35 protein-coding genes, 14 tRNA genes, 5 pseudogenes, 2 riboswitches and 1 other annotated feature are annotated in these 44,532 nt (G+C 38.6%); of the genes and pseudogenes, 8 read left to right on the top strand and 46 right to left on the bottom strand.

Going from position 1 to position 44,532, the window contains the following annotated elements:
* The 4 genes and pseudogenes from LFLEISCH_RS16375 to pyrH all read right to left on the bottom strand — a co-directional run.
* Positions 1-299: pseudogene (locus LFLEISCH_RS16375) on the bottom strand (phosphatidate cytidylyltransferase); the annotation flags it as partial.
* 14 nt (positions 300-313) lie between these two features.
* The gene (locus tag LFLEISCH_RS08055) at positions 314-1,072 is read right to left on the bottom strand and encodes an isoprenyl transferase (RefSeq protein ID WP_007475308.1); all 759 of its coding nucleotides are present in this window, start codon (positions 1,070-1,072) and stop codon (positions 314-316) included.
* A gap of 195 nt (positions 1,073-1,267) precedes the next feature.
* The gene (gene frr / locus LFLEISCH_RS08050) at positions 1,268-1,825 is read right to left on the bottom strand and encodes a ribosome recycling factor (RefSeq protein ID WP_007475306.1); all 558 of its coding nucleotides are present in this window, start codon (positions 1,823-1,825) and stop codon (positions 1,268-1,270) included.
* Complete coding sequence (pyrH, locus tag LFLEISCH_RS08045; protein ID WP_007475304.1) at positions 1,826-2,554, bottom strand: UMP kinase; 729 nt, start codon at positions 2,552-2,554, stop codon at positions 1,826-1,828. It abuts the gene before it with no gap.
* Positions 2,555-2,768: 214 nt separating this feature from the next.
* Between pyrH and LFLEISCH_RS08040 the strand changes: the two genes are divergently transcribed.
* Positions 2,769-3,197, top strand: coding sequence for a VOC family protein (locus LFLEISCH_RS08040; protein ID WP_007475302.1), 429 nt, complete (start codon positions 2,769-2,771; stop codon positions 3,195-3,197).
* A gap of 205 nt (positions 3,198-3,402) precedes the next feature.
* Here LFLEISCH_RS08040 and LFLEISCH_RS08035 read toward each other — a convergent pair whose 3' ends face one another.
* The 9 genes from LFLEISCH_RS08035 to LFLEISCH_RS07985 all read right to left on the bottom strand — a co-directional run bounded on the left by LFLEISCH_RS08035 (position 3,403) and on the right by LFLEISCH_RS07985 (position 15,072).
* Positions 3,403-4,023: a hypothetical protein gene (locus tag LFLEISCH_RS08035; RefSeq protein ID WP_007475300.1), complete on the bottom strand. Its 621-nt coding sequence runs from the start codon at positions 4,021-4,023 to the stop codon at positions 3,403-3,405.
* Between the two features lie 512 nt (positions 4,024-4,535).
* Positions 4,536-4,730 (bottom strand): hypothetical protein, encoded by a 195-nt coding sequence (locus LFLEISCH_RS15260; RefSeq protein WP_007475297.1) that lies wholly within the window; start codon positions 4,728-4,730, stop codon positions 4,536-4,538.
* 889 nt (positions 4,731-5,619) lie between these two features.
* Positions 5,620-6,507 (bottom strand): translation elongation factor Ts, encoded by an 888-nt coding sequence (gene tsf, locus LFLEISCH_RS08020; protein WP_007475293.1) that lies wholly within the window; start codon positions 6,505-6,507, stop codon positions 5,620-5,622.
* Between the two features lie 79 nt (positions 6,508-6,586).
* Entirely contained in the window at positions 6,587-7,345 is a 759-nt protein-coding gene (gene rpsB / locus LFLEISCH_RS08015; RefSeq protein WP_007475290.1) for a 30S ribosomal protein S2, read from the bottom strand.
* Positions 7,346-8,101: 756 nt separating this feature from the next.
* Positions 8,102-10,513 (bottom strand): leucine--tRNA ligase, encoded by a 2,412-nt coding sequence (gene leuS, locus LFLEISCH_RS08005; protein ID WP_007475286.1) that lies wholly within the window; start codon positions 10,511-10,513, stop codon positions 8,102-8,104.
* A gap of 73 nt (positions 10,514-10,586) precedes the next feature.
* Positions 10,587-10,778, bottom strand: a binding site (T-box leader).
* A 55-nt stretch (positions 10,779-10,833) separates the two neighbouring features.
* Positions 10,834-12,027 carry a hypothetical protein gene (locus LFLEISCH_RS08000; protein ID WP_007475284.1) on the bottom strand — a complete coding sequence of 398 codons (1,194 nt, stop codon included), beginning with the start codon at positions 12,025-12,027 and terminating at the stop codon, positions 10,834-10,836.
* A complete protein-coding gene (locus LFLEISCH_RS07995) occupies positions 12,020-12,616 on the bottom strand; it encodes an ATP-binding cassette domain-containing protein (RefSeq protein ID WP_007475268.1) in 597 nt (198 codons plus the stop codon). Before LFLEISCH_RS07995 ends, LFLEISCH_RS08000 begins: the two co-directional genes overlap by 8 nt.
* Before the next feature lie 21 nt (positions 12,617-12,637).
* Positions 12,638-13,516 (bottom strand): hypothetical protein, encoded by an 879-nt coding sequence (locus tag LFLEISCH_RS07990; protein WP_007475266.1) that lies wholly within the window; start codon positions 13,514-13,516, stop codon positions 12,638-12,640.
* 155 nt (positions 13,517-13,671) lie between these two features.
* Positions 13,672-15,072 carry an amino acid permease gene (locus LFLEISCH_RS07985; RefSeq protein ID WP_007475264.1) on the bottom strand — a complete coding sequence of 467 codons (1,401 nt, stop codon included), beginning with the start codon at positions 15,070-15,072 and terminating at the stop codon, positions 13,672-13,674.
* A gap of 146 nt (positions 15,073-15,218) precedes the next feature.
* Here LFLEISCH_RS07985 and mnmL point away from each other — a divergent pair, with 146 nt between their 5' ends.
* A complete protein-coding gene (mnmL, locus tag LFLEISCH_RS07980; protein WP_007475262.1) occupies positions 15,219-16,175 on the top strand; it encodes a tRNA modification radical SAM protein MnmL/YtqA in 957 nt (318 codons plus the stop codon).
* Positions 16,172-16,732 (top strand): tRNA 5-(aminomethyl)-2-thiouridylate-methyltransferase MnmM, encoded by a 561-nt coding sequence (mnmM, locus tag LFLEISCH_RS07975; RefSeq protein ID WP_007475260.1) that lies wholly within the window; start codon positions 16,172-16,174, stop codon positions 16,730-16,732. The genes mnmL and mnmM overlap by 4 nt, the downstream gene beginning before the upstream one ends.
* 31 nt (positions 16,733-16,763) lie before the next feature.
* On the opposite strand, the gene LFLEISCH_RS07970 is transcribed toward mnmM, so the two are convergent.
* From LFLEISCH_RS07970 to LFLEISCH_RS07945, 6 genes and pseudogenes are all read right to left on the bottom strand, one after another.
* Positions 16,764-17,702, bottom strand: a complete 939-nt coding sequence (locus tag LFLEISCH_RS07970; protein WP_007475258.1) for an alpha/beta hydrolase — start codon at positions 17,700-17,702, stop codon at positions 16,764-16,766.
* A gap of 11 nt (positions 17,703-17,713) precedes the next feature.
* A complete protein-coding gene (locus LFLEISCH_RS07965) occupies positions 17,714-18,700 on the bottom strand; it encodes a choloylglycine hydrolase family protein (RefSeq protein ID WP_007475251.1) in 987 nt (328 codons plus the stop codon).
* Positions 18,701-18,864: 164 nt separating this feature from the next.
* Positions 18,865-20,732: pseudogene (asnB, locus tag LFLEISCH_RS07960) on the bottom strand (asparagine synthase (glutamine-hydrolyzing)).
* 136 nt (positions 20,733-20,868) lie between these two features.
* Positions 20,869-22,080, bottom strand: a complete 1,212-nt coding sequence (gene metK / locus LFLEISCH_RS07955) for a methionine adenosyltransferase (RefSeq protein WP_007475250.1) — start codon at positions 22,078-22,080, stop codon at positions 20,869-20,871.
* Positions 22,081-22,187: 107 nt separating this feature from the next.
* Positions 22,188-22,291, bottom strand: a riboswitch (SAM riboswitch).
* A gap of 54 nt (positions 22,292-22,345) precedes the next feature.
* Entirely contained in the window at positions 22,346-22,639 is a 294-nt protein-coding gene (locus tag LFLEISCH_RS07950) for a DUF3116 family protein (protein WP_007475249.1), read from the bottom strand.
* Between the two features lie 36 nt (positions 22,640-22,675).
* Positions 22,676-23,041, bottom strand: coding sequence for a thiol-disulfide oxidoreductase DCC family protein (locus LFLEISCH_RS07945; protein WP_007475248.1), 366 nt, complete (start codon positions 23,039-23,041; stop codon positions 22,676-22,678).
* A 126-nt stretch (positions 23,042-23,167) separates the two neighbouring features.
* On the opposite strand from LFLEISCH_RS07945, the gene LFLEISCH_RS07940 reads away from it, so the two are divergent.
* Complete coding sequence (locus tag LFLEISCH_RS07940) at positions 23,168-23,452, top strand: hypothetical protein (RefSeq protein ID WP_007475247.1); 285 nt, start codon at positions 23,168-23,170, stop codon at positions 23,450-23,452.
* 43 nt (positions 23,453-23,495) lie between these two features.
* Here LFLEISCH_RS07940 and LFLEISCH_RS07935 read toward each other — a convergent pair.
* Both LFLEISCH_RS07935 and ytkD read right to left on the bottom strand, forming a co-directional pair.
* Positions 23,496-23,739, bottom strand: a pseudogene (locus LFLEISCH_RS07935) (DUF2584 domain-containing protein).
* Positions 23,723-24,251, bottom strand: a pseudogene (ytkD, locus tag LFLEISCH_RS07930) (RNA deprotection pyrophosphohydrolase). The pseudogenes LFLEISCH_RS07935 and ytkD overlap by 17 nt, the downstream one beginning before the upstream one ends.
* Before the next feature lie 68 nt (positions 24,252-24,319).
* Between ytkD and yidD the strand changes: the two are divergent.
* Both yidD and LFLEISCH_RS07920 read left to right on the top strand, forming a co-directional pair.
* A complete protein-coding gene (gene yidD, locus LFLEISCH_RS07925) occupies positions 24,320-24,571 on the top strand; it encodes a membrane protein insertion efficiency factor YidD (RefSeq protein WP_007475243.1) in 252 nt (83 codons plus the stop codon).
* Positions 24,572-24,759: 188 nt separating this feature from the next.
* Positions 24,760-25,719 carry a metal ABC transporter substrate-binding protein gene (locus LFLEISCH_RS07920; protein ID WP_007475241.1) on the top strand — a complete coding sequence of 320 codons (960 nt, stop codon included), beginning with the start codon at positions 24,760-24,762 and terminating at the stop codon, positions 25,717-25,719.
* A gap of 238 nt (positions 25,720-25,957) precedes the next feature.
* Here the strand turns inward: LFLEISCH_RS07920 and LFLEISCH_RS07915 are convergent, their stop codons facing one another.
* The 6 genes and pseudogenes from LFLEISCH_RS07915 to LFLEISCH_RS07890 all read right to left on the bottom strand — a co-directional run bounded on the left by LFLEISCH_RS07915 (position 25,958) and on the right by LFLEISCH_RS07890 (position 32,649).
* Complete coding sequence (locus LFLEISCH_RS07915; protein WP_007475239.1) at positions 25,958-26,491, bottom strand: GNAT family N-acetyltransferase; 534 nt, start codon at positions 26,489-26,491, stop codon at positions 25,958-25,960.
* 15 nt (positions 26,492-26,506) lie between these two features.
* Positions 26,507-27,925 carry an o-succinylbenzoate--CoA ligase gene (locus LFLEISCH_RS07910; RefSeq protein ID WP_007475237.1) on the bottom strand — a complete coding sequence of 473 codons (1,419 nt, stop codon included), beginning with the start codon at positions 27,923-27,925 and terminating at the stop codon, positions 26,507-26,509.
* Complete coding sequence (gene menB, locus LFLEISCH_RS07905; protein ID WP_007475235.1) at positions 27,922-28,737, bottom strand: 1,4-dihydroxy-2-naphthoyl-CoA synthase; 816 nt, start codon at positions 28,735-28,737, stop codon at positions 27,922-27,924. Before menB ends, LFLEISCH_RS07910 begins: the two co-directional genes overlap by 4 nt.
* Before the next feature lie 12 nt (positions 28,738-28,749).
* Positions 28,750-29,529: a 2-succinyl-6-hydroxy-2,4-cyclohexadiene-1-carboxylate synthase gene (gene menH, locus LFLEISCH_RS07900; protein WP_007475233.1), complete on the bottom strand. Its 780-nt coding sequence runs from the start codon at positions 29,527-29,529 to the stop codon at positions 28,750-28,752.
* Positions 29,526-31,262 (bottom strand): 2-succinyl-5-enolpyruvyl-6-hydroxy-3-cyclohexene-1-carboxylic-acid synthase, encoded by a 1,737-nt coding sequence (gene menD / locus LFLEISCH_RS07895; RefSeq protein WP_007475230.1) that lies wholly within the window; start codon positions 31,260-31,262, stop codon positions 29,526-29,528. The genes menH and menD overlap by 4 nt, the downstream gene beginning before the upstream one ends.
* A pseudogene (locus tag LFLEISCH_RS07890) lies at positions 31,259-32,649 on the bottom strand (isochorismate synthase). Before LFLEISCH_RS07890 ends, menD begins: the two are co-directional and overlap by 4 nt.
* A gap of 149 nt (positions 32,650-32,798) precedes the next feature.
* On the opposite strand from LFLEISCH_RS07890, the gene LFLEISCH_RS07885 reads away from it, so the two are divergent.
* A complete protein-coding gene (locus tag LFLEISCH_RS07885; RefSeq protein ID WP_007475219.1) occupies positions 32,799-33,737 on the top strand; it encodes a 1,4-dihydroxy-2-naphthoate polyprenyltransferase in 939 nt (312 codons plus the stop codon).
* Between the two features lie 52 nt (positions 33,738-33,789).
* Here the strand turns inward: LFLEISCH_RS07885 and LFLEISCH_RS07880 are convergent, their stop codons facing one another.
* Complete coding sequence (locus LFLEISCH_RS07880; RefSeq protein ID WP_007475218.1) at positions 33,790-35,697, bottom strand: MFS transporter; 1,908 nt, start codon at positions 35,695-35,697, stop codon at positions 33,790-33,792.
* 123 nt (positions 35,698-35,820) lie between these two features.
* On the opposite strand from LFLEISCH_RS07880, the gene LFLEISCH_RS07875 reads away from it, so the two are divergent.
* Positions 35,821-36,378: a TetR/AcrR family transcriptional regulator gene (locus LFLEISCH_RS07875; RefSeq protein ID WP_007475217.1), complete on the top strand. Its 558-nt coding sequence runs from the start codon at positions 35,821-35,823 to the stop codon at positions 36,376-36,378.
* Positions 36,379-36,399: 21 nt separating this feature from the next.
* Here the strand turns inward: LFLEISCH_RS07875 and LFLEISCH_RS07870 are convergent, their stop codons facing one another.
* From LFLEISCH_RS07870 to LFLEISCH_RS07785, 18 genes are all read right to left on the bottom strand, one after another.
* Positions 36,400-38,244, bottom strand: coding sequence for a bifunctional homocysteine S-methyltransferase/methylenetetrahydrofolate reductase (locus LFLEISCH_RS07870; protein WP_007475216.1), 1,845 nt, complete (start codon positions 38,242-38,244; stop codon positions 36,400-36,402).
* Positions 38,241-39,362 (bottom strand): PLP-dependent transferase, encoded by a 1,122-nt coding sequence (locus tag LFLEISCH_RS07865; RefSeq protein WP_007475215.1) that lies wholly within the window; start codon positions 39,360-39,362, stop codon positions 38,241-38,243. The genes LFLEISCH_RS07870 and LFLEISCH_RS07865 overlap by 4 nt, the downstream gene beginning before the upstream one ends.
* A 17-nt stretch (positions 39,363-39,379) precedes the next feature.
* Positions 39,380-41,677, bottom strand: coding sequence for a 5-methyltetrahydropteroyltriglutamate--homocysteine S-methyltransferase (metE, locus tag LFLEISCH_RS07860; protein ID WP_007475214.1), 2,298 nt, complete (start codon positions 41,675-41,677; stop codon positions 39,380-39,382).
* 90 nt (positions 41,678-41,767) lie between these two features.
* A riboswitch (SAM riboswitch) is annotated at positions 41,768-41,874 on the bottom strand.
* A 55-nt stretch (positions 41,875-41,929) separates the two neighbouring features.
* Positions 41,930-43,084 carry an MFS transporter gene (locus tag LFLEISCH_RS07855; RefSeq protein ID WP_007475212.1) on the bottom strand — a complete coding sequence of 385 codons (1,155 nt, stop codon included), beginning with the start codon at positions 43,082-43,084 and terminating at the stop codon, positions 41,930-41,932.
* A 68-nt stretch (positions 43,085-43,152) separates the two neighbouring features.
* Positions 43,153-43,224 (bottom strand) — tRNA-Glu (locus tag LFLEISCH_RS07850).
* Positions 43,225-43,228: 4 nt separating this feature from the next.
* Positions 43,229-43,319: transfer RNA gene (locus LFLEISCH_RS07845), tRNA-Ser, on the bottom strand.
* Between the two features lie 15 nt (positions 43,320-43,334).
* Positions 43,335-43,407, bottom strand: a tRNA-Asn gene (locus tag LFLEISCH_RS07840).
* Positions 43,408-43,413: 6 nt separating this feature from the next.
* Positions 43,414-43,487 (bottom strand) — tRNA-Ile (locus tag LFLEISCH_RS07835).
* 7 nt (positions 43,488-43,494) lie between these two features.
* Positions 43,495-43,565: transfer RNA gene (locus LFLEISCH_RS07830), tRNA-Gly, on the bottom strand.
* A gap of 24 nt (positions 43,566-43,589) precedes the next feature.
* Positions 43,590-43,662 (bottom strand) — tRNA-Phe (locus tag LFLEISCH_RS07825).
* A gap of 3 nt (positions 43,663-43,665) precedes the next feature.
* Positions 43,666-43,741 (bottom strand) — tRNA-Asp (locus tag LFLEISCH_RS07820).
* 4 nt (positions 43,742-43,745) lie between these two features.
* Positions 43,746-43,819, bottom strand: a tRNA-Met gene (locus tag LFLEISCH_RS07815).
* 41 nt (positions 43,820-43,860) lie between these two features.
* Positions 43,861-43,950, bottom strand: a tRNA-Ser gene (locus LFLEISCH_RS07810).
* A gap of 27 nt (positions 43,951-43,977) precedes the next feature.
* Positions 43,978-44,051: transfer RNA gene (locus tag LFLEISCH_RS07805), tRNA-Ile, on the bottom strand.
* A 13-nt stretch (positions 44,052-44,064) separates the two neighbouring features.
* A tRNA-Met gene (locus LFLEISCH_RS07800) sits at positions 44,065-44,138 on the bottom strand.
* A 32-nt stretch (positions 44,139-44,170) separates the two neighbouring features.
* Positions 44,171-44,246, bottom strand: a tRNA-Ala gene (locus LFLEISCH_RS07795).
* A gap of 14 nt (positions 44,247-44,260) precedes the next feature.
* Positions 44,261-44,337 (bottom strand) — tRNA-Pro (locus tag LFLEISCH_RS07790).
* A 10-nt stretch (positions 44,338-44,347) separates the two neighbouring features.
* Positions 44,348-44,421 (bottom strand) — tRNA-Arg (locus LFLEISCH_RS07785).
* Positions 44,422-44,532: the final 111 nt, after the last annotated feature.

The raw sequence follows: 44,532 nt of genomic DNA, 5'->3' as shown, positions 1-44,532 counted from the left end.
TTGAAAATAACAGTATAAGCTAATAAAATGGCGATTCTAATAAAATAAGTTCCATTTTGGATAGTCCAATTTCATGAAAAATAGTTAAATAGCGATCTGGCATCGTCACAAGCCAAGTAAGTAGAATGGTCACTATCCCACTAATCGAAAAAACAGGATTGTTTCACCATCACTAAAATCTCATATACAGCAATTGTCGCAAGAAGTAAGCTCATTAATTCAAATGGAATTCCCCCTATGACTACAAAAGGAATAAAAACAATGAGTGCAACAATTGCTGTAATTATTCTTGTCTTCACGTAACTTGTCCTCCCTACAAACCTCCGTACCTACGTGACCGATTTTGATAATCAATCATCGCTTGAAGGAAATCTTCTTCTTTAAAGTCTGGCCAGTGCACCTCAGTAAAATAAAATTCACTATAGGCTAATTGCCAGAGCATAAAATTACTCAGCCGAAGCTCACCGCTCGTCCTAATTAATAAATCCGGATCCCCTAACCCCTGACTCATCAAATGATTATCAATATCCGCTTCTGTAATGTCTTCTGGGTCTCGTCCCTCTTCTTTTAATTCAAGGATAGCCGCTTTTGTTGCGGATAAAATTTCTGCACGCCCACCATAATTTAGTGCAAAGTTCAATACTAGACCCGTACAGTGTTTCGTTGCTTCAATAGCATCTTCAACCGATTTAAGAGTATGGGCCGGCAAATTTTCTCGGTAGCCCATGATATTTACACGAACATTTTCTTCCACAAGTTCAGGCACAAAAGTTTCAAAAAATTCGACAGGTAGTTTCATTAAAAAATCAACTTCATCTGTTGGTCTTTTCCAGTTTTCTGTAGAAAAAGCATATAATGTGAGCACTTCAATTCCTAGACTGCTCGCATACTTCGTGATTTTTTTAACGACATTCATACCTTCTTTATGCCCAGCAATCCGCGGCAAAAAACGCCGTTTCGCCCACCTTCCATTACCGTCCATAATAATGGCAACATGCTTAGGAAGTGGCACTTCTGCCGAAAGTTCGCTATCTATATAATTTTCATTTTGTCCAAATAGCTTCTTAAACATTCTTAATCCTCCAATAGAGATGCCATTTTTATGCGCATATCTATACTTATAATATCAAAAATCCCGCTATTAATGTACTAAAATTTTGATGTGGAACATGAGATTTTCATGAGAAGACTATTCATCATACAGAATAAGAAAAAGCATTCCTCCCTTCTCAGGTTAGAAGAAAAGGAATGCTTTAAACTGACTAGCTTACACTTCTAGAATTTCAGCTTCTTTGTTTTTCGCAATTTCATCAATATTTTTAATACTTGTATCTGTTAATTTTTGTACATCTTCTGTATAGCTATGCAAATCATCTTCTGTAATATCGCCAGCTTTTTCAATTTTCTTAAGTTCATCATTCGCATCACGACGAACGTTACGCACTGCTATTTTAGCTTCTTCAGCTTCTTTTTTCACTTCTTTTGCTAATTCACGACGGCGTTCTTCTGTTAATTGTGGAATCGTTAAACGCAACACGGAACCATCATTATTTGGCGTTAAGCCTAAATCAGATTTTAAAATTGCTTTTTCGATATCACCAATCACATTTTTATCAAAAGGTGTAATTAAAAGCATACGTGCTTCTGGAATGGAGATGCTTGCCATTTGGTTAAGTGGCGTCGGCGCCCCGTAGTATTCCACTTGAACACGATCTAAAATAGAAGCATTCGCGCGACCAGCGCGGATTTGACCTAAAGTACGCACTAAAGCTTGTTCTGCTTTGTCCATTTTTTCTTTTGAATTTTGCAAGACTTCTTTACTCATTTAGTTTTTCCCCCTAACAGTTGTCCCGATTTTTTCACCGAGGATGACTCGTTTAATATTATTTTCATCTTCCGCAAACGAGAATACGATAAGCGGAATATCATTATCCATGCTTAATGATGAAGCTGTCGAATCCATAACTTGGAGTCCTTCTTTAATTACATCCAAATAAGAAAGTTCATCATATTTTTTAGCGGTTTCATCGATTTTAGGATCGGCACTATAAACGCCATCCACATTATTTTTCGCCATTAAAATGACATCCGCTTCAATTTCAGCTGCACGTAAGGCTGCTGTTGTGTCAGTTGAGAAATAAGGATTCCCTGTACCACCTGCAAAGATGACTACTCGTCCTTTTTCGAGATGACGAATGGCTTTACGTCGTATGTATGGTTCAGCGATTTGACGCATATCAATTGAAGTTTGAACGCGCGTTGCCACACCTACATTTTCCAAAGAATCTTGTAAAGAAAGAGAGTTCATGACAGTCGCAAGCATACCCATATAATCCGCTGCCGCGCGGTCCATGCCCATCTCGCTTCCTAGCTTACCGCGCCAAATATTTCCGCCACCAACAACAATGGCTACTTCAACGCCTAACTCTACTACTTCTTTCACTTGTTTTGAGATTGCGTTCACAACATTTGGTTTAATGCCAAATCCATCTGTTCCCGCTAATGCTTCACCACTTAACTTTAATACTACACGTTTATATTCTGGGGTATCCATAAAAACCTCCGCTATTCATTCTTTTTCGTGATAATCAACATTCTTTATCCACCAGTATCTATTTTACTAGAAAACCTGTCATTACAAAAGCATTTTTATATAAAAATCAAAAAAATGTTTGCATCCCCTTTTTAAACAAAGAAAAAGCGTTTTATTCTCCTAATTTTCCAAAAACATGCTATAATACGATAAGCAATTAAAAGGAGGAATGATGATGGTTTGGACTGTACCTTATTTAATTTTTGATGGCACGGCAAATGACGTCTTAGAGTACTATAAAGATGTATTTGAAGCGGATAACAGCGGCGTTCAGCGTTACGGTGATATGGAAGATTTTTCTGGAAACGATTTAGCGGCTAAACGTTTAATTCACGGATGGCTAGCAAAAGACGGAGTTGATTTCCTACTCTTTTCTGATGCTCCTGAAGGCATGGCCACAGCTTCTGGCGACACAGTTACCATTGCCTTTATGTTTCAGGATGAGGCTTCTTTAAAACGTTCCTACGACAAATTACTCAGCGAAGCCAAAAGCGTCCACATGGAGCTTCAAGAAACTTTTTGGGGTGCCACTTACGCGAACTTAACAGATAAATACGGGGTTCACTGGCAACTTAATTATCAAAAAGAAACATTACCAAGGTAAATATTTTTGAAAAAAGCCTATTTGTTTTGTTAAAATTTCTAATCAAATAGGATGGGATTAAATAAAAATAAGCAAAAATCTAGTGATATCATTTCAAAAAATGAATTTGACTAGATTTTTGCTTTTTTAGAATTGCATTTTATTTAATTCTATTTCTAAATTTATTCGTTTTACATTTGTTGTAAGTTATTTAATATATATGAAACTACCACATCTGCTTAGTTTTTGAGGTCTTCTTGATAAGCTTAGTTAGTTTAGAATCCGTATAGTAGTACGAATCATATTTATAAAATTGATATCCACTAGTTCTATATTGCTTAACTCTCACATAAAGTGTTTTTGCCCCCATTGATCTAGCAGCATCAATTATGCCTACAATGCCATAAATAGGTCCTACAATTGGCATAAATGAACAGATGCCTAAAGCAATACTTCTAAGGTTCCCTTGAGTTGTAGTATTATATTTATAGGTTTGAACATATATCCATTTACTAGCACGGAGCAATGTAGGTGTGGCATTATCATCCTGCTCAACATCTGCCTCTATTTCCAATTCCCCATCAGCGTACACATTCCCCTCATTATCTATATGTATATCTTCAATTTCCCCATTCTCTAATGTAAGTGAACCATTCGACTCATCATCCATTTCTAAAGTAACAATCTCTCCAGTACTTTTGTCTTCCAATATAATTCTATTATCCCTTTGAATTAATTTCAAACTTTCTCCATCATAGATTTCATCTTCCTCGGCTTTAGCGGAAAACGGTGTTAATGTCAAAAATACAAGTGTTGTAATTATCAAAAAGCTAATATATTTTTTCATACTAAACCTCCTCCTACTTCTTTGTTGTCAAACATCTACGATATAAAACCAATTAAATATTGTACCACCTACAAATAATATTCCTGCAACCCATATAAATTGTTGATTTAAATACACATATGCTATATATAGCAATAAAATCAACACGAGGATAGTCCCGAAAAAAAGGCCAATCATTTTGTTACGCATAATTTATCTCCTCCCATTTATTTGTGATACAAGTTAATTTTATCACAAATAAAATCCTAAAAACGAAAAACTCCCTGAAATGTCCGGTTTTAGTCCTAAATAACCTATGTAAGCATAATTTTCAAGAAAATCGAATATACTTCAGAATTCACGATTTCAATAATTTTAATATTCAGTATAATTAAGTGGCAAAAAAATATTATGGATTATATGTATTCATCTAAATTTCGCAACTAAATTATACTAAAACGACTCCATGATATTCATACTCGAATATTTCAATTTCTATTCACTTTTATTTGTTGGACATATACATAAAAAGATTAGTTATAATACTTTCTAGAACGATTTAAGCACACTGACAGAATAAAAACAACCATGTACACTAATACAAAAATCATAAAGAAGTTGTAAAGTACGGAGAACCAGTGAATGGTAACACCCGTATTCCCATTAAAGAAAACTTCAATAAAACCACTTTTATTCCCGACATCGCTACTCACTGTTAGCCAGTCCACGAGCCCCCCCAAATTCATATAAATAGCTAGCGCCATTAGCACCGTCTGTAATGGCAAATGTAGGTGGAAAAATGAAAAGTGTTATTGGCATCAATAAACAACTTAGAAACAAGATGTTGATAAATTTCTGCATTTTTTCCATAAGCAATCTCCCTTAAGTTCTATTTTCTTAATGCTATCATAAAAATGAAAATAAAACCACGACAAGAATGTGATTGTTAAAACCTATAGAAATATTACAGATAGCATAGGTTAGCATGATTATTGTCATAATGGCCGTTGATTTCTTTATTTTATACACTAAACCATTTTCTTTCTTTTGTTATTTCCCCTTTTTCCTTACCTGCCACCTAGTACTAAGAAGGAGAAGCATAGTTAATATTATAGTCGTATACAGACCTGATCCAATAAAATCTCCATTTATTATAAATTCTATGCTAATTCCTATAAAGCTACCGATAATAACCGAGATAATAACAGTCCAATAGGGATGATACTTAGTAAAATTCAACCACTTTTTATACATCTATTCTCTCACCTCTGCTTCGTAGTATATTTCTTCCTGCATTATCATAGCCCCTTTCAAAATAAAAACCTATTCATCCATTTTTGTTTTTGTCCCACAATTTCGCCACAGACTGACCTGATTTTGACTTAGCGCATCTTCACTGCTCTCTTTTTTAACAGACAAAATAACTATAGTATAAAAATAAATATGTAAACGAAAAACATCCTGAAATGTCCCTTTTTAGTCCTAAATAACAAATGTAAGCGTAATTTTCTAAAAAATAGAATGCCATATAGAATTTTAAAATGAAAAAGCCTTATAAAATCTATATAAAAACCCGCTACTCTCTATGAATAACGGGTTTTTTCAAATCATTTATAATTAATCTTTTTTCACTTGATTCATAACTTCTTCTACAAAGTTATCTTCTTTTTTCTCTAAGCCTTCGCCGACTTCAAAGCGTACGAATGATGCTACTGTTGCACCGTTTTGTTTCACGTATTCGCCAACTGTAATGTCAGGGTTTTTAACAAAAGGTTGATCTAATAAGGAAATTTCACTCAACCATTTAGTTAAGCGGCCTTCTACCATTTTTTCAACGATTTTTTCAGGTTTTCCTTCGTTTAAAGCTTGTTGTGTTAAAATTTCTTTTTCGTGCGCGATTTCAGCTGCATCAACATCATCACGAGAAATATACTTCGGATTAATAGCCGCAATGTGCATCGCAACATCTTTTGCTACTTCTTCTTTATCTGTACCTTCAAGTAAAGTTAAAACGCCGATACGTCCGCCCATGTGGATGTATTCACCAAATGCATGGTCATCCGCTTTTTCTTTAATTTCAAAACGGCGAAGAGAAATTTTCTCACCGATTTTTGTAATTTGTTCAGTAATATAATCTTGAACCGTTACGCCGCTTTCAATTTCAGTTTTTAAAGCTTCATCTAAATTATCAGGTTTAACAGCTAATAAATGATTCGCTAACTTATCTACTAATTGGATAAAGTTGTCGTTTTTAGCAACAAAGTCAGTTTCAGCATTAACTTCTAAAACAACAGCGTGTTTGCCGTTACTTACAACATGTGTCATACCTTCAGAAGCAATACGATCACCTTTCTTCGCAGCTTTTGCAATACCTTTTTCACGAAGATAGTCGATTGCTTTATCCATATCGCCATCAGTTTCTACTAACGCTTTTTTACAATCCATCATACCTGCGCCAGTTTTTTCACGTAATTCTTTTACCATTTGTGCTGTAATGTTTGCCATTTTATTTCCCTCCAATAATTAGCTTTTAAAAAAGGTGATAAGTAAAATCTCTTATCACCTCAGGTTGCTTCATCAAAAATTAAGCTTCAGTGGATTCTTCCGCTGCTACTTCCTCAGTAGATTGTACTTCTTCTGCAGGAGCTTCAACGTTTTCTTCGCCTTGGTTAACTTCGATGATTGCATCAGCCATTCTAGCTGTTAATAGTTTAACCGCACGAATAGCATCATCGTTTGCAGGGATTACATAATCAATTTCATCAGGATCACAGTTTGTATCTACAATACCAATGATAGGAATATTTAATTTACGAGCTTCAGCTACTGCGATACGCTCTTTACGAGGGTCAACGATGAACATTGCATCAGGAAGACCTTTCATATCTTTAATACCGCCTAAGAAGCGCTCTAATTTTTCTTTTTCTTTTTTAAGAAGGACAACTTCTTTCTTAGGTAAAACTTCGAAAGTGCCATCTTCTTCCATTTTTTCGATTTTCTTAAGGTGTTTGATACGTTTTTGAATAGTTTCAAAGTTCGTAAGTGTTCCACCTAACCAACGATGGTTAACAAAGTATTGACCAGAACGTTCCGCTTCTTCTTTAACAGAATCTTGCGCTTGTTTTTTAGTCCCAACAAAAAGGATTGTACCTCCGTCAGCAGCTACTTCACGCATGAAGTTGAAAGCTTCGTCTACTTTTTTAACCGTTTTTTGTAAATCGATAATGTAAATTCCGTTACGCTCCGTGAAGATATATTTCTTCATTTTTGGGTTCCAACGGCGTGTTTGGTGTCCGAAATGTACACCAGCTTCTAGCAATTGTTTCATTGAAATAACAGGCATGTTATTCCCTCCTATGGTTTTATTTTTGCGACAAGTCGCCCTCCGTAATCGATCAACCAACTGACAGACTTGAAAAATCAAGCACCCTCTCATTTGTCCCGATACGTGTGTGATTTAACACTATTAGTAAATATACCATAAATCAAGGGAGATAGTCAATATATCTTCCTTTTCTCTTGCACTCGTCATCCACTTTACTAACAATTCTAGTTATAAGGCAAAGTTGCAATGTTTTCTGCCCCTTCACCCATCCTACGCGTCTTAGAAAATGTAAACAAAAAGTTTATAGCTTTCCTATAAAAAACGCTCTTTCCTTTTTAAAAAAGAGCTTACTCGGTTTTTTTCGACAATTTTATCATGCTATAGTCAATTTAATAACCTTTCATAGTAAAGCACTTGAACCGGCCTTACAGTCAAAACGCTTATCGAAAGAAGGTTATTGTAGATGAATGAAACAAACAAGCAATGCGCATATCAACTGTTGATGTATTTAGACAAAGGAAGTAAAATCACTATTTCTAATTCAAAGATACCTCGTGTATTAAACCTCTATCCCTATGAGGCAATAAAAAGTATTTTAACCACATTTGTTCATTATAAATTCGTTTTGGAATCATTTTCAACAAATGAAGCAAGTACTTATTATTTAACTAAAAGAGGCAATCAACTCATAAACAAACTAAATAGATAAAAGAACAAACACAAATTCGTGAGGCCGGATTATACAATTAAAAAAAGAGGGGGTAGCCCCTCTTTTTAATTCGCTACAATATTAACAAGTTTTCCAGGAACCGCAATCACTTTACGAATTGTTTTTCCTACTAATTCTGCTTGGATACGCTCATTTTGCTTAGCGAACTCCTCTAATTCTTCTTTTGGCATAGTTTTTGCAACAATGGCCTTTGCCTTCACTTTCCCATTCACTTGGATAACAATTTCTACTTCATCTTCTACTAATTTAGTTTCATCAAATGTAGGCCATGATTCGTAGGCAATCGATTCCGTATGTCCGAGAATAGACCATAATTCTTCCCCAAGATGTGGTGCAATTGGCGCAAGTAGCTTAACAAAACCTTCCGCATATTCTTTTGGTACTGCATCAGCTTTATAGGCTTCATTTACAAAAATCATTAATGCCGAAATTCCAGTATTAAAACGTAGATTTTCGTAATCGTTTGTTATATTTTTGACCATTTGATGGTACGCTTTTTCAAGTTTCCCATCATTTTCTGTTGTTATTTTACTTTGCAAATCGCCATCTTCTGCAACAAAAAGTCGATACACCCGATCAAGGAACTTACGCGCACCCTCAAGTCCGTTTTCACTCCAAGCAATAGAAGCTTCTAGAGGCCCCATAAACATTTCATAAAGACGAAGTGTGTCCGCACCGTATTTCTCGACTACTTCATCAGGATTAACCACATTTCCGCGAGATTTCGACATTTTTTCATTATTCCCGCCTAAAATCATTCCTTGGTTAAACAGCTTTTGGAAAGGCTCTTTTGTTGGAACAACCCCAATATCATATAAGAATTTATGCCAGAAACGTGCATAAAGCAAGTGAAGAACGGCATGTTCCGCACCACCAATATACACATCCACAGGTAACCAAGCTTTTAATTTTTCAGGATCGGCAATTTTATCCGCATTTTTAGGATCAATATAACGTAAGAAATACCAGCTAGAGCCCGCCCACTGCGGCATCGTATTCGTTTCTCGGCGTCCTTTCCGACCGGATTCATCGACCACATTAACCCAATCTGTCAAATTAGCAAGTGGAGATTCGCCTGTTCCAGATGGCTTGATTTCAGTAGCTTTTGGAAGTAAAAGCGGCAACTCATTTTCAGGGACAAGTGTTGTTTCCCCGTCCTCCCAGTGAATAACCGGAATCGGTTCGCCCCAATAACGTTGACGACTAAAAAGCCAATCACGCAAACGATAGGTCGTTTTACGGCTACCTGCTCCCTCATTTTCAAGCCAGTCGCACATTTTAGTAATCGCATCCGCTTGATTTAAACCATTCAAAAAGTCAGAATTAACATGCTCCCCGTCACCGCTGTATGCAGCCTCGGAAACTTGACCACCTTTTACAACTTCCACAATCGGTAAATCAAATCTTTTCGCAAATTCATGATCACGCTCATCATGCCCCGGTACAGCCATAACAGCACCCGTACCATATTGAATTAAAACGTAATCCGCAATCCAAATCGGCATTTTAAGACCATTAACAGGATTAATGGCGTAAGCCCCTGTGAACACACCCGTTTTTTCTTTGGCTAAATCCGTACGTTCTAGTTCACTTTTTAATTCCACTTTTTTCTGATACGCAAGAACAGCATCCTTTTGTTCAGCTGTCGTAATTTGATCAACTAAATCGTGTTCAGGTGCTAAAACCGCATAAGTCGAACCAAATAGCGTATCAGGGCGGGTAGTAAACACTCCAAAAGAGAAATCTGTATCTAAAATATCAAATTTAACTTCGGCCCCAACTGATTTCCCAATCCAATTTCGTTGCATATCTTTAATATTTTCAGGCCAATCTACTAATTCCAAATCATCTAACAAACGATCTGCATAGGCGGTAATTTTAAGCATCCATTGACGCATTGGTTTCCGAAAAACAGGATAGCCCCCGCGCTCGCTTTTCCCGTCAATCACTTCTTCATTAGCGAGAACAGTTCCAAGCGCCGGACACCAGTTAACAGCCACTTCCGCTTCATAAGCAAGCCCTTTTTCATATAATTTTTCAAAAATCCATTGTGTCCACTTATAATAATCTGGATCCGTTGTATTAATTTCACGATCCCAATCATAAGAAAAACCAAGTGATTTAATTTGACGTGTGAAATTTTCAATATTATGTGCCGTAAATAGAGCAGGGTCATTCCCTGTGTCAATCGCATACTGCTCTGCCGGTAACCCAAAAGCATCCCACCCCATCGGATGAAGCACGTTATACCCCTGTGCCCGTTTCATACGGGATAAAATATCGGTCGCAGTATATCCCTCTGGATGACCAACATGAAGTCCTGCGCCTGACGGATATGGAAACATATCGAGTGCATAAAAATTTTCTTTTTCAGCATCTTCCGTTGTACGGAATGTTTTTTTCTCATCCCAATACTTTTGCCATTTTGGTTCAACTACTTTATGATTAAAACTCATATTTTCTCCCTCTCTTTACCTGTTTTTTAAGATGCACAAAATAAAAAGCCTTCCGCCCCGATAGCATAAACTGCTATGGGACGAAAGACGCTGCTTCCGCGGTACCACCCAAATTAGTGACATTCACTCAACTTTAACATCCTTAACGCGGAGAACGTGCGATTATTTGTAAAGGCAAGTTCGTCCGTTCTTTTGTTCAGCTTGCACCAACCGCTGACTCTCTAATCAAAAGAAAATAGAGTACTACTCCTTTTATCACATCTCAATTTGAAGTTAGCTTCATTGTAGCTGATTTTTATATTTTTGGCAAGACTCCCCTTTTAATCAAATTCTCTATCCTTCTTCATAAGTGTAAGCAAGTTTGTTTTAACCAATTTGTTAATCTTCAAAAAATAGACAATCATCAAAATCAATCCATATAACAATATATCCGCTACGATAATGCTTGGTACAATATAGTAAGGAACTTCAAAAAGCGGCAATAGGGCTAATGTTATAAAAATGATAGAACTTATTAGTAAACCTAATCCATAATTACGACCAATAATGTTTATATAAATATATGAAATGTCGTTATTTTGATAGTTGTTTAACTTCAAGATGGCTATTTCTTTTTTATTCGCATTTAAAAAATGAAAGGTTAGAAAAATGATACTAATAATAGAAGCTAGCAAAATGATACTTCCTAAACCAACTACTAATATCTCTCCTGTTCTTAAATTAGCTGTAAAGTTAGCAAAATGACTAAATGCGTAACTAGTGTCATACCCCCACTTTTTCAAAACAGCTCCCATTTGATCAACATCCGTCGCCTCATTTACATAAACAATAATTTTCTCCAAATTTTGTTCTTTATCATAAGCTAAATCATTCTCGCTTTTTGCGTATATCACGTTTAATAATTTATCAAATTCATTCAAGTTGACATATGAACGATGGAAGGGCGTGGAATTAATGAACAGCGCATTGTCAGGCTTTACGCCTTGAAGGACTTTGTAATTTATGGTTCGAGACTCATCAGAACTTACGCCACCATTTTTTTCTTCAATCACTGGTACTTTTAGAGGGAGTGTTGAACTTTCCAATTTTTCAACAGCCATGGTTCCATTTTTCAAATCTATGTGATCACCAATTAAAAAATCTATTCTTTTATCTATGCCTGTTACAAAAACAGTCTGCTTATCATAAGGAACTTCTATTCCTATTTTCAGACTATAAACCGGGTAGGCCATCCCTTTTTCTTTCAAATCCTCCTCTTTTAAATTTTCATTTATTCTTTCTATATCATCACTTTCGACTTCTCTATTCATGTTTTCTTGCGTCTTACTCAAAATTTCAATCACTTTCACATTGTTGTTATTCAAATAATCTTGATTAATCTGAAAGTATTGATTGACTAAATATAATAATATACAATTCACAATCAAAATAGAAAAGATGAAAATAATTCGTGATAATTGTAGGGATTGATAAGTTTTCTTTCTAAACAAACGCACAACTAATTTTCTATTCATTTACCTGCCCATCCTTCATGATGATTACTTGATCTGCGAAGCATTTAATTTCATTATCATGGCTAGCAATAATAACTAATTTTTCTTGAGATAATGATTTAAGATATTTCATAATGACCATCTTGTTATGCGCATCAAGCTCGGAAGTTGGTTCGTCTAAAAGTAGCAACTGGAAGTCCCCAAGCAGCGTTCGTGCAAATGCCACTCGTTGTTTTTCTCCGCCTGATATCACCGAAATCCGCTCATCTAAAAGGCTTTCAATACCTAATAACACGCATAAGTTTAACATTTCACATTCAAAGTGCCCCTCAGGCACTGTTGTTGCATTTAACTTAATCAGTAAATTTTCTTTTACGGTTAAATTATGAAAAAGCATGTCAGTTTGCATCATATAAGTAACAGTGTAATCATCCATTATCACTTCACCATCATCTGGTTTATCTAATGAAGCTAACAAATTCAATATTGTTGTTTTTCCACTGCCACTTTTGCCATATAAAATACACAAGCCATGATGTGGCAACTCAAATGATACATTTTCTAATCCGGCAGCACGAAACTTTTTTTTAACATCTATTAATTTTATCATTTTCGTGTTCCTCCACCTAGTTCATAAATATTGTCGATTGTAAAAAAAATTTATTTTTTTATTATCTTCTTGATAGCCTAAGAAATCGTTATGCTGAAGCAAAGTACGATTTGTTACTATGTCCTCTACTGTAAATGACCCGTTGGCCATAACTTGCAAAATATATTTATCTGCAATAACTTTTGCTGATACAGTTCCTTCATCTAATTTTTTTATTCGTTTTGCACCACTATACAAGTCATCCTTTTTAATATAAACAATCTCGTCTTTATAAAAGCTAAGATCACTCTCACCTACATCCGTTGCAATTAAATCAAATTCAGATAGCATTTGGTTAGTTTTATAAAGGTTTGCCATATCATTCTCATTCACAAGTACATAAACATCCCCACTTGATGATGAAATGCCTGAAAAAACATTTTTCGCTTTATTGCTTAATTTTAAATTCATTTTTTTAATTTTTCCATACCTATCTATCTCCAATAAATCAACAAGTTCACTTGTATGATTGGAATATGTAACAACCATTATTAGATACTCATCGCCTATTTTGGCCAAAGGAAAAAGAGCCTCTTCATCATCTTTTAAATGATAGACACTCTTATAATCATTATCCGACTTTTCTAGAATTTCAAAATCATTTGTTCCTGAATTCCCTGATGTTATGTATTCATCCGAATCTGCAAATGTATATTGAAATTGATTACTACGTGTATCCCAAGGTTCTATAGCTGATTTTGCGGACATATCAAATTTAACTAACTTAGCACCATCATAAATGAGATTAGTTTGACTATTCACCTCATTTTGATAGCTTCCTACATTATTCTGTTTTTTAGAACAAGCAGAAATGATTAATACAATACATAGAAGTGTGAAAAAAAACATTTTTTTTAGCATTTTATGTTCCTCCAGAAGATGTTCAAATGTTGGGACATTCATTCTACAGAAACGAAGTCCGTTTTCACGATTTAAGTATTTAGTCCTACATTTTCATCCTACTATAAAAAAGAGATTTAATCAATTTACAAATATATTTTAATGCCCTTCCCCAACTATTTGTTTAACCCTCGTTTCATTAATGGATAAAGGATAAAACCAAGTAAAAACAGCCCTAAACTTAGGCCGAACACGATTAAATTTTCTGTGCCGCTTTTAATAATCCATGCACTATAAATAAGCGCGAGTAGTGCAATAATCCCATCCATAATACGTTTTGCACGCGAAGAATGTTCGTAGCCGAGTCCCGTTAATGCTAGTTTCATTTGGAAAATAGGTGAAATAAAATACTGCACCAGAAAGGCAAGTGTTGAAACTTTTACGACAAAATCGTAGGCGACAGCAATGCTACCTGATAGCGTAGATAAAATGAATAACTGTGACGCTACACAAGTTAGAACGAGCGCTCGAACTGGCGTACCATTTTGATTCACTTTTTTTAAATAAGGAAGGAAAAGTCCATTTTTTGCAGCCTGATGAGGGGCTTCGGAACTTAGCATAATCCAACCAATTGTTGAGCCGAATAGGCAAATAAGTGCTAGAACGGCCATGATGGCTGAACCGCCACTTCCAATTACGGAATTGAGCGCGTCAGCAAGTGGGCTTGCGCTTCCAAGTAACTGTTCTTTTGGAATAAGTCCTAGTGTTAAAACGGATATAGAAATGTATAATAAAACGGAAATGGCAAGCCCCGAAATCGTAGCCGCCTGAATAGTACGGCCAGACTTAGCACGGCCGGCAAACATCATCGCCGATTCGATTCCAATAAACGCCCAAAGTGTTACAATAGCCGCTTTATTTACCTGCGACAATAAGCCATTTTTCAGTCCGTCCGCGTCATAAACAGGGTGGTAAAACGCGCCCATTTTAGCAGATTGAAAGGCAAATACGGCGATAATGATGAATAAAAAGAAGCCGACGACTTTCGCGATAGTGGCAATTAAATTGATTTTTCCTGCTGCACTTACGCCGCGTGAAATGATGAAGGCAACGCCCCAAAGCAAGAGCGAACATACAAAAAAAGTGATAAGCTGCCCTTCTGCTAGCTTATAGCCTCCGATTTGCACCAAAGTATCAGTACTGTTTAATATTGGAAAAAAAACAGATAAATAACCGGCAAATGATGTGATAATCGACACGTTCCCTGCCCAGTTCGCTACCCAGTAACTCCAAACAGCGATAAAACCGGCCATCTGTTTCGCATTTTGATTTTTAAATAAAGCATAAGCATGACTTTGTGCCCCACTAGTTAAATCTGGTCTTCTGACTGCCAAATTTCCAAAAACAAGCGCAATCATAAGAACGCCAAGTCCCGTTATGGACCATGCTAGTAAAATAGCAAGTGGACTAGCCACCTCCGCCATTTGACGCGGGAGCATAAAAATTCCCGAACCAATCATATTTCCGATAACAAGGGCTGTTAAAATAAAAAAGCCCATTTTCTTTTTCTGTGACATCGTATAAACTTCCTTTTCATTTTAATGTATTAGCACTTTACTAAGAGAAAGTAAAATAAATATAACAAACTTTGTTTTCCTCGTCAACCTAAAGCGTTTATTTTGTGGTAAACTAAACACATTGAACATAAAGGAGTAGAAGTATTGTGACAGAAGTAAATCCCTTTCCTTATAGCCTAGATAATAAGCGTTATCACACATGGAATTATTGTCTTCGTAAACAATTTGGTATGAAAATTTTTAAAGTAGCATTAGATGGCGGATTTGACTGCCCTAACCGTGATGGCACTGTGGCCCGTGGTGGTTGTACATTTTGTAGTGCAGCTGGTTCAGGCGATTTCGCTGGCGATCGCCAATTTGATTTAAAAACCCAATTTGATGATATACGAAATAAAATGCACCATAAATGGAAAGACGGTAAATATATCGCATTTTTCCAAGCTTTTACAAACACCCACGCCCCCGTCTCTGTTTTACGCGAAAAATATGAAACGGTGATGAATGAAGAGGGTGTCGTTGGGCTTTCAATTGCTACGCGACCTGATTGTTTACCTGATGATGTCGTAGATTATTTAGCTGAGCTAAATGAGCGTACTTATTTGTGGGTAGAACTTGGTCTTCAGTCCGCGCATGATGAAACCGGAAAATTGATTAATCGGGCACACGATTATGATATGTATCTAGAAGGGGTAGAAAAATTACATGCAAGAGGGATTCGGGTTTGCACGCACATCATTAATGGCCTTCCTAAAGAGACCCCTGATATGATGCTTGAAACCGCACGAAAAGTCGCAGAGAGTGGTGTTGAAGGAATTAAAATCCACCTCCTCCACCTTTTAAAAGGGACTCCAATGGTAGAGGACTATAAGCGTGGCGACCTAGAGTTTATGACGCAAGAAGACTATATTAATCTCGTTTGTGACCAACTTGAGCTTTTACCAAAAGAAATGGTGATTCACCGGATTACAGGAGACGGCGGGGCGAGCGATTTAATCGGCCCAATGTGGAGCTTAAATAAGTTCGAGGTGTTAAACGCGATTGACCGCGAACTCGTTTGGCGTGATAGCTACCAAGGCAAATATTTTTCGGGGGTAAAAGCATGAATTTAGATGGTATTCTTCCCTTTAGTCATCGCTTACTAAAAAAGATTGTTTTCGCAGGAGATGTGGTGCTAGACGCCACTTGCGGAAACGGTCATGACACACTCTTCCTTTCCAATTTAGTTGGCCCAAACGGTACAGTTTACGCGTTTGATATTCAAGAGGAAGCAATCGAACATACATCCGCGCGACTTATAGAAAATAATAGCTTGAATCAAGTGAAACTATTTAAAAAAAGTCATGCAGAAATCAATCGTTACGTTCTAGAACCCATTAAAGCGGCCATCTATAATCTTGGTTACCTGCCTGGTGGGGATAAATCAATAACCACTAGAAGCGATTCTACAATTGAAAGTATTACGCAGGTTTTGGAAAAACTCGTGCCACAAGGTATCGTCATTTTGGTCATCTACCATGGTCATGATGCCGGAAAAGCCGAAAAGAGTGCCGTTTTAAAATACGCAGAATCTTTGCCACAAAAAGATTTCCACGTTCTTCGGTATGGTTTTATCAACCAACAAAATAATCCGCCGTTTGTTGTGGCCATTGAAAAAAGATAGAGAGCAGGTGTTTCCTGCTCTCTATCTTTTTTTATTTATTCATCCATGCAATAGCAATATCCATTGCAGCACGGCAAGCTTTAGTTTGATCGAGTACATTTAACATCACGAAATCATGAATCATGCCTTGGAAACGAATAGCTGTTACATCAACGCCAGCTGCACGAAGATGTCTCGCATATTCCTCCCCTTCATCGCGAAGAACATCTGCTTCCCCGTTTAAAATTAATGCTTTAGGAAGCCCCGTTAAATCCTCTTTTGTTGCAAGTAAAGGGGATGCGGTAATTTCTTTACGTTCATTCGGATCGGTCGTATATTGATCCCAGAACCACTTCATCCCTTCTTTATATAAGTAATAGCCTTCCGCAAACTCATTATATGAACCTGTATCAAAACTAGCATTCGTTACAGGATAGAACAATAATTGTTTTTGAATTTTTGGTCCTTGACGTTTCTTCGCCATAATCGTCATTACCGTTGCCATGTTCCCACCAACGCTATCACCAGCAACCGAAATGTTAGTTGGATCAAATTGGTGTTTTTTAGAAACACTTTCTAGCTGTTTTAAAACCTCATAATTTTGTTCAATGGCAGTTGGATATTTTGCTTCTGGGGATAAAGAATATTCAGGTGCAATAACAACAGAATTCGTACGAACAGCAAGCTCACGAATTAGTTTATCATGCGTGTGTTCACTTCCAAATACCCAACCAGCGCCGTGAATATATAAAATAACGGGTAAAGTCGCGTTAATTTTTTCAGGTTTAATAATATGGACGTTAATTTTGCCCCATTCGCCAGTATCCCATGTTTCGATTTCTTTTTGTACAGGATATTTAAAAACCTCGCTTGATTGAAGTTCTTCGACAATTTGACGTCCTTTTTCAGGTGCCATCTCAAATAAAAATGGTGGTTTTGAATTGTCCTCGCTAAATTGTAATGCTTCTTTTTCTAATGAAATTCTTTTCATCGTCCATCCTCCTAATTTAGTACATCGATATCTTGCTTCATTGTAAGCGGATATACTGTTATTGTTGTTTTTTCTTTGTCAGCATGTTCTAAAGAAATTTTTTTAATCCGCCGATTGTTGTATTCTGTAAAATAGTAATTCATGCTGGTCATACACATCGAGGCCATATACATCGAGTAATCAAAATGTCCATTTTGATGTACAACGGCTCCCCGCGGAACTTCGACTGGCGCTAGCATATGGAAAATTTGTGTGACGCCGTCTAGTTCATCTTTTGGTTGTTCTGCATAAAATTTCATATAAGCTGTGCGTACAAAACGTGCAGGTGGTGTGTAATCGCCTGGAAGCCCGAATGTGCCACTTCCTTGCCCAAATGCACTAAAAGTTTTTTCAGCTGTTTGAATGGGTGTATTTTGTCTTGGATTTACACTAATATAATTTCGTAAATTTTGCTCATGCCAAGCGTAACTTGGACTATTCGTTAAAACGCCGACATTATCTTCATAAATTTTTATCCCATCCGAATCTGGTTCTACAATAATCTTTCTTCCCGTTTTATCGGAAAAAATATAATGTAACGGTGGGACAACATTTAAAATGGGATTAGCTTCGTTTAAAATATCCATACCGTTAATTAGCTCAATCACTTCATCTACTGAGTTTGCATTTGCTAATACATAACTGACCACATGAAGCGGATTTATAGCCTCTTTTGACGGATTATTTGTATAAGTGGCAAATCCTGGATAGTATAAAGTTGCTCCTGCGACACCACTTTCGTTTAAACCATCATAAAAAATGGGTGTTTTAAGTTCATATGCCGCCATACCTAAAAATGCTAATTTCGTTTTTTGGACTTTATCATTACGAATTTCCATATCATAATTTCTTGGAATAATGACTACCCCACTATCCGTATATAATGAAAAATCCATCGTTCTTGATAAAAAATGATTTTTATCCTCTGTTTCAAGTGTAAAACTACTACAACCTATCATCTATAACCTCCTTTCTTCCATAACTTATATATACCCAGAATCTCAAAATAAAATAGTCATTTTGATTATTTTAGAAAACAGAAATTTGGTTAAAAAAAATAAAAAAAAAGAGGGTATGGAAATTATTTCTGCATTAAACAGGAATGAATTTCCACACGCTCTTCTTATTTTGTAAAATTATATTTTTCTTCAATATAGATAGAATACCAAATCATAAAGATGACAACGGTCCAAATTTTCCGGCTGTAGTCATGTTTACCAGCTGAATGGTCATCCAGTAATTGTAAAACATATTGTTTATTAATTAAATGGTCCGTTTCAGATTCATGGATAATCTTTTTAACCCACTCGTTCATTTCGTCTTTTAACCAGTGGCGAATGGGAACAGGGAACCCTAATTTACGACGATTTAATACGTGCTCGGGAACAAAAGTTTCTGCCGCTTTACGTAAAACGTATTTGGTTGTTCCGTTTGTCGTTTTAAGCGATGCGGGAATTTGTTTCGCAACGTTAAACACTTCTTTATCCAAGAAAGGAACTCGCACTTCCAGTGAATTGGCCATTGTCATGCGGTCAGCTTTTAGTAAAATATCGCCGCGTAGCCATGTATGCATATCAATGTATTGCATTCTTTCGACTGGTCCATAATTTTTTGTTTCGTCGTAAAACGGTTTGGTGATATTGGTATAATCGTGCCCTTCTATATATCCAGGCAGTAAAATGCGTTTTTCTGCTTCTGTAAACATTTTGGCATTCCCGATATAACGTTCTTCCATCGGGGTAGTTCCGCGTTCTAAAAAGCTTTTACCGCGCATTCCTTCTGGCATCACTTTTGCTACATTACCGAGCAGTGATTTAAAAATCTGTGGCATTTTGTTAAACATAGAAAGCGAATTAGGCTCGTTATAAATATTATACCCGCCAAAAAGTTCGTCCGCGCCTTCTCCTGAAAGTGCAACCGTAACTTGTTTGCGCGCTTCACGTGATAAGAAATAAAGTGGAATCGCAGCAGGATCAGCAAGCGGATCATCCATATGCCACACTATTTTAGGTAATTCTTCCATATATTCTTGTGGTGTAATGACATAGCTAATATTTTCTACGCCAAGTTTATCCGCAGTTTCTTTGGCCACATCAATTTCACTAAATCCGTCGCGTTCAAAACCAACAGAAAATGTTTTAATCGCTGGGTGGTATTCTTTTGCGATAGCCGCAATAATGGAGGAATCGATACCGCCAGAAAGAAATGATCCGACTGGAACATCAGAACGCATGTGCATTTTAACGGAATCATACATGACATCACGGATTTCTTTTATAAACGTATCCTCAGATTTAGAAACCGCCGCAAATTCAGGTTTGAAATATTGCGTAAACACCATTTCGCCACCGATTTTTTTAGTAAAATAATGGCCCGGAAGTAGTCTTTTCACTTCAGCTGTGAGCGTATCGGGTTCTGGAACAAATTGATAAGTCATATAATTTTGTAGAGATACTTCGTCTAATTTTTTTGTTTTTTTAAGGCATGCAATATTGATTTTTTTTCAGAGCCCATGTAGAGCTTGCCATTTTCTTCTGCATAAAAGAAAGGTTTTATCCCAAATGGGTCGCGAGCGCCGTAAACCGTATTTTCGACTTTATCCCAAATAACAAAACCAAACATACCGCGTAATTTTTCGGCTGTTTTTTCCTTGTATTTCGCATATGTAGCAATAATAACTTCTGTATCACTCTCAGTTTCAAACGTAAGCCCATCTGCTTTAAGGGAGGCGCGAAGTTCTACATAATTATAAACTTCTCCGTTAAAAATAATCCAATAACGTTCATTTTCATAAGTTAATGGTTGGTGCCCGTTTTCTACATCAATAATACTTAAACGTCTAAATCCAAATTGGACATGATCATCTGTATAGTATCCTTCGTCATCAGGACCACGATGAGTAATCATATCATTCATTTCTTTAAACGTTTGTTTTTCTTCACCAGTAATTTCAGCAATGCGGTCATGAACGCATCCTACAAATCCACACATTCTGACATTCTCCTCTATTTTAAAATTTCATTTGATTTCTCATTTACACAACGTCTATCATATCATAAAGCGCGATAGTTTGCACAGTTTGATTCAGAAAAAAACGCTGCTCGCATAAAGCAGCGTTTTCAACTATTTAGGATTTACTTACAGTTTGTTTTAAAAAAGCCTTTAAGTCAGAAGCTTTATTCGTCTCTTCCCATGGTAATTGTAAATCAGAGCGTCCAAAGTGACCAAATGCTGCTGTTTGACGATAAATAGGGCGCTGTAAATCAAGCATCTTTATAATTCCTGCAGGACGCAAATCAAAATGAGCGCGTACAGCGGCAATAAGATCTTTTTCAGAATAATCGCTCGTTCCATATGTTTCAATGGAAATAGAAACAGGGTGCGCGACACCAATTGCATAGGCTAGCTGTACTTCTACTTTTTTAGCCAAACCAGCTGCTACAATATTTTTCGCCACATAGCGAGCAGCATATGCGCCAGAACGATCTACTTTGGTCGGATCTTTTCCAGAAAAAGCACCTCCGCCGTGTCTTGCATAACCGCCGTATGTGTCTACAATGATTTTTCGACCAGTCAGCCCCGCATCACCTTGCGGGCCACCAATTACAAAACGACCTGTTGGGTTAATGAAATATTTGGTTTGTTCGTCTAGTAATTTCTCATCAATAACAGCATGAATCACTTTTTCAAGCATATCCTCATGTATCGTTTCATTTGAGATTTCCGGATGATGTTGAGTGGAAATAACAATCGTATCAATTCGTACAGGTTGATTGTTCTCATCATATTCCACAGTCACTTGTGTTTTGGCATCAGGGCGCAAATAATCAAGCACTTTTGTTTTTCTTAATTCAGCAATTTTTCGCGATAGACCATGCGCTAAATGAATCGGTAAGGGCATTAAATCCTCTGTTTCATCTGTTGCAAATCCGAACATTAACCCTTGATCGCCAGCACCAGTTGCGAGTAGATCCGCTTCTTTTTCACCATTACGTGACTCGAGGGATTCATCCACACCTTGTGCGATATCAGGTGATTGTTCATCAATAGCAGTTAAAACGGCACAGGTTTCTGCATCAAAACCATATTTAGCTCGTGTATAGCCAATTTCTTTAATGGTTTGCCTGACAATTTTTGGAATGTCCACATAAACAGATGTTGTAATTTCACCTGCTACAAGAACAAGTCCAGTTGTCACAGTCGTTTCACAAGCGACACGTGCATCTGGATCTTTCGTAATAATAGCATCTAAAATCGCATCGGATATTTGGTCTGCTATTTTATCTGGATGTCCATCAGAAACAGATTCTGATGTGAATAAATGACGATTTTCAGTCATTCGATATTTCCTCCTTTTAATCTCTTCCATCCGCGTATGGCAAGAAAAAAAGCCCTATTCTCTACATAGACAGGCATAGAGAAAAGGCTTGAAAGTTCGTACCTTCGCTCTCATCGGTCAGGATTTCTCCTGCTCAGGTTAGCACCTTACAACAAAAAGTGTAGGTTGCTGGGCTTCAAAGGGCCAGTCCCTCTACCGCTCTGGATAAGAGTTGATTTCGTTCTTGTTTAGAATAACATACGTCACATGCTGTTGCAACCCTAATTTACGCTTCATCATCTATAAAAAATTCAGGCCATTTACTGACCGGCAGATCCTTATATTTTTCATATATAAAATCGCCTTTTTCTGTTCGTCCATAACGGATGCCGTGGTTGCTGTTGTAGCGAAAAACATAACCGGCTTCTTCAAGTTGATAAATGGTCCATAAAAAATCCGTTTTATTCGGTAAATTTTTCCTCCCAAATTTCGACCGGTCATTCACAAGTTCAAGGAGGTTGGATTCCGTTTTGTAAATATTTTCAATAATTCTGAATGCAAGATTAAAAGAAATTTTCAAATTTCCAACACTTCCCTTTTTTTAAAAACATGTTTTTTAGTATAGCACAAACGGCCAATATTTTTTCAAATAACGCATTATTTTACCTCGGTGTTTGGCAACCAAACGATAGATTTTTCGCCCAAGAAACGGTATACCAGGTAGATAGAAGAGCGGCGTTACCCATTTCCAAAAAGTGAGGTGCGAAAGTATTTGCCTAACCGCATAGAACCCTCGGTAAATACGACCGCTTTCGCTTACAACATGCAGCTCGCGTGACAAATCTTTTGTTGAAAAATAAGCTCCTTGATAACTTTGAAGAGGTTGAAAATTTAACTTTTCTTTCTTATCAAATTTCATCATCAGCTGCTTAACTTCTATACAAAATGCGCATTGTTCATCATAAAAAACGATTTCCTTCATTAGAAAAACCTCCTCTTCTTTTTCTTTCCTCTTATCATATTTTTAAACCTGTGGTATGATAGAATGGTTAAAATTAGGAAGAGATTTCCAGTTTATACGAGATGGAAATCATAAGGAGAAAAAAATATGACATTAATTCCGTTAACTTTGATTATTTTTGCGGGCTTTATTGCAGCTCTGCTTTTATTTGAATTTATTGTAAAATGGCGTTGGTTCAAGTATTTTCTTGCTACAGTAGGATTAGTTGCTAGTGGAATCATCTTTTTCATTAGCTTTTACGGTGGTGGGATTAAACAAACTGAAATTGCGATTGCCTTATTTATCGCTAGTTTCCTAGAATATGTTGTGGCACTCATTATTAGTTTAGCTTCCTTTACAAAAAGAAAATCTACAGCCACACAAAAAAAATAAGAAGAAAAAACAGGTCGCGACGAAATAAATGCGACCTGTTTTTTTAGTTGCTTGAATTTAAGGAAATTAGTTCATATGTAATGATGGTTGTATTTTCTTCCCAAATTAATTTCCTTGGAATGACTAGACCGTTTACTTCCCCGTCTTTTGTTTTGCGAAGCTCAATTGGTACATCAATTGGGTAAATGCGATATCCTTCTTTTTTTAGTTCAAAAAAATTTATCTGTAATTCTTTTTTCAAGTCCTTTTGTTACGACCATAGTATTTACTTCAACCGGCATCCCCATCAGAATCCCTCCATTTCTTCTTTATCATAGCAGAAAAGTATTTTCTTTGGCTAGTTTCTCTTTCAAATTTTTTTAAAATTTCTTGCATACCACTATCTCGCATAAAAAAGCTAAATTCCGGTTGCTGAACAAGTTCTGCCAATTCACCTTTCATTAGAACAGGTCCGTTTGTTTCTAAATAATCATTTTGTTGCTGAAATCCTTTTATCCGGGCAAAAAAAAACGCGTTTCGTAAATGTTCTATCCGCTGATTCTACCACATAATCCGCGATAAAATGAAAAGTGTCCGCATATGCCCCAGTTTCTTCCATTAATTCCCGTATGGCTGCTTGGATGGTTGTTTCATTTCCCTCCCCCTTGCCTCCTGGAAATTCAATGCCTCGAACTTTATGGTTTGTAAACAACCATTTTTCTTCGTAAAGCGGGATAATCAAACAGTCATCACACTCTTTTTCCTGCTTCGTAAAATAAATCGATACTTTTGATCCTACATCGTCACGATAAGAAAACATGAGCTACACCCTTTCTTTTTTGAAAAAATATGGTAAGCTAGAATTAGCATGAAATAGAAGGTGAAAACATGTTAAAAAGATTTTTACTTGGCGGAATTCGCTTTTACCGTAAAGTGATTTCTCCCTTAACGCCAGCCTCCTGCCGGTTTTATCCCACCTGTTCCCAGTACGGGATGGAAGCGATTGAAACGCACGGAGCTATAAAAGGAAGTTATCTAGCCATTAGGCGTATTTTAAAATGTCACCCATTCCATAAAGGCGGTGTGGATTTAGTTCCTCCAAAAAAGGAATCTGAATGCTCGCATCACCATCATCATTAATATAGCACAAAATGATTTTTTTATACAAAACGAAAAACTGCTGATCCGATTAGCAGTTTTTTTAATAAAAGACTTGCTTTTTTATATTGAATCGTGTAATATCAATAACGTCCCTCAAATCGTAATCAATACGATTTAATTTTCGGGATTTAAATCGGAATGATTTTGATTTAAAAAGGAGTGAAAATATGTTGAAAAAGTGGTTTATTATAACTCCCGTTTTAGCTCTATTACTTATACTTACCGCTTGCGGAAGCAGCAATGCCTCACAAGATAATGACAAACTAAAGGTGTATACAACAGTATATCCTCTTACTTATTTAGCAGAAGAAATTGGCGGAGACAAAGTCGATGTAACAAGTGTTTATCCGGCTGGTTCAGATGCCCACAGCTTTGAGCCGACACAAAAAGATATGATGAAAATTGCGGATAGTGACCTCCTCTTTTACGTTGGTTTAAATTTAGAGAGTTTTGTGGATAAAGCAAAAACCACTCTCAAAGGAGAAAATGTAACATTTGTTCCTCTTGCTGAAAATCTTGATTTACCAAAAGATCCAGATGCAGCATCTAATGAAGAAGAGGAAGAACATAGTGACTCAGGTGAAGAACACGAAGAGCACAGCGACTATAATCCTCACGTATGGCTCTACCCTGTTTATATGGAAGAGATGGCCAAAACGGTGAAAGATAGACTTATAAAAGAAAGTCCGGAGCAAAAAGCCACTTTTGAGAAAAATTATGAAACTACTGTGGCTAAACTAAAAACGCTTGATGAAGAGTATCAAAAAATGGCAGAGACCGCCAAACATAAAGACTTTGTTACAGCACATGCCGCTTACACTTATTGGGAAACCGCATACGGGTTACATCAAATTCCAATTGCAGGTGTATCAACGAGCGATGAGCCTTCACAAAAGAAATTACAAAGTATCGTGAATACGATAAAACAAGAAAATATTCCTTATATCATGCTTGAACAAAACACTAATTCTAAAATTGCTGATGTCATTCAACAAGAAACGGATACTAAAGCGCTACGACTACACAATTTAGAAACATTAATGCCAAAAGATGAAAAAGAAAATCGCGACTATATTTCGATTATGAATGACAATTTAGATGCCTTGAAACAAGCTTTAAATTATTAACTATTAAAATAAAGAGAATCCAATTGCTTGGATTCTCTTTATTTTAGAAAAACGCAAAGCTTACGCAAAACAAAACGACGCACGCCAAAATCAGACTGCTGACAAACGGCAACCTTCGTCGTTAAACCTTCCGTTCCGGTGCTCACGTACTCGAGTACGCTCCGCTCCGGTACTCGGCCCTGCCTAGAATCTCACCATTTGTCAGCAGTCTGAGAGAATCCAATTGCTTGGATTCTCTTTATTTATCCTGTTCTAGCAAGCCATAAACAATATAATCAATAAATTGCCCATTTAAATATTTGGCTTCTTTTAAAACTCCTTCTTGCCTAAACCCAAGCCTTTTAGCTAACAGATGGCTTTTCGTGTTTCCCTTTGCAATTTTCATTTCAAGTCGGTGAAACTTAAGAGTCATAAAACCATATGTTATCAAAAAATTCAGCGCTTTTGTCATGATTCCGTGACCTTGATAGGCTTTTAAAAGCCAATAACCAATTTCACCACTTTGATTGGTATCATCAACCGTATGGAAACTAATTTGGCCTACTAATTGATTTTCGAATTCAATCATAAATAAAGTGGGGACAGGGTCATTTACTTTCATTTGATAGGCAATATTTTCAGCAGTTTGCTCTTTTGTCGCTACTTTTTCACTCACCGTAAGCCATTCTTTTAGTTCATCTTTGGCTTCCATAATTAAATTATGATAGGCATCAATATCTGATTGTTCTAGCACTCGGATTCTAATTCCGTTCTCTAATTCTTGTTGAAACAAATTGATTCCTCCCATTTATTTTAAGGCGTGTCGTTTTACTTTACCAGACGCTGTTTTAGGAAGTTCATTTTTAATATGGAACGACTTAGGGATTTTAAATGGGGCGAGTTTACTTTTTAAAATCGTAACGAGTCTTTCTTCTTCAAAAGTGGGTCTAACAACGAGGTGTGCAATAGGCACTTCTCCCCACTTGGCGTCTTTTTTTCCCACAACAGCGGCTTCTAGGACATTTTCATCTAACAAAATAGCATGTTCGACTTCTGTCGGATAAATATTTTCACCGCCTGAGATAATTAAATCGCCTCTTCGCTCTGCTACATAGAGGAAACCGTCAGAATCGATATGGCCGAGATCGCCTGTACGGAAATAACCATTTGAAAAAGCATTTTTTGTTGCTTCTGCTTGATTTAAATAGCCTTTAAAGATTGTCGGGCCGCGTAGCCATATTTCGCCATCTAAATCCGTTTCAGTTGCTTTTTCGATATGTAGTTCAGACGGAAATAAAATGCGTCCAGAAGAACCTATTTTTTCTTTTGCAAGCGATGTGTCTAGCGCAACAATTTGAGAGGCTGTTTCCGTCATTCCGTATGACTGAACAATCGGTATATCCCGTTTAAAACAAGATTCAATGAGCTCTTTTCGAACGGCACTCCCGCCGAGAAGTACGACGCGTAAATTTTCATGAAAAGGTCCTTGATTCACTTCTAAAAGACGTTTAAGCATCGTTTCAACAACCGAAATATGCGTTATTTCCCCGCCTAAAAGTTTTTCGCTTGCTGAGGCGACATCAAATTTTTCCTCAAGAAAAACTGGAATGCCGTAAATCACAGAGCGCATTAAAATCGACAGCCCGCTAATATGAAAAATCGGCACCACACAAAGCCAAGCATCCTTTGCTGGATTTAGCCCAAAATTTAAGGCAGAGGCCGTCCCACTAAAAAAGTGGTTGCCAAACGTTTGCAAGACCCCTTTCGGATAGCCCGTCGTTCCAGACGTATACATCACAGAAGCAACATCACTAAAATCCATTTCTACGGGTAAAAAAGCTTTTGGCGTTTTGGCTTCTACATCAGAAAACGCGTAGCAATCACCGCTTAAATCCCTCGAAATAGTCTCAAAAGAATCATCAAAAAACGTGCAAACTACCTTGCTGTCTTTAATTTGAAAATTCATTTCAGAAGCCGTCAAACGATTATTTAAAAAAACTGGAATGGCGCCAATAAGATGAATCGCATGAATCATAAAATAAGTTTCCCGATTATTTTTTCCAAGTAAGCCTACATAATCTCCACTTTTAATAGAAAAACTCGCCAATTGACCAGCATAATGAGACGCCGTTTGATACACTTCTTTAAAAGAATAGGATTTATTGCGATAAACAAGCGCAGTTTTCTGACTAGAAACCTGCGCTCGCTTGATTAACCAATTTATCATGGGAATTTAGGGAACTGATCGAAGTCTGGATCGCGTTTTTCTTTAAATGCATCGCGTCCTTCTTTCGCTTCATCTGTTGTATAGTATAAAAGTGTTGCGTCTCCTGCGAGTTGTTGAATACCCGCTAAACCATCTGTATCCGCATTAAATGCCGCTTTGATGAAACGTAGCGCGGTTGGACTTTTCTTAAGCATTTCTTCTGCCCATGCAACCGTCTCATTTTCCAGTTCAGAAAGCGGAACAACTGTGTTAATCCAGCCCATTTCAAGTGCTTCCACAGCACTATACTGACGGCACATAAACCAAACTTCTTTCGCCTTTTTATGACCGATGACGCGCGCCAAGTAGCCTGATCCATATCCTGCATCAAAGCTCCCAACATTTGGCCCCGTTTGTCCAAACTTCGCATTGTCCGCTGCAATCGTAATATCACAAACAAGTTGAAGGACATTTCCCCCACCAATAGACCAGCCAGCAACCATTGCAATAACCGGTTTTGGAATCACACGAATCAAGCGCTGTAAATCAAGCACATTAAGACGCGGAATTTGGTCATCCCCAACATAGCCACCGTGACCGCGAACTTTTTGGTCCCCACCAGAACAGAACGCTTTTTCGCCTTCTCCAGTTAAAATAATGACGCCAATTTTTTCATCGTCGCGTGCCAAATTAAACGCATCAATCATTTCCATGACCGTTTTTGGTGTAAAGGCATTATGTACATGCGGACGATTAATTGTCACCTTCGCAATCCCGCCATGAGACTCATATTTAATTTCCTCAAATACTTTCTCCGTTTTCCATTCAATCATAGAAAAAACCTCCTAAAAATGGTTGTTTAACCACTTATTAATTATTTTCGATACTTCTTCCGGTGCTTCTAGATGCACCGCGTGACCTGCACCTTCTACACAAACATATGTCACATTCGGTAGTAAGTCTGCCATTTTTTGAGCTATGTCACAAAACTTTTTATCTAATTCACCAGTAATCAATAAAACAGGCATAGAAAGACTTGATAGTTTATCCCAATAAGAAGGTAAACTCCCCGTTCCAACACCAGCTAGACTATGCATAAGCCCAGACTCAGACTGACTTAAACGTTCACGCCGAATACGCTCCTGTACTTCTACGTTGAGCTTCTTTTGCGAGGCAAATAAAGGCAAGTTTTCCCAGTAAGAAACAAATTCAGTTAGCCCTTTTTCTTTAATAAACTGCGCCAATTCTGCATCACGCGCGCGCCGATTTAACCGCTCAGGCTCCGTTTGAAGTCCCGGCGAACCGCTTATCATAACGAGACCCGAAAAGCGATTTTGATTTTGCATAACTTGGGACATAGCAAGTCGAGCGCCCATCGAATAGCCAGCTAAAATGGTTTTTTGCTGAGGTCTTAAAAGCGCGTTTAACGCGGCTTCTGTAGCCGAAAGAGAATAATCCTCTGCGCAATTCGAATCCGACTTCCCGTGACCAGGTAAATCAGGCAAAATTAAATTTGCTTTTAATATGTCCAACTGACAAAAGGTCTGATGCGACCCCGTAAAACCGTGTAGCCACATCATATCTAACTTTTCATGATGGTCTACAAAATGAGAAAAGAGCTTCATTTCGTAAGGTCACGCTCCACTTGTTTCGCCATTTTTTCCCAAAGAGCCTGATGGTGTGCCACGTTTTCATGACGATTTGTGCGCACCTCGATGATGTTCAGCCCTTTACGGAAGGCCGCCTTATCAAGCGCATCCTCTAAATCATTTAGACGCGTAATCTTTTCATAGCCAGCATCATAGAGCGCCGCAGCATGACTAAAATCAAGATTTGTGGACGTTCCAAATAATGACTCAAAATATTTTGGCGTGCCTGCTTGTGGTAAAAAGGAGAAAATACCGCCGCCATCATTATTCACAACAATAATGGTGAGATTTAAACGATACTTTTTCGCCATTAAAAGGCCATTCATATCATGGTAAAAAGATAAATCCCCAATCAGTAAGTACATCGGTTGTAAAACTGTACTCGCACCAAGCGCCGCAGAAACAACACCATCAATCCCGTTAGCACCGCGGTTTGCGAGCATCTTAACACGCTTATCCGTCTGCATAAAGTACGTGTCTACATCACGAATCGGCATACTGTTACCAATAAATAAGCCCGATTGATCAGGAAGATGTTCCCGTAGCACACTCACAATTTGCCCCTCTTCAAGCAAATCTCCCTCTTTCATATGGGAAGAAAGCACGTTTTGCGCAGATTTATTTAATTTTTGCCACACAGAAAGCCAATTTTCCGGTACATCAAACGCCGCCTGAGTAAGCTCTTCTAGTAAGAAACGCTCATCGCAATGAATCATATCCGTTACACCCTTCACAGGGTCCCGCCAAGCCGCCCCGGGATCCACTACAAAAGTTCTTACATCGAGCGACTCTAACCAAATTTTTAAGGATTTCGAGACGGGCATTGCGCCGAATCTGACGACCATTTCAGGTTCAATCGCAGTTTGAAACGCCTCATTTTTAAGAAGCGCATCATATTGGTCGATTACAACCTGGTCTTTTTCACCGTAGGAACGAAGACCAGATAGCGGGTCCGCGAGTATAGGCCAGCCTAATTTTTGAGCCGCCAAAACGAGCTTCCCTTCCAAATTCTTCTTATCAAGTGGTCCGGCGATGATGACCCCTTTTTTCCCCGAACAATCTTGAAACATTTTATCTAAGGCACTTTGTTCTAAAACTTCATGTGTGTAGTAAATTCTGACGTGGTGCTTTTTCTGCCCTGTTTGTGTAAAAGGGGACGGGTCTAGAATTGGCGTAAGCGGCTCGCGTAATGGGAAATTTAAATGCACTGGCCCACGCGGCGTTTTAAGCGCAATATCAACGGAACGACTGCCATGCCATTTTGCATAGCGAAGCATTTCGTTTGTTCCTTCTGGTATTGCCATATCCACCATATCTTTCACATGATTCCCAAACAACTCAATTTGATCCATCGCTTGGGGTGCCCCTATATTTCGCAGTTCATGAGGTCGATCGGCGGTTAAGACTATAAGTGGAATTTGTGATAAATTGGCTTCCGCTACTGCCGGAAAATAGTTAGCTGCTGCTGTTCCGCTTGTACAAAGTAAAACAACAGGATTTTTAGATGCTTTAGCAATTCCTAGGGCAAAAAATCCAGCTGAACGTTCATCTACATCTACATGGATTTTAAGAGTTGGATGCTCCGCCATAAGAAGCGCAATTGGAGTGGATCTAGAACCAGGGCTAATAACGGCTTCCTTCACACCAGCTTGAATTAATTCTTCAATAAAAGCACTTAAATAAGCTGTCATAGTTGCTTGATGACTCATTCGACATTTCCTCCTAAAACACGTAACATGGGTTGAAATTTAACTTTCGTTTCTTGTAATTCTTCTTCTGGAACAGAATCAGATACTATGCCGCATCCAGCATAAAGCACGCCAAGTGCATCAATGACAAGTCCGGAACGAATCGCAACAGCAAATTCACCGTCAAAATCGGTGTCAATAAAACCAATTGGGCCGCCGTAAAAGCCACGATCACTTGTTTCTTTCATTCGAATAATCGCTCGCGCCAAATCTTTTGGCGAACCACCTAACGCTGGGGTTGGATGGAGGGCTCGCGCAATTTGTAAGATGTTCACATCATTCCGTTTTTTAGCATGAACATTCATGTATAAATGTTGAATGTCACGGTTTTTAAGTAGAACCGGCTCACTTGAAATCGTCAAGTCGTCTGCAAATTGTTGCAAGGTTTCTTCAATCATTTCTACGACATAATGGTGTTCTCGTAAGTTTTTGGCATCTTTTAATAAGGCATTCCCCAACTGTTCATCTTCTTCTTTTGTACTACCACGTCTAGCTGAACCTGCCACACACGAAGAATGTATTTTATCTTCTGAAACGGCTACTAACCTTTCTGGCGTTGCACCGAAAAATAAAGCAGCTCCTTTTTCCATCACAAAAAAATAACTGTTTTCTTGTGTATCCATCATTTTTTGAAGAACCGCTCCACTATCAATTTGCTTACTAAATCTTAAGCCCATTCTCCGCGATAATACTACTTTATGTAAGTCTTCTGAGTCTTTTAGTAACGCAATGATATCGCGCGCATTTTCTAAAAACTCATCCGTTTCTAATTCCTTTGCTGTGATAAGTGCATCCACTTCCATCTCTGGTCGTTTTGCATCTATTATTTTTTCCCACTGGCCTCTTACAGCTTCTAGTTTTTTCACTTCATCGTCTGGATAGACAACTAAATTTACTGTTAAAAAGACTTCTTTCCCTTTTTTCGTTACTAGAAAAAGTGGCAAGTAAAATAAGCCATCTTTAAAGGCTTGCCATTCTTTATCTGTCTCGCGTTCTGGATCGAATTTGAAACCACCAAAATAAAGTGGTCCAGTCCCTTTTTCTGTTGCGTTGGTTACGGTTCTTAGTTTTAAAGCGTTAATTTTATCTTCTAAACCAGAAAAGCATCTTTTGCTTTATCAGCCGCTAAATATTGTTCCGTAACACCAAAGCCAGCCAGTGTTAGCGTCATCTCAGGATTTTGCCAAAAGAAACGCTCTCCAGAAAAGGCATCTTTCGCTTTTTGATATAACAAATGCGGTGCCAAATCTTGCGGGCATTCGTGCACCCAACTTAGAAGAGCAGGTTTATCTTTTGTTGCATGACGTTTCGCTTGTTCAAACAAAGCAAGAGGTAATGTAATTCCCATATTATTCATCGCTCCTTTACTAACACTCTTTCTATTATATCAAAAATACAATCTTCCTGCTCATTTTGCGATTTTTACTTTATTCATTGACGAAACTCACTATTTTCCCTAAAATGAAGAAAGGATATTTTAAAAAAGGAGCGAATAAAATGGCAGCGCAGGAAAGACAAGTACTTGCCAGACAATCTGGTTTTAATAAATGGTGGACCTTACTTCGGCCACACACTTTAGTTGCCTCCTTTGTGCCTGTATTTCTAGGTACATCCGTCGCAATGCTCTATTCAAATTTTCAATTTACGCGATTTATCGTCATGCTTATCGCCTGTTTCTTTATACAAACATCGGCCAATTTATTTAATGAATACTATGATTATAAAAAAGGGCATGATGACGAACATTCAGTTGGGAATGGTGGCGCGATTGTAAGAAATGGTATGCGACCTGGTCTCATTCTCTTCCTTGCCACCTTACTTTACATTCTTTCTATTTTAGGCGGCGTATATCTTTCTATCGAGCTAAACTGGTATGTTGGCTTACTAGGTGCGATTTGTATGCTTGTCGGCTACTTATACACTGGAGGTCCTTACCCTATTGCCTACACCCCTTTTGGCGAAATTATGGCCGGATTTTTCATGGGTGGTGTGATTACATTTATTTCATTTTATATTCAAGCAGAATTCATTAGCTCACAAATCGTTTTAATTTCCATCCCGATTATGGTATTAGTTGGGAATTTATTACTCGCAAACAGCATCCGCGATTTAGACCCTGATAAAGAAAGCGGTCGTTTAACATTAGCCATTTTACTCGGCAGAAAAAAAGCCACCATTTTATTTGCCCTAGCTTATGTATTTGCTTATGCATTTGAAATCTCGCTGATTTTCTTTGCAAACGCCCCGTACTGGACCTTACTCATTTTAATTAGTGCACCGGAAGCCATTCGTTCCGTCAGACGTTTCATTGGCCGTACAGAACCCATTACCATGATTCCAGCGATGAAAGCAACGTCAAAAGCGATTACCATTTTTGGTATTATTTTAGCCATTAGTTATTTACTAAGCTTATTACAAACAAATTTATTTATGTAAAATGAAAACGCCCTTTTCGCTATTGAAAAGGGCGTTTTTTTATTTAATCTGTTTATAACAGATTTAAAATCTCATTTGTTGTTGTGAGTGTAGCATAGTTCGGAAAATGCTTTTCAACATACTCATCATGATCTTCTTTCGTTCTTGAACTCATCGCATCCGCTGCAATCACTAAGTTAAATCCTGCCTCATGCGCATCAATAGCCGTCTTCGCTACCCCGAGTGAAGTAATCACACCCGTTAAAAAGATAGTTTGAATTCCCTCCGCAGCAAGCCATTTTCTTAGAGCATCACTAGACATCGCACTTGGTTCGTACTTTGTAAACTGCTCTACCTTATCATCTCCAGTGAGTGCCTCAAGCTCAGGAACTAAAGCCGTAAAAGCCACTTCTTCTTCTTTACTAAATTGAGATCTTGAGACAGTAATAAGAACAACAGGCAAATTCTGCTTTAAAAACGCCTTGCCCAACGCCTCATTTCGTTTAACCACCTCTTCTATTGAATACGGAGAAAGTCCCTCCGGTCCTCCGTAATTAAAAATCCCCGCCTGTAAATCAATCACAACAAGTGCAGCATTATCGAATTGTTTCTTTGTTAAATCTGTCATTTTTTTATTACTTCCTTTCAACTTCTGAAGATTATGTCGATCATACCATGTGATACCAATAAAAATAAGCGCCAAGCACAGATTCAAAAACGCCATTTGATGAAAACCAAAAGTAGGGTTTTGATGATTCATAAAAGCCCCGCTTGAAGCCCCTGCTAGCATTGCACCAAAGTAAGAAAAAGTTCGAAGCAGCCCGCTTGAAGCTCCAATCGTTTTAGGATCTGCTTGAAAATAAAGTACATTTTGATTCGCTAAATTAAGTAATCCTGTCGTAATCCCAAAACCCGCCGCAACAATGATTAAGTAAATAATAGAGCTTGTATTTGTAGTTAGAAGCAGCAAACTAATGGAAAGAAACTGTACTATGCCACCCACAAATGTTTTTATAAAATACTTTGAACTTCTCCCCGCCAGAGCAGAAATGATAATTGAACTAATAAACGTTGGCATCATCAGCATTCCGGCACTTACTTCACTCAGACCGCGTCCAATTTCTAGCCACTGCGCGAAGCCATACATAAACGAATATTGTACCGTTGCCGCTAATAAAATTCGAATATAGGTGCGAATAAGCGGCCGATTGCCACGTAGCACATCGAGATTTATGAACGGGTCCTTCATCGCATTTTCACGTCTAACAAACAAAAAACCTGCGATGATAGTTAAAACAAGAAAACTAATGTACGTGATATGCGGATTCATAAGGAAAAATAAAAGGCTGAATGTCGCAATTGAAAAGTATAACACGCCAACCCAGTCCATTTTAGACACCTGCGTTTTGGTATGCTCTTTCGGTAAAACAAAATAGCCCGCAAGAAAAGCAATGACGGCAAGTGGGATATTGATTGAGAATACCAGTCGAAAGCCTCCTAAATGAATTAAAAACCCGCCTAGTGTCGGTCCAATAACCGCTACTGTTTGACTCGAAATAACAAGCAAGGTCAAAATCCAAGCCGGATTATCTTCACCCGTTCGCTTACCTTCTGACTTAATTAAAAACATCGCGGCCGGATACCCTGCTGTCGTCCCTAATCCCAAAATAATTCGCGCCACAACAAGTAGCCAAAAAACGGGTGTGAAAAGTGCAATAACTCCTGCTACCCCAACTAAAACCGTTCCAATTAAAAATAATTTTCGCGGCCCATATGAATCAATAAGTTTTCCCACAACAGGTTGCCCAATTGCTGTAGCAAAATATAATGCGGAAACAAGCCAAGCCGTTTCTGAACTTCCTACACCAAAAGCAACTGCAATTGGAACAAGTGCAACGGCAATCATTGACGAATTAATGGGGTTTAAAACAGAACCTAAAACCATTGGAAAAATAAGTTTTTTATTAAACGTAGTTGACAAATTATCCCTTCTCTCAAGATAAACTAATTATATTAGTTTACAGAGTCTCATTATACGCCTTCTCATTTTGTTTGTAAACTAATTAAATTAGTTTATAATAAAAGAGAATAGGAGGTCATGACATTGAAAAAGCGAAATATTACGCAAGAAAAAATATTTCAAGCTGCCATTCTTGTAATTGAAACAGAAGGACTTGAAAATCTTAGCTTTCCCCTCATTGCTCAAAAACTCGAAATAAAAACACCCTCTATGTATAACCATTTTAAAAATAAGCAGGACTTAAAAGGGGCTCTATCCCTTTATTTATATGACCATTTAAACACCATTATGCAAAAAAAATTAGTTGGGATTTCAGGCGAAGAAGCGATTACTATTTTTACGATGACCATCTTTGACTTTGCTTTTACCTATCCAAATACCTACCCGCTACTTCAAGAAGTAACCGAAGTGACGAAGGAGAGAAATAGTATGGCGCTTTATTCGAACACCCTTCGCTCGCTTTTAAAGGACTTCGCGTCTAGTGATGAAGATTTGTTATTTAAACACCGGGCTGTTCGAAGTATGCTTCACGGCTATATTTCTTTAAAATTAAAAGGCTTTTTTAAACGCGGCGAATCGGACAACCCCTACACTGACTTCGAGCGTTTTAACACACAAATGATTCATTTAATTTTAAACTAAATAGGAAAAAGAACAGTGGCATCAAATGACATGCACCTGTTCTTTTGATTTTGCATATTGAAGGAGTTCTAAGGATAAATCATAACGTAAAAACGGGGTAATAATATAAACTCCGTTAAAATGTTCACTGATGGAATCAATGATTTCTTTTGAAATGAGCATCCCTTCTTCATTACCACGCCCTGCTTTTTCTGCTTCTCTCATTCTTTCACGGACTTCATTGGTTAGCCGAATACCTGGCACTTCGTTATGCAAAAATTCCGCATTTCGACTAGAGAGAAGTGGCATGACGCCGACAAAAACCGGAACAGAAATTTGGGCTTCCTCGAGTGCTTCATTTAAAACACGCGCTTTTTGAGTGTCGTATATGGGCTGCGTTATGATGTAGTCCGCGCCGTATTCCACTTTTCGTTCTATCAAACGGACCGCTTTTTCCACATTTAAAACATTCGGATTAAAGGCCGCCGCAACATGAAAACGCGCTTTCTCTTTTAGTGACTTCCCTGTATAAGAAATTCCGTCATTAAATTTTTTAATGAGTTGGATGAGCTCCACAGAGCGTAAATCAAATACAGAGGAAGCGCCTGGAAAATCCCCTACTTTCGTCGGATCCCCTGTGACCGCCAAAACATCATGGAGTCCGAGCTTATGAAAGCCCATAATATGTGAATGCATGCCGACTAAATTATGATCGCGCGTAGTTAAATGAATGAGCGGCTTAATATCATATTCATGTTTTAAAATAGAGGCAATCGCCATATTACTAATGCGCGGCGTCGCAAGCGAATTATCTGAAATCGTAATTGCATCGGCTCCTGCCTCGTGAAGCGCCTTCGCACCTTCAAAAAATTGCTCTGTGTCAAAAGTACGCGGCGGATCAAGCTCGACAAGTACCGTACATCCTTCCCTCACCTTATCAAGCAGCCTCACACCTTCAAGTGGGCTCGGCTCCTCAGGAACAAGTTCAATTATGGGACGAACTTCCTTCGTTTTAATCGGCTTGGTTGACGTAAGTCCCGCTCGGAAGGCCCGAATATGTTCTGGTGTTGTCCCGCAACATCCGCCAATAATTCGTGCGCCTTGCTTGCGGAAAATCTCACCATATTCTTGAAAATAATCCGTTTCCGCTTGATAAATAATTTTTCCTTCTTGCATCTCAGGTAAGCTAGCATTTGGATAAGCGGCTAAATAGGCATTATCAAGTAGTGGAACCGTTTCAAGTGCGCGCGCCATATGATAAGGGCCAAGTCGACAATTGACCCCTACCACATCCGCCCCAAGATTCGCTATTTCTTGTAAAACATCAGGTAGCTTCTCCCCGTTTTGAAGCAAACCTGGTTCGTGCATGGAGACATTCGCAATCACTGGCAAATCCGTATTTTCGCGTACAATTTGTAGCACTGTTTTTAGCTCATTCGGGTCATAAAAAGTTTCAAGAAGAATCGCATCGACACCTTCTAATAAAAAACAGTATAACTGTTCACGGAAACTACGTTTTATTTCATCAAGAGGGGCTTGCTCAACCTTAGAATCACTCGCCCCGTTAATTCCACCCATTGTGCCAAAAATATAGGTCCCAGTGCCACTTGTTGCCCGTTTAGCGAGGCGAATAGCCGCCTGATTAATGCGTTTTATTTCATCTTCTAAACCGTAGCGCTTTAGCTTAATATAGTTTGCGCCATACGTGTTTGTTTGAATAATATCAGCACCAGCTTCGATGTATGCTTTATGAATATTTAAAACATCTTCTGGATGCGTCAAACTAAGTTCTTCAAAAGCCCGGTCCACACCATAAGAATAAAGCAACGTCCCCATTGCACCATCTGCAATTAAAACTTTCTCGCTTAAATCTTTTCGCAAATTCATGAACGCACCGCCTCCTTAGATGCAAGATCAAGTGCGCTTTTTAAATCATTCACCAAATCATCTGCATCCTCAATGCCCACTGAAATTCGTAAAAGTTCATCCGTTAAACCGTATGATTCACGGAGCTCCCGCGGAATATCCGCATGTGTTTGCGTAGCTGGATAGGTAATCAAACTTTCCACACCACCCAGACTTTCCGCAAAAGTAAATAACTCTACATTTCTTAAAAGCGGCGAAATGAGGGCGACATCTTCAATATAGAAGCTAATCATACCGCCTTGTCCAGGATATTTCACTTCTTTGATTAAAGGGTGTTCCCGCAGAAACTGAACAACGCGTTTAGCATTTTTTTCATGTTCTCGCATTCTAAGCGGTAGCGTTTTAAGCCCCCGAATCAAAAGCCATGAATCAAACGGTGAAAGCACTTCGCCCGATTCATTAAGTGCTGCTGCATAAAAAGCGCCTAGTTCCTCATTTCTTACAATGACTGCCCCCGCCAAAATATCATTATGACCACCCAAATACTTGGTTGCACTATGAATTACAATATCCGCTCCTAAATTAAGCGGCTGCTGTAAAATAGGCGTATAAAATGTATTATCCACAATCAGAAGCAAATGATTCGCACTTGCAAATTCAGCTACTTCACGAATATCAACTTCTTGCATAAGCGGATTCGTTGGCGTTTCAATAAAAATCGCTTTCGTATTGGCTTTAAGAAACCCAGCTAAATCGGATATATCTTTCCCATTCCAGTAAGAAAACTCAATTTTATACTGACGTTCTAGTGTTCCAAAATAACGAAATGTACCACCGTATAAATCTTGTAAACTGATAATATGATCACCCGTTTTAAAACGCTTGAACACCAGTCCAGTTGCACTCATACCCGAACTTGTAGCAAAACCAAATTGCCCGTCCTCAAGTTCTGCCAGTGCTTCCTCTAACACATCGCGTGTTGGATTCGCCGTTCTTGTATAGTCATATCCCGTCCCTACTCCAATATCTGTGTGGCGGTAAGCCGTTGAGAAATAGAGTGGCATGTTGACTGCACCTGTTTTCTCACATTTTTTATTGCCAATTTGTGCTGAAATCGTCTGCTTACTTAATTTTCCCATCGTGCTTCCTCCAATCTTTATTTTTCTAAAATGGTGTAGGTCTCGCGGATTTCCTTGGTAGCGGAAACCATATCACGAAGTGCTGCAACCGTTTCTTCTTCCTTACGCGTTTTAAGCCCACAGTCCGGATTGATCCAGAAATTTTGAACAGGAATCACGCGAAGTGCGCGTTCAATATTCGTTTTAATTTCAGAAATGCTTGGAACACGAGGACTATGAATATCATACACCCCAAGTCCAATTTCCTTATCATAGTGATAGTCCTCAAAAGTAGAAATAATTTCCCCGTGACTACGAGACGTTTCAATCGAGATAACATCCGCGTCAAGTGCACTAATTGCATCGATAATATCATCGAAATCCGAATAGCACATATGCGTATGAATTTGCGTTTCGTCCTCCACACCAGAAGTCGTTAATTTAAAAGCATACACTGCATCGTTCAAATATTTTTCCCATCTCGAACGCTTTAGTGGCAAGCCTTCGCGAAGCGCCGGCTCATCAACTTGAATGACGCGAATCCCATTTTCCTGAAGAGCAAGAACTTCCTTTCGAAGAGCCAGCCCCACTTGGTTGAAAACATCGCTTTTTGGAATATCGTCTCGCACAAAGCTCCAATTGATAATCGTGACGGGCGCCGTAAGCATCCCTTTCACAGGGCGATTTGTAAGCGATTGGGCAAATTTGCTTTCCTTCACCGTAATCGTCTCCGTAAAAGCCACATCTCCGTAAATGAGTGGCGGACGCACCGCACGCGAACCATATGACTGTACCCAACCAAACTTCGTCGCCTGGAAGCCGGCTAATTTTTGGCCAAAATACTCAACCATATCCGTCCGTTCAAACTCCCCGTGAACCAAGACATCTAAATCCAAATCTTCTTGGATACGAATCCAACGTTCGGTCTCCTCATCAATAAATGCCTCGTACTCTGCTTTTGTAATGTTTCCTTTTAGGAATGCTGCCCGTTTGCTACGAACTTCAGGCGACTGCGGGAAACTTCCAATTGTTGTTGTAGGTAAAACGGGTAATTTCAACCATTCATGTTGTTTTTTAATGCGCGTTTCAAATGGGCTTTTCCGGTCAGCCGAAATGCTATCAAGTGCGGCAATTTCTGCCTGAACTTCCTTATTATTTCTATGTTCGGAGCGATTTAATTCGGAAACGGCTAATTCTGTTTTTTGTAGCTCACTAAACACCTCTTTCGCATCACTTGAAACAGCTTTAGCGAGTAACACGACTTCGTCTAACTTTTCATCCGCAAAAGAAAGGCCGTCATAAAGGACTTGATCCAGATTCGGTTCGCTTTTTTTCGTTACTGGAACGTGAAGTAACGAACTCGCCGGCTGTACAATTAATTTTTCTTTTGGCACAAGTCGTGTCAAAATTTCTAGTTCGGCTTGCTTTAGCTGAATATCAGCGCGCCATACATTTCGTCCGTCAATGATACCGGCCGCCAAATATTTATTATTCGGAAAACCAAACTGCTGGATTTTTTCAAGCGATTCGCCGTGATCATGGATAAAATCAAGCCCAATCGCATCCACTGGTAACTCAATAATTGCCTCGTACTCATCCACACTTTCAAAATACGTTTGCAAAATCAACTTCGCATGCGGAGCCGCTGTACGTAATTCTTCGTAAACTTTTTCAAATAATACCAGTTCCTCTTTCGCTAAACTCGTGGCAAGAATTGGTTCATCAAGTTGAATCCATTTTGCGCCCGCCGCGTCTAGTTCTTCAATAATCGTCTTATAAAGCGGTACAAATTTTTCTACTAACGAAGCGAAATCCGCTTTGTCTGCACCCTTTCCAAGTTTTAAATACGTAATAGGGCCAACAATCACAGGCTTTCCGTCAATTCCAAGCTCTTCTTTTGCCTCTAAATAAGCATTTAACGCCTTATTTTCTAAAAGCTTCGGCTCTACTTGGTCAAGTTCCGGCACAATATAGTGGTAATTCGTATTAAACCATTTCGTCATTTCAGACGCTACAGCCGTATCATTGCCGCGCGCAATATCAAAATATGTACGTAGCGAAACAGCATTCGTAAACTCTCCAAATCGCTTAGGAATTACCCCAAAGCCAACACTTAAATCCAGCACATGGTCATATAAAGTAAAATCATTTACCGGAATTAAGTCAAGCCCTTTTTCTTTTTGTTTGTTTAAAGCAGCAAAACGAATTTCCTTTGTTTCAGAAAGAAGTGTATCTTCTGAAATTTTGTTATTCCAAAAATTTTCCAACGATTTTTTCCATTCGCGTTTCTCCCCAAGACGTGGATACCCTAAATTTGAACTAAGTACTTTTACCATTTACCTCATCCTCTCTTCTTTTGTGACACGAAAAAGCCTCCCTAGATAGAGAGGCTAAAATCATTCGAAAATATACGAAAAATTAGTTCTCTCTTATCTTTCAAAGCATATTGCTTTGCAGGATTTAGCACCTTTTCAAAAACTTGAAAGGTTGCCGGGTTTCATCGGGCCAGTCCCTCTACCACTCGTTATAAGAGTTTCTTATTTAATTTACATATTAAATGTATTGAAATCATAATACCAAAAATAAAACTATGCTGTCAATCTTTTTCCGCGAAATAATAAAATTCCTCCCAAAATAAGAAGTATCGAAATCGTAAAATAAAAACTTCGAGGACCTATAATACTAATTAATGCCCCAGTCATACTAGGTCCAAGAATGCTCCCCACGCTAAAACACATCCCAACTAAAATATTACCAGCTGGAAGCAAATCAATCGGCGTCAAATCTGTCATATAAGACAAACCAAGCGAATAAAGTGACCCCACAAGCATTCCCAAAACAAAGAAAATAACAATAAATAACATAGAATTAGACACAAATGCGGCTAGTAAAAAAACGAGACCACCTAAAAACGTTAAAATAGGCAACACGCGTCCGCGCCCCATCCGATCACTAAAAATCCCAATTGGAACCTGAAATAAAATCGTTCCAACCGAAAACGCAGAAATAATCAACGTAATCATATAAGTCTCCACGCCAAATCGAAGCCCAACAATTGGAAAAGTCGCATTTAAACCTGTCTCTAAAATCCCGTATAAAAATGGCGGAATCATGGCTACCCAAGCAATTTTCATTACATCCTTAAAACGCTTCATACTATCTAAAAAAGAAATTTTACGTATTTCTACATCATCCGATATAAATTCATTTTTAAGCGATAAAATTAGACACCATGCCAGTACGACTAGTACGCCAGAAATATAAAACGGTAAATTAGGACTCACATTCATTAAATTGACAAGCTGCGGTCCAACCGCAAAACCCAGTGAAAAAAACAAGCCATAGATAGCCATATTTCGACCTCGCTTGCTCGGCTCTGTCGTAGCACCAATCCAAGTTTGCGAAGAAAAATGAAGCATATGATCCCCCACGCCAATAAGGAGACGCAAGAAAAACCAAAAATACAAATTAAACCACATCGGAAATAAGAACAGCGCCACCGCAACTAATCCCCCACCAACTATAATTATCGGCTTAAATCCAAACCTGTGTAGCGGCGCCTCAATAAATGGTGACACAAGCAAAACACCTATATAAATCCCCGTCGCATGAAATCCATTCACACCCGAACTAATTCCCATACCCTCAAAAATAATCGCAATAAGCGGCAATAAAAGCCCTTGTGACAGCCCCGAAATAGCTACAATAACCGTCAAAATCCAAAACTTTTTATTATTCCGCATCCAATCCCCCCTCCAATTTCACAAATAAAATAAGAACAATGCCTAAGCATTGTTCTTACCCCTAATGATGACCCGTACGGGATTCGAACCCGTGTTACCGCCGTGAAAGGGCGGTGTCTTAACCGCTTGACCAACGGGCCTTACTGGCGGAGAAGGAGGGATTTGAACCCTCGCGCCGCGTAAACGACCTACACCCTTAGCAGGGGCGCCTCTTCAGCCACTTGAGTACTTCTCCAATATAATTTGTAAACTCCACAGGCAGGACTCGAACCTGCGACCGATCGGTTAACAGCCGATTGCTCTACCAACTGAGCTACTGTGGAATAAAATGGGCCTAAATGGACTCGAACCATCGACCTCACGCTTATCAGGCGTGCGCTCTAACCAGCTGAGCTATAGGCCCAAAAAAGAGCGGGTGAGGAGAATCGAACTCCCGACAACAGCTTGGAAGGCTGTGGTTTTACCACTAAACTACACCCGCAAAATAATAAATTCTAAAATAAAGTGGCTTGGGACAGAATCGAACTGCCGACACCTTGAGCTTCAATCAAGTGCTCTACCAACTGAGCTACCAAGCCAAATGGCGGTCCCGACGGGATTTGAACCCGCGATCTCCTGCGTGACAGGCAGGCATGTTAACCCCTACACCACGGAACCACGATTGCGGGGACAGGATTTGAACCTGCGACCTTCGGGTTATGAGCCCGACGAGCTACCAGACTGCTCCACCCCGCGACAATAATATTAAATTGGTCCACTACATCACAAAGAAAAAACGGAGGAAGAGGGATTCGAACCCCCGCGAGCTTTTACACCCCTGTCGGTTTTCAAGACCGATCCCTTCAGCCAGACTTGGGTATTCCTCCACGATATAATAATAAAAAAGTGATAAGTGGACCTTGCAGGACTCGAACCTGCGACCGGACGGTTATGAGCCGTCTGCTCTAACCAACTGAGCTAAAGGTCCAAATTTTTAAAGATAGCGGCGGAGGGAATCGAACCCACGACCTCTCGGGTATGAACCGAACGCTCTAGCCAGCTGAGCTACGCCGCCATATCAATAAATTTGTATTCAAGAATTAAATTTGGTGGAGCCTAGCGGGATCGAACCGCTGACCTCCTGCGTGCAAAGCAGGCGCTCTCCCAGCTGAGCTAAGGCCCCAAAAAGTATAATAATGGTCGGGAAGACAGGATTTGAACCTGCGACCCCTTGGTCCCAAACCAAGTGCTCTACCAAGCTGAGCTACTTCCCGTAAAAATAAGCGCGCCCGGAAGGAGTCGAACCTCCAACCGCCTGATTCGTAGTCAGGTACTCTATCCAGTTGAGCTACGGGCGCAATATAAAATGGTGCCGAGGACGACGAACCGACGGTATCACTACCACCGGGATTATTTTAATCCATGCCGCGTGTTACCGCCTGAGTTCCGCCACCCCGGCATAAAACTAA

This window comes from Listeria fleischmannii subsp. fleischmannii LU2006-1, assembly GCF_000344175.1.
Classification (GTDB): Bacteria; Bacillota; Bacilli; order Lactobacillales; family Listeriaceae; genus Listeria; species Listeria fleischmannii.
The sequence above is the reverse complement of the archived record's forward strand: the minus strand, read 5'-3'. Positions and strand labels throughout refer to the sequence as shown.

Coding starts and splice junctions, on each gene's coding strand:
- LFLEISCH_RS08055 (WP_007475308.1), bottom strand. CDS start 1,072: ATGTTTAAGAAGCTATTTGGACAAAATGAAAATTATATAGATAGCGAA.
- frr (WP_007475306.1), bottom strand. CDS start 1,825: ATGAGTAAAGAAGTCTTGCAAAATTCAAAAGAAAAAATGGACAAAGCA.
- pyrH (WP_007475304.1), bottom strand. CDS start 2,554: ATGGATACCCCAGAATATAAACGTGTAGTATTAAAGTTAAGTGGTGAA.
- LFLEISCH_RS08040 (WP_007475302.1), top strand. CDS start 2,769: ATGGTTTGGACTGTACCTTATTTAATTTTTGATGGCACGGCAAATGAC.
- LFLEISCH_RS08035 (WP_007475300.1), bottom strand. CDS start 4,023: ATGAAAAAATATATTAGCTTTTTGATAATTACAACACTTGTATTTTTG.
- tsf (WP_007475293.1), bottom strand. CDS start 6,507: ATGGCAAACATTACAGCACAAATGGTAAAAGAATTACGTGAAAAAACT.
- rpsB (WP_007475290.1), bottom strand. CDS start 7,345: ATGCCTGTTATTTCAATGAAACAATTGCTAGAAGCTGGTGTACATTTC.
- leuS (WP_007475286.1), bottom strand. CDS start 10,513: ATGAGTTTTAATCATAAAGTAGTTGAACCAAAATGGCAAAAGTATTGG.
- LFLEISCH_RS08000 (WP_007475284.1), bottom strand. CDS start 12,027: ATGAATAGAAAATTAGTTGTGCGTTTGTTTAGAAAGAAAACTTATCAA.
- LFLEISCH_RS07995 (WP_007475268.1), bottom strand. CDS start 12,616: ATGATAAAATTAATAGATGTTAAAAAAAAGTTTCGTGCTGCCGGATTA.
- LFLEISCH_RS07990 (WP_007475266.1), bottom strand. CDS start 13,516: ATGCTAAAAAAAATGTTTTTTTTCACACTTCTATGTATTGTATTAATC.
- LFLEISCH_RS07985 (WP_007475264.1), bottom strand. CDS start 15,072: ATGTCACAGAAAAAGAAAATGGGCTTTTTTATTTTAACAGCCCTTGTT.
- mnmM (WP_007475260.1), top strand. CDS start 16,172: ATGAATTTAGATGGTATTCTTCCCTTTAGTCATCGCTTACTAAAAAAG.
- LFLEISCH_RS07970 (WP_007475258.1), bottom strand. CDS start 17,702: ATGAAAAGAATTTCATTAGAAAAAGAAGCATTACAATTTAGCGAGGAC.
- LFLEISCH_RS07965 (WP_007475251.1), bottom strand. CDS start 18,700: ATGATAGGTTGTAGTAGTTTTACACTTGAAACAGAGGATAAAAATCAT.
- metK (WP_007475250.1), bottom strand. CDS start 22,080: ATGACTGAAAATCGTCATTTATTCACATCAGAATCTGTTTCTGATGGA.
- LFLEISCH_RS07945 (WP_007475248.1), bottom strand. CDS start 23,041: ATGAAGGAAATCGTTTTTTATGATGAACAATGCGCATTTTGTATAGAA.
- LFLEISCH_RS07940 (WP_007475247.1), top strand. CDS start 23,168: ATGACATTAATTCCGTTAACTTTGATTATTTTTGCGGGCTTTATTGCA.
- yidD (WP_007475243.1), top strand. CDS start 24,320: ATGTTAAAAAGATTTTTACTTGGCGGAATTCGCTTTTACCGTAAAGTG.
- LFLEISCH_RS07920 (WP_007475241.1), top strand. CDS start 24,760: ATGTTGAAAAAGTGGTTTATTATAACTCCCGTTTTAGCTCTATTACTT.
- LFLEISCH_RS07910 (WP_007475237.1), bottom strand. CDS start 27,925: ATGATAAATTGGTTAATCAAGCGAGCGCAGGTTTCTAGTCAGAAAACT.
- menB (WP_007475235.1), bottom strand. CDS start 28,737: ATGATTGAATGGAAAACGGAGAAAGTATTTGAGGAAATTAAATATGAG.
- menH (WP_007475233.1), bottom strand. CDS start 29,529: ATGAAGCTCTTTTCTCATTTTGTAGACCATCATGAAAAGTTAGATATG.
- menD (WP_007475230.1), bottom strand. CDS start 31,262: ATGAGTCATCAAGCAACTATGACAGCTTATTTAAGTGCTTTTATTGAA.
- LFLEISCH_RS07885 (WP_007475219.1), top strand. CDS start 32,799: ATGGCAGCGCAGGAAAGACAAGTACTTGCCAGACAATCTGGTTTTAAT.
- LFLEISCH_RS07870 (WP_007475216.1), bottom strand. CDS start 38,244: ATGAATTTGCGAAAAGATTTAAGCGAGAAAGTTTTAATTGCAGATGGT.
- LFLEISCH_RS07865 (WP_007475215.1), bottom strand. CDS start 39,362: ATGGGAAAATTAAGTAAGCAGACGATTTCAGCACAAATTGGCAATAAA.
- metE (WP_007475214.1), bottom strand. CDS start 41,677: ATGGTAAAAGTACTTAGTTCAAATTTAGGGTATCCACGTCTTGGGGAG.
- LFLEISCH_RS07855 (WP_007475212.1), bottom strand. CDS start 43,084: ATGCGGAATAATAAAAAGTTTTGGATTTTGACGGTTATTGTAGCTATT.